Source organism: Alkalihalobacillus bogoriensis ATCC BAA-922 (genome assembly GCF_000621445.1).
Lineage (GTDB): Bacteria > Bacillota > Bacilli > Bacillales > Bacillaceae_F > Bacillus_AO > Bacillus_AO bogoriense.
Genome location: NZ_JHYI01000013.1, coordinates 1 through 57,671 on the forward strand (window position 1 = coordinate 1; position 57,671 = coordinate 57,671).

Annotated in this window: 55 protein-coding genes, 1 other RNA gene, 1 pseudogene, 3 riboswitches and 1 other annotated feature (1 of these 61 running past the window's edge); of the genes and pseudogenes, 14 read left to right on the forward strand and 43 right to left on the reverse strand. The window is 38.3% G+C overall.

What is annotated here, in order from left to right; all coding sequences use genetic code 11:
• Positions 1 to 258 (forward strand): annotated as a pseudogene (locus T323_RS29125) (IS110 family transposase); the annotation flags it as partial.
• A 680-nt stretch (positions 259 to 938) separates the two neighbouring features.
• Here T323_RS29125 and mnmA read toward each other — a convergent pair.
• From mnmA to T323_RS0105810, 5 genes are all read right to left on the reverse strand, one after another.
• Entirely contained in the window at positions 939 to 2,039 is a 1,101-nt protein-coding gene (gene mnmA / locus T323_RS0105790) for a tRNA 2-thiouridine(34) synthase MnmA (RefSeq protein ID WP_026672426.1), read from the reverse strand.
• Positions 2,040 to 2,060: 21 nt separating this feature from the next.
• On the reverse strand, positions 2,061 to 3,200 hold the full coding sequence (locus T323_RS0105795; protein WP_026672427.1) for a cysteine desulfurase family protein: 1,140 nt from the start codon (positions 3,198 to 3,200) through the stop codon (positions 2,061 to 2,063).
• Between the two features lie 30 nt (positions 3,201 to 3,230).
• Complete coding sequence (cymR, locus tag T323_RS0105800) at positions 3,231 to 3,650, reverse strand: cysteine metabolism transcriptional regulator CymR (RefSeq protein WP_026672428.1); 420 nt, start codon at positions 3,648 to 3,650, stop codon at positions 3,231 to 3,233.
• Positions 3,595 to 4,299 carry a YczE/YyaS/YitT family protein gene (locus T323_RS0105805; protein ID WP_505579018.1) on the reverse strand — a complete coding sequence of 235 codons (705 nt, stop codon included), beginning with the start codon at positions 4,297 to 4,299 and terminating at the stop codon, positions 3,595 to 3,597. The genes cymR and T323_RS0105805 overlap by 56 nt, the downstream gene beginning before the upstream one ends.
• A gap of 73 nt (positions 4,300 to 4,372) precedes the next feature.
• The gene (locus tag T323_RS0105810; protein WP_035177883.1) at positions 4,373 to 5,650 is read right to left on the reverse strand and encodes a replication-associated recombination protein A; all 1,278 of its coding nucleotides are present in this window, start codon (positions 5,648 to 5,650) and stop codon (positions 4,373 to 4,375) included.
• A 166-nt stretch (positions 5,651 to 5,816) separates the two neighbouring features.
• Between T323_RS0105810 and T323_RS0105815 the strand changes: the two genes are divergently transcribed.
• A complete protein-coding gene (locus tag T323_RS0105815; protein ID WP_026672431.1) occupies positions 5,817 to 6,437 on the forward strand; it encodes an RsfA family transcriptional regulator in 621 nt (206 codons plus the stop codon).
• A gap of 226 nt (positions 6,438 to 6,663) precedes the next feature.
• Here T323_RS0105815 and T323_RS0105820 read toward each other — a convergent pair whose 3' ends face one another.
• Both T323_RS0105820 and ssrS read right to left on the reverse strand, forming a co-directional pair.
• Entirely contained in the window at positions 6,664 to 7,425 is a 762-nt protein-coding gene (locus T323_RS0105820) for a tRNA threonylcarbamoyladenosine dehydratase (RefSeq protein WP_026672432.1), read from the reverse strand.
• Between the two features lie 452 nt (positions 7,426 to 7,877).
• Positions 7,878 to 8,062, reverse strand: a non-coding RNA gene (gene ssrS, locus T323_RS28295) — 6S RNA.
• Positions 8,063 to 8,212: 150 nt separating this feature from the next.
• On the opposite strand from ssrS, the gene T323_RS0105825 reads away from it, so the two are divergent.
• Positions 8,213 to 8,509 (forward strand): hypothetical protein, encoded by a 297-nt coding sequence (locus tag T323_RS0105825; RefSeq protein WP_084309134.1) that lies wholly within the window; start codon positions 8,213 to 8,215, stop codon positions 8,507 to 8,509.
• 6 nt (positions 8,510 to 8,515) lie between these two features.
• Here T323_RS0105825 and T323_RS26085 read toward each other — a convergent pair whose 3' ends face one another.
• The 4 genes from T323_RS26085 to T323_RS26090 form a co-directional block, all read right to left on the reverse strand.
• Positions 8,516 to 9,748, reverse strand: coding sequence for a homoserine dehydrogenase (locus T323_RS26085; RefSeq protein ID WP_051556399.1), 1,233 nt, complete (start codon positions 9,746 to 9,748; stop codon positions 8,516 to 8,518).
• Between the two features lie 86 nt (positions 9,749 to 9,834).
• A riboswitch (SAM riboswitch) is annotated at positions 9,835 to 9,947 on the reverse strand.
• 64 nt (positions 9,948 to 10,011) lie between these two features.
• On the reverse strand, positions 10,012 to 11,802 hold the full coding sequence (gene aspS, locus T323_RS0105835) for an aspartate--tRNA ligase (RefSeq protein ID WP_026672434.1): 1,791 nt from the start codon (positions 11,800 to 11,802) through the stop codon (positions 10,012 to 10,014).
• A 12-nt stretch (positions 11,803 to 11,814) separates the two neighbouring features.
• Entirely contained in the window at positions 11,815 to 13,083 is a 1,269-nt protein-coding gene (gene hisS / locus T323_RS0105840; protein ID WP_026672435.1) for a histidine--tRNA ligase, read from the reverse strand.
• A gap of 75 nt (positions 13,084 to 13,158) precedes the next feature.
• Positions 13,159 to 13,383: a binding site (T-box leader), on the reverse strand.
• A 75-nt stretch (positions 13,384 to 13,458) separates the two neighbouring features.
• Positions 13,459 to 13,632, reverse strand: coding sequence for a hypothetical protein (locus T323_RS26090; RefSeq protein ID WP_035177887.1), 174 nt, complete (start codon positions 13,630 to 13,632; stop codon positions 13,459 to 13,461).
• Between the two features lie 124 nt (positions 13,633 to 13,756).
• Positions 13,757 to 13,922: riboswitch (M-box (ykoK) riboswitch) on the forward strand.
• A gap of 247 nt (positions 13,923 to 14,169) precedes the next feature.
• Between T323_RS26090 and mgtE (T323_RS0105855) the strand changes: the two genes are divergently transcribed.
• The 3 genes from mgtE (T323_RS0105855) to mgtE (T323_RS0105865) all read left to right on the forward strand — a co-directional run bounded on the left by mgtE (T323_RS0105855) (position 14,170) and on the right by mgtE (T323_RS0105865) (position 17,895).
• Positions 14,170 to 15,543, forward strand: coding sequence for a magnesium transporter (gene mgtE, locus T323_RS0105855; protein ID WP_026672436.1), 1,374 nt, complete (start codon positions 14,170 to 14,172; stop codon positions 15,541 to 15,543).
• Between the two features lie 7 nt (positions 15,544 to 15,550).
• Positions 15,551 to 15,714, forward strand: a riboswitch (M-box (ykoK) riboswitch).
• 87 nt (positions 15,715 to 15,801) lie between these two features.
• Positions 15,802 to 16,515, forward strand: coding sequence for an MgtC/SapB family protein (locus tag T323_RS0105860; RefSeq protein ID WP_026672437.1), 714 nt, complete (start codon positions 15,802 to 15,804; stop codon positions 16,513 to 16,515).
• A 15-nt stretch (positions 16,516 to 16,530) separates the two neighbouring features.
• A complete protein-coding gene (gene mgtE / locus T323_RS0105865; protein WP_026672438.1) occupies positions 16,531 to 17,895 on the forward strand; it encodes a magnesium transporter in 1,365 nt (454 codons plus the stop codon).
• Positions 17,896 to 18,196: 301 nt separating this feature from the next.
• Here mgtE (T323_RS0105865) and dtd read toward each other — a convergent pair whose 3' ends face one another.
• The 10 genes from dtd to T323_RS0105910 form a co-directional block, all read right to left on the reverse strand.
• Positions 18,197 to 18,640, reverse strand: a complete 444-nt coding sequence (gene dtd, locus T323_RS0105870; protein ID WP_026672439.1) for a D-aminoacyl-tRNA deacylase — start codon at positions 18,638 to 18,640, stop codon at positions 18,197 to 18,199.
• A 12-nt stretch (positions 18,641 to 18,652) separates the two neighbouring features.
• Positions 18,653 to 20,836 carry a RelA/SpoT family protein gene (locus T323_RS0105875; RefSeq protein ID WP_026672440.1) on the reverse strand — a complete coding sequence of 728 codons (2,184 nt, stop codon included), beginning with the start codon at positions 20,834 to 20,836 and terminating at the stop codon, positions 18,653 to 18,655.
• A gap of 299 nt (positions 20,837 to 21,135) precedes the next feature.
• Positions 21,136 to 21,648, reverse strand: a complete 513-nt coding sequence (locus T323_RS0105880; RefSeq protein ID WP_026672441.1) for an adenine phosphoribosyltransferase — start codon at positions 21,646 to 21,648, stop codon at positions 21,136 to 21,138.
• Positions 21,648 to 24,002, reverse strand: coding sequence for a single-stranded-DNA-specific exonuclease RecJ (gene recJ / locus T323_RS0105885; RefSeq protein ID WP_026672442.1), 2,355 nt, complete (start codon positions 24,000 to 24,002; stop codon positions 21,648 to 21,650). The genes T323_RS0105880 and recJ overlap by 1 nt, the downstream gene beginning before the upstream one ends.
• Positions 24,003 to 24,062: 60 nt before the next feature.
• Positions 24,063 to 24,380 carry a LapA family protein gene (locus T323_RS0105890; protein WP_026672443.1) on the reverse strand — a complete coding sequence of 106 codons (318 nt, stop codon included), beginning with the start codon at positions 24,378 to 24,380 and terminating at the stop codon, positions 24,063 to 24,065.
• Between the two features lie 14 nt (positions 24,381 to 24,394).
• Entirely contained in the window at positions 24,395 to 25,288 is an 894-nt protein-coding gene (locus T323_RS0105895) for a cation diffusion facilitator family transporter (protein WP_026672444.1), read from the reverse strand.
• A 91-nt stretch (positions 25,289 to 25,379) separates the two neighbouring features.
• Positions 25,380 to 26,318 (reverse strand): protein translocase subunit SecF, encoded by a 939-nt coding sequence (gene secF, locus T323_RS28300; protein ID WP_084309136.1) that lies wholly within the window; start codon positions 26,316 to 26,318, stop codon positions 25,380 to 25,382.
• Entirely contained in the window at positions 26,308 to 27,612 is a 1,305-nt protein-coding gene (gene secD, locus T323_RS28305; RefSeq protein WP_084309137.1) for a protein translocase subunit SecD, read from the reverse strand. Before secD ends, secF begins: the two co-directional genes overlap by 11 nt.
• Before the next feature lie 128 nt (positions 27,613 to 27,740).
• Positions 27,741 to 28,040 carry a post-transcriptional regulator gene (locus T323_RS0105905; protein ID WP_026672445.1) on the reverse strand — a complete coding sequence of 100 codons (300 nt, stop codon included), beginning with the start codon at positions 28,038 to 28,040 and terminating at the stop codon, positions 27,741 to 27,743.
• 16 nt (positions 28,041 to 28,056) lie between these two features.
• On the reverse strand, positions 28,057 to 28,869 hold the full coding sequence (locus T323_RS0105910; RefSeq protein WP_026672446.1) for a DUF368 domain-containing protein: 813 nt from the start codon (positions 28,867 to 28,869) through the stop codon (positions 28,057 to 28,059).
• A 197-nt stretch (positions 28,870 to 29,066) separates the two neighbouring features.
• Between T323_RS0105910 and spoVB the strand changes: the two genes are divergently transcribed.
• Positions 29,067 to 30,635: a stage V sporulation protein B gene (gene spoVB / locus T323_RS0105920; protein ID WP_026672447.1), complete on the forward strand. Its 1,569-nt coding sequence runs from the start codon at positions 29,067 to 29,069 to the stop codon at positions 30,633 to 30,635.
• Between the two features lie 315 nt (positions 30,636 to 30,950).
• Here the strand turns inward: spoVB and T323_RS0105925 are convergent, their stop codons facing one another.
• The 3 genes from T323_RS0105925 to T323_RS0105935 form a co-directional block, all read right to left on the reverse strand.
• Positions 30,951 to 31,229: a hypothetical protein gene (locus T323_RS0105925; protein ID WP_026672448.1), complete on the reverse strand. Its 279-nt coding sequence runs from the start codon at positions 31,227 to 31,229 to the stop codon at positions 30,951 to 30,953.
• 75 nt (positions 31,230 to 31,304) lie between these two features.
• The gene (locus T323_RS0105930) at positions 31,305 to 31,961 is read right to left on the reverse strand and encodes a DUF421 domain-containing protein (protein ID WP_026672449.1); all 657 of its coding nucleotides are present in this window, start codon (positions 31,959 to 31,961) and stop codon (positions 31,305 to 31,307) included.
• A gap of 97 nt (positions 31,962 to 32,058) precedes the next feature.
• Positions 32,059 to 33,348 carry an ArsB/NhaD family transporter gene (locus T323_RS0105935; protein WP_026672450.1) on the reverse strand — a complete coding sequence of 430 codons (1,290 nt, stop codon included), beginning with the start codon at positions 33,346 to 33,348 and terminating at the stop codon, positions 32,059 to 32,061.
• Between the two features lie 196 nt (positions 33,349 to 33,544).
• Here T323_RS0105935 and T323_RS0105940 point away from each other — a divergent pair, with 196 nt between their 5' ends.
• Positions 33,545 to 33,904, forward strand: coding sequence for a TIGR04086 family membrane protein (locus T323_RS0105940; protein WP_035177942.1), 360 nt, complete (start codon positions 33,545 to 33,547; stop codon positions 33,902 to 33,904).
• Positions 33,905 to 33,966: 62 nt separating this feature from the next.
• Here T323_RS0105940 and yajC read toward each other — a convergent pair whose 3' ends face one another.
• From yajC to nadB, 12 genes are all read right to left on the reverse strand, one after another.
• The gene (yajC, locus tag T323_RS0105945; protein ID WP_026672452.1) at positions 33,967 to 34,221 is read right to left on the reverse strand and encodes a preprotein translocase subunit YajC; all 255 of its coding nucleotides are present in this window, start codon (positions 34,219 to 34,221) and stop codon (positions 33,967 to 33,969) included.
• Positions 34,222 to 34,252: 31 nt separating this feature from the next.
• Positions 34,253 to 35,392, reverse strand: a complete 1,140-nt coding sequence (tgt, locus tag T323_RS0105950; RefSeq protein ID WP_026672453.1) for a tRNA guanosine(34) transglycosylase Tgt — start codon at positions 35,390 to 35,392, stop codon at positions 34,253 to 34,255.
• Positions 35,392 to 36,432 (reverse strand): tRNA preQ1(34) S-adenosylmethionine ribosyltransferase-isomerase QueA, encoded by a 1,041-nt coding sequence (gene queA, locus T323_RS0105955; protein WP_026672454.1) that lies wholly within the window; start codon positions 36,430 to 36,432, stop codon positions 35,392 to 35,394. Before queA ends, tgt begins: the two co-directional genes overlap by 1 nt.
• Before the next feature lie 77 nt (positions 36,433 to 36,509).
• Positions 36,510 to 36,722, reverse strand: coding sequence for a DUF2905 domain-containing protein (locus tag T323_RS0105960; protein ID WP_373279325.1), 213 nt, complete (start codon positions 36,720 to 36,722; stop codon positions 36,510 to 36,512).
• Between the two features lie 2 nt (positions 36,723 to 36,724).
• Positions 36,725 to 37,729, reverse strand: a complete 1,005-nt coding sequence (ruvB, locus tag T323_RS0105965; RefSeq protein WP_026672456.1) for a Holliday junction branch migration DNA helicase RuvB — start codon at positions 37,727 to 37,729, stop codon at positions 36,725 to 36,727.
• Between the two features lie 16 nt (positions 37,730 to 37,745).
• Positions 37,746 to 38,336: a Holliday junction branch migration protein RuvA gene (gene ruvA / locus T323_RS0105970; RefSeq protein ID WP_026672457.1), complete on the reverse strand. Its 591-nt coding sequence runs from the start codon at positions 38,334 to 38,336 to the stop codon at positions 37,746 to 37,748.
• Positions 38,337 to 38,634: 298 nt separating this feature from the next.
• Positions 38,635 to 39,207 (reverse strand): intercompartmental signaling factor BofC, encoded by a 573-nt coding sequence (locus T323_RS26100; protein ID WP_051556400.1) that lies wholly within the window; start codon positions 39,205 to 39,207, stop codon positions 38,635 to 38,637.
• Positions 39,208 to 39,424: 217 nt separating this feature from the next.
• A complete protein-coding gene (locus T323_RS0105980; RefSeq protein WP_026672458.1) occupies positions 39,425 to 40,612 on the reverse strand; it encodes a YhcN/YlaJ family sporulation lipoprotein in 1,188 nt (395 codons plus the stop codon).
• Positions 40,613 to 40,770: 158 nt separating this feature from the next.
• Complete coding sequence (gene safA / locus T323_RS27850) at positions 40,771 to 41,904, reverse strand: SafA/ExsA family spore coat assembly protein (RefSeq protein WP_051556401.1); 1,134 nt, start codon at positions 41,902 to 41,904, stop codon at positions 40,771 to 40,773.
• 174 nt (positions 41,905 to 42,078) lie between these two features.
• The gene (nadA, locus tag T323_RS0105990) at positions 42,079 to 43,182 is read right to left on the reverse strand and encodes a quinolinate synthase NadA (protein ID WP_026672459.1); all 1,104 of its coding nucleotides are present in this window, start codon (positions 43,180 to 43,182) and stop codon (positions 42,079 to 42,081) included.
• Positions 43,182 to 44,018 carry a carboxylating nicotinate-nucleotide diphosphorylase gene (gene nadC / locus T323_RS0105995; protein ID WP_026672460.1) on the reverse strand — a complete coding sequence of 279 codons (837 nt, stop codon included), beginning with the start codon at positions 44,016 to 44,018 and terminating at the stop codon, positions 43,182 to 43,184. The genes nadA and nadC overlap by 1 nt, the downstream gene beginning before the upstream one ends.
• A gap of 10 nt (positions 44,019 to 44,028) precedes the next feature.
• Positions 44,029 to 45,600 carry an L-aspartate oxidase gene (nadB, locus tag T323_RS0106000; protein ID WP_026672461.1) on the reverse strand — a complete coding sequence of 524 codons (1,572 nt, stop codon included), beginning with the start codon at positions 45,598 to 45,600 and terminating at the stop codon, positions 44,029 to 44,031.
• A gap of 160 nt (positions 45,601 to 45,760) precedes the next feature.
• Here nadB and T323_RS0106005 point away from each other — a divergent pair, with 160 nt between their 5' ends.
• Both T323_RS0106005 and T323_RS0106010 read left to right on the forward strand, forming a co-directional pair.
• On the forward strand, positions 45,761 to 46,888 hold the full coding sequence (locus tag T323_RS0106005; protein ID WP_026672462.1) for an IscS subfamily cysteine desulfurase: 1,128 nt from the start codon (positions 45,761 to 45,763) through the stop codon (positions 46,886 to 46,888).
• A 13-nt stretch (positions 46,889 to 46,901) separates the two neighbouring features.
• Positions 46,902 to 47,450 carry a transcription repressor NadR gene (locus tag T323_RS0106010; RefSeq protein ID WP_026672463.1) on the forward strand — a complete coding sequence of 183 codons (549 nt, stop codon included), beginning with the start codon at positions 46,902 to 46,904 and terminating at the stop codon, positions 47,448 to 47,450.
• 119 nt (positions 47,451 to 47,569) lie between these two features.
• Here the strand turns inward: T323_RS0106010 and pheA are convergent, their stop codons facing one another.
• From pheA to T323_RS0106030, 4 genes are all read right to left on the reverse strand, one after another.
• Positions 47,570 to 48,442: a prephenate dehydratase gene (gene pheA, locus T323_RS0106015; protein ID WP_026672464.1), complete on the reverse strand. Its 873-nt coding sequence runs from the start codon at positions 48,440 to 48,442 to the stop codon at positions 47,570 to 47,572.
• A gap of 21 nt (positions 48,443 to 48,463) precedes the next feature.
• Positions 48,464 to 48,913, reverse strand: a complete 450-nt coding sequence (thrR, locus tag T323_RS0106020) for a transcriptional regulator ThrR (RefSeq protein ID WP_026672465.1) — start codon at positions 48,911 to 48,913, stop codon at positions 48,464 to 48,466.
• A 146-nt stretch (positions 48,914 to 49,059) separates the two neighbouring features.
• On the reverse strand, positions 49,060 to 50,343 hold the full coding sequence (gene obgE, locus T323_RS0106025) for a GTPase ObgE (protein ID WP_026672466.1): 1,284 nt from the start codon (positions 50,341 to 50,343) through the stop codon (positions 49,060 to 49,062).
• A gap of 15 nt (positions 50,344 to 50,358) precedes the next feature.
• Entirely contained in the window at positions 50,359 to 50,901 is a 543-nt protein-coding gene (locus T323_RS0106030) for a sporulation initiation phosphotransferase B (protein WP_026672467.1), read from the reverse strand.
• A gap of 243 nt (positions 50,902 to 51,144) precedes the next feature.
• Here T323_RS0106030 and T323_RS0106035 point away from each other — a divergent pair, with 243 nt between their 5' ends.
• The 4 genes from T323_RS0106035 (at position 51,145) to T323_RS0106050 (ending at position 54,139) form a co-directional block, all read left to right on the forward strand.
• Positions 51,145 to 51,396, forward strand: a complete 252-nt coding sequence (locus tag T323_RS0106035; RefSeq protein ID WP_026672468.1) for a hypothetical protein — start codon at positions 51,145 to 51,147, stop codon at positions 51,394 to 51,396.
• Between the two features lie 156 nt (positions 51,397 to 51,552).
• Entirely contained in the window at positions 51,553 to 52,398 is an 846-nt protein-coding gene (locus tag T323_RS0106040) for an ABC transporter ATP-binding protein (RefSeq protein ID WP_026672469.1), read from the forward strand.
• Positions 52,331 to 53,104, forward strand: coding sequence for an ABC transporter permease (locus T323_RS0106045; RefSeq protein WP_026672470.1), 774 nt, complete (start codon positions 52,331 to 52,333; stop codon positions 53,102 to 53,104). The genes T323_RS0106040 and T323_RS0106045 overlap by 68 nt, the downstream gene beginning before the upstream one ends.
• A 15-nt stretch (positions 53,105 to 53,119) precedes the next feature.
• On the forward strand, positions 53,120 to 54,139 hold the full coding sequence (locus T323_RS0106050) for an aliphatic sulfonate ABC transporter substrate-binding protein (protein WP_026672471.1): 1,020 nt from the start codon (positions 53,120 to 53,122) through the stop codon (positions 54,137 to 54,139).
• Between the two features lie 311 nt (positions 54,140 to 54,450).
• Here T323_RS0106050 and hemY read toward each other — a convergent pair whose 3' ends face one another.
• The 3 genes in view from hemY to hemE are tightly spaced (at most 15 nt apart) and all read right to left on the reverse strand, a layout consistent with a single transcriptional unit that may run on beyond the window.
• Positions 54,451 to 55,881, reverse strand: a complete 1,431-nt coding sequence (hemY, locus tag T323_RS0106055) for a protoporphyrinogen oxidase (RefSeq protein ID WP_245613693.1) — start codon at positions 55,879 to 55,881, stop codon at positions 54,451 to 54,453.
• Complete coding sequence (hemH, locus tag T323_RS0106060) at positions 55,859 to 56,794, reverse strand: ferrochelatase (protein WP_026672473.1); 936 nt, start codon at positions 56,792 to 56,794, stop codon at positions 55,859 to 55,861. Before hemH ends, hemY begins: the two co-directional genes overlap by 23 nt.
• Positions 56,795 to 56,809: 15 nt before the next feature.
• On the reverse strand, positions 56,810 to 57,671 hold the 3' portion of the coding sequence (gene hemE, locus T323_RS0106065) for a uroporphyrinogen decarboxylase (RefSeq protein ID WP_026672474.1). Its footprint extends 173 nt past the window's final position; the window shows 862 of its 1,035 coding nt (coding positions 174-1,035); the start codon falls outside the window, past its right edge; it ends in the stop codon at positions 56,810 to 56,812.

Sequence of the window (57,671 nt, forward strand, 5' to 3'; positions counted from 1 at the left end):
TGGGCTAATTCCAAAAGTAATAATCGCATAGGCGGTCATTTCCGAAGGATTCGAAAACGAAGAGGAGAAAAGAAAGCTGTAGTAGCCACGGCTCATCTTCTTATCCGAATTGTGTATGCCATTTTACGTGACCGCACACCATACAGTGAACAAGGAAACTACTACGAGCAAGAGAACAAAGAAAAGGCCGTTAACCATCTAGTTAAACAGTTAAAGAATTTGGGATATGAAATCGATCTAATAGAAACTGCAGTATAATAATATTCCATTTTTATCCAACTGTTTTTTATAAGAGTGGTGGGCCTTTTTTTGCTTTTTTCCGGGGAGAATTTTCGTATAAACGGAACCTATGTCCGTAAGAGTTAGCAACCAGTCTGCCCATCGGCCAATCTTTAAAAGCGAAGTGCGCAGCCTTCGCTCTTCTTGAAATAGCTTTCAAAGCTTCACTGCTACACCAAAATTTTTATGCTTTCTTATCTTTTAAATAACAACCAACACATCCCATATCTCATTTTTGCGGTCAGAGCAGCCGTTATTTGTGAACATGATACGGGTTTCCGTTTTTTAGCGGCCACTGGAGCGCTTATTTACGCAAAAGCAACTCTATTCCTAGCGATATATGATGATTAACGGCTCCTGTGTCCACCAACGTACCAAAACACTAGCAATGTTCACAGATAACGGTTTTCATGGCCGCTTACTTACCATAAACAATAAAGAAAAAACGCGGAGCGTCTTTTCTTTCAAGTGAAGTGCGGAGGCCTGCCCGCTTTTAACAGTGAACCCCAAGTGCTTTTCTTGGGGTGAAACGCGCAGGTGCGCAGCCTTCGCTCTCCTTGAATAAGCTTTCAAAGCTTCACTGCTATACCAAATTTTTCTTATATGGTCAAAAAAACGCCTTTGAGCTTCATACTCAAAAACGTTTTGTCTATTGCCTATTATTTTTTTACTTTATCAATCGTTCCTCCGCCAAGACAAACATCGCCATCATAAAAAACAACCGCTTGTCCAGGTGTTACGGCTCGTTGTCGTTCATCGAAGACAACCTGTACCGTACCATCTGCATTTCGAGTCACCGTTACACCTTGATCAGGCTGACGATAACGAAATTTTGCCGTACAATGGAAAGTTTCAGGCTTTGGTGTGTCACTAATCCAGTTTATATTTACCGCTGTTAATGATGCCGAATATAAGCCTTCATGATGGTAACCTTGTCCAACAAAAAGAATATTTTTATTGATATCTTTGTCAATGACAAACCATGGCTCACCAGCACCACCAATTCCAAGTCCGTGCCGTTGGCCAAGTGTATAATACATAAGCCCATCATGCTTTCCTTTTTCTTCCCCATCTAATGTAAGCATCGGTCCAGGTTGAGCAGGTAAATAAGAACTTAAGAAATCCTTAAAGTTTCGCTCTCCAATAAAACAAATTCCCGTACTATCTTTCTTTTTCGCTGTCGCTAAATCTGCCTGTTCTGCAATTTTCCGTACTTCTTGTTTAGGTAGATGACCAATCGGGAACATCACTTTTGTCAATTGTTCTTGGCTTAGCGCATTTAAGAAATACGTTTGGTCTTTATTTTGGTCAGCACCGCGTATCAGTTGAACTTCTCCCTCATGATAGGCAAGCTGAGCATAATGACCCGTCGCCACATAATCGGCACCTAGTGTAAGGGCGTGCTGTAAAAAAGCTTTAAACTTAATTTCTTTATTACACATGACATCTGGATTCGGTGTTCGTCCTGCACGATATTCATCTAAAAAATACGTAAATACTTTATCCCAATATTGCTTTTCAAAATTAACAGCATAATAAGGAATCCCAATTTGATTACATACTTTAATAACATCTTCGTAATCTTCTGTTGCTGTGCAAAACCCATTTTCATCCGTGTCATCCCAGTTTTTCATAAAAATGCCGATAACATCATAACCTTGTTGTTTCAGGAGATAGGCAGTGACAGAAGAGTCCACTCCACCACTCATACCAACAACCACTCTTATTTCCTCCGGTTTTTTCTCTCGTTGTTCATTCATTATTGTCACCACCGATCGTTTCTATCTTTGTATCCGTTTAATTGCTTTTACTGTTTCGATTCCAACAGTTTCCATTTGCACAAGCGTATTCCCATATCCAAAACTAAACCGTATCGCAGAACTATTTTTTTCATGATTTGGACTAATCGCCTCTAATACATGAGAAATTTGTAATGTACCTGCCGTACATGCCGAGCCACTTGAGGCTGCGATTCCAGCTAAATCTAAATTAACAAGCAATGATTCAACAGGAACCCCTTCAAAACTAACATTTAAAATATGAGGTAAAGAGTTAGACGATGAACCGTTTCTCACATACTTTACGCCTTCAGACGACCAAATATCAAGCAATCTGTCTTGAAATTGTTTATACAAGGCTCGCTTTTCTTCTCTTTGTTCATCGAAAAGTTCTGCTGCTTTCGCAAATCCAACGATACTAGCGACATTTTCTGTACCTGCTCGACGCTTACGCTCTTGTTCCCCACCGAACAACGATGGTAACAAATGCTTCCCTTTTCTTGCATATAACATCCCGACCCCTTTTGGGCCATTGATCTTATGAGAAGAAACCGATAAAAAATCTACATTTAACTCGTTCACATCAAGCTGTTCGATCCCATATGCTTGAACAGCGTCTGTATGAAAAGCAATGTTTTTTTCCTTTAAGATCGCCCCAATTTCTGCAATCGGTTGAATCGTACCAATTTCATTGTTTCCATACATGATTGTAACTAAAATCGTGTCTTCTCTCATTTCGTTCACAACGTCTTGAACACTGATTTCCCCTTCGTCATTTACCGGAACATAGGTCACTTCAAAACCAAGCTCTTCTAACGCTTTGCATGAATGTAATACTGCATGATGTTCAAGCGTTGATGTAATAATATGTTTCCCTTTATCTTTATTTCTTTTTGCATAGCCGATAATTGCGAGATTATCGGCTTCTGTTCCTCCACTCGTAAATATCAATTCCTCAGGAGTCGCCCCTATCGTATTGGCTAGCATCATACGGGCTTTATCGAGTGCTTGCCTACTTTGGCGACCAAAACGATGAATGCTTGATGGATTGCCAAACTGCTCTGTAAAAAAAGGCAGCATTTCCTCCACCACAATCGGATGGACAGGCGATGTTGCCGCATGATCCACATAAATTTCATTCACTTTTTCTTCCTTCTTTCCTACCGTTGTCATTTAAATATAAAACATATAATATTCTTGCTTTCCGTTATCCTCATAATTTGCAAGATCTTCTAATGTTGTACTGTCTAATACATCTTTAACCGCATCACGAATTTTAATCCACAAATCCCGTTTCGCGGGTTCTTCATCATCCATTACTTCTACTGGACTAATCGGTCCTTCAAGTACACGAATAATATCACCAGCTGTAATTTGATTTGCTTCTTTCGCTAACATATATCCACCATACGCCCCGCGAACACTTTTCACTAAGCTTGCATTGCGAAGTGGTGCAATTAATTGTTCTAAGTAATGTTCAGAAAGGTCATGGTCTTTTGCAATTGATTTTAAAGAGATAGGACCTTCCCCAGACTTTTTAGCCAAGGCCATCATGATGGTGAGCCCGTACCGCCCCTTTGTTGATATCTTCATGTATTTCCCCTCTTTCTAATAAATAATCTACAAGTGTTTGACATTGTGGTAATGTAATCCCAACAATTGTCCCAATTCCAAAACAAAAGATAAGTGTTCCAATAAAAACAGGTCCACCTAATAAATATCCTATTGTTAACACGACGACTTCCATCGCCCCACGAACCCACTGTACTTTCCACTTTGTTTTCTCAGTTATTGCCAACATTAGGCTATCTCTTGGACCAGCTCCACATTTTGGAGCTAAGTATAATCCCATCCCATAGCCCATCACGATAATCCCAACTACTAACATTATGATTTGAAAGGCCAGTGTCGATGGAGTCACAAGAAAAAATAAAAAGATATCAATAAAAACACCCACTAACACCATATTGACAAAAGCACCCAGTTTTGGCCATTCTTTTGTTAACAGTGTAGCTATAGCTATAATACAAAATCCAGATATAATTGTCCAAGAGCCAACCGTTAGTCCAAACTGCTTCGTAAGTCCAATATGGAACACATCCCAAGGTGCACTTCCTAATTCAGCTTTTATCATAAGGGATATACCGAAGGACATGATCACTAATCCGACCATAAAAAATGCCCATCGTAATACGAGTCGCTTTAATTTATTTTTATTTATGTTTGACTGATTCAGATTCAATAATAACCCTGCTCTCCCACACGTAAATATAAAGTCTAAGCCATTATAGCATGAAAAAAATGGCATTAGGTATTTATTTTTGTTTTCGTAATTTCTCAATTCTCGCATACAGATCAGCTAGTCGTTTCTCTTTCCCTGTTTCTTTAGGAATGTAGTATTTACGATGCTTCAGTGGTTCTGGTAAATATTGTTGACTGACCCATCCACCATGATCATGGGGATATTTATACTCTATTCCGCGACCAAGCTTGTTCGCACCTGAATAATGAGCATCTTTTAAATGGTCAGGAACATCCCCAATTTCAATTGTTCTTATATCTGCTAACGCTTTGTCTAATGCCTTATATGCTGTATTTGACTTCGGTGACAAGCATACTTCAACAACAGCAACAGACAATGGAATTCTAGCTTCTGGTAAACCGAGCTGTTCAGCTGAATGAATTGCAGAAAGGACCGTTTGAGCTACTTCACTATTCGCTAAACCGACATCTTCCCATGCCGTCACTAGTAATCTCCGACAAATGACAGCTAAATCACCAGCTTCTATTAATCTTGCTAAATAATGAAGCGCCGCATCGACATCCGAGCCACGTAAACTCTTTTGAAACGCACTAATAATATTATAATATTGCTCTCCTTGTTTATCATAATGAAGTGACTTCTTTTGCAGGCATTCTTGTAAAACGGATGTATCAATAAAGAGGCTTCCATCTTCTTTTTCTTCTGTCGAGCGAACGGCGATTTCTAGCGCATTTAATGCCGCTCTAATATCTCCCCCACAGCTTTGAGCTAAAAAGCGCAAGCCTTCTTCTTCCACTTCAATTGGAACCGTTCCTAATCCTTTTTTTTCATCCACTAATGCCCGTTGTAACACGGAATAGATATCATCAGGTGTCGGGTAATGCAATTCCAAAATCGTACATCTTGATTTAATCGCATTATTAATTTCAAAGTATGGATTTTCTGTTGTTGCTCCAATTAAGATAATCAAGCCATTTTCCAAATAAGGAAGAAGAAAATCTTGTTGTGCCTTATTAAACCGATGAACTTCATCGACAAATAAAATACTCGTGCCTTCGAATTTCGCTTGCCCGACAATCGCTTCCATGTCCTTTTTTCCGGAAGACACCGCATTAATTTGATGGAAGGGCATGTTTGTCATATGGGCTACAACATTCGCAATCGTCGTTTTCCCCGTTCCTGGTGGTCCAAATAAAATTATCGAGCTTAGTCGATTTGATTTCAACATTCTTGTTAATAATTTTCCTTCTCCAACTATATGATTTTGCCCAACAATATCTGCTAATGTTGTTGGTCTCATCCGATAGGCGAGTGGTTCTTCTTTCCACATAATGACACCTCTTTAGTTTTGAACGTTCCTTTTCATTTGCACTGCCTTTTATTTTACATGGAAATGCCAGTAAAAAAAAGAAAGCTATCAAATTAATATTCTGTAGTATACATCGTAGATTTCTTGGAAATAGTATAGATAAAAAATAATTTTAGGAGTGAAAACTATGAAAGTTAGACAAGATGCATGGTCACACGAAGATGACGTTCTCCTTGCAGAAACAGTATTAAAACATATTAAAGAAGGAAGCACGCAATTACGTGCGTTTGATGAAGTCGGTGATGAGCTTCACCGAACATCAGCAGCTTGTGGATTCCGCTGGAACGCAGTTGTCCGTCAAAAATATATAAATGATATTCGTGAAGCAAAAAAAGAACGGAAAGAGCGCAAACGGGCAGCTTCATATCTGTCTTCCGTAACAAAAAGAGCGGTTCAACCGGAACTGTATATGCCTCAGCAACAGTCTGTCAATCAACCGATCTCGTTATCTGTTGTCATTGATTATTTAAAAACATTAAATACAGAATCAAATGGAACACAAGCACTAAAAAAAGAAAATGAAAAGCTATTAAAAGAAAATCTTGAACTTCTAACAAAAAACAAAGAATTAGAAGCAGAGCTTTCTAAATTACAAAATGACCATCACGTCATTGAGGAAGACTATCAATCATTAATTCAAATTATGAATCGTGCAAGACGAATGGCTATTTTACAAGATGATGATTCCATTGCTCCGGCTACATTTAAAATGGACAAAAACGGGAATCTTGAAAAAGTTGCAAAATAAAAAACGTCTCATCAGGTTGTCCTGATGAGATGTTTTTTTTAAAGATAAGAAAGTATAAAAGTTTTGGTCTAGCAGTGAAGTTTTGAAAGCTTATTCTTGAAGAGCGAAGGCTACGCACCTGCGCGTTTCACCCCAAGAAGAGCACTTGGGGTTCACTGTCAAAAGCAGGCAGAGCTCCGCACTTCGCTTGAAAGAAAAGACGCTCCGCGTTTTTCTTATTTTGTAACTAGCGATTAATCGTAATATCTTTTAACAGTGTTGTTACGACATGTCCAGCCATAATTAACCCAGATACAGACGGAACAAACGCATTTGAAGATGGTGGCATTTTCGCTTTACGGATTGGTCCAGTTTCTGCAGCTTCAGGAACGATTTCTTTCCGGATTTCTTCTCTAATTTTTATCGGCTGCTCATCGGAAAACACAACATTAATGCCTTTATGAATTCCTTCTTTGCGTAATTTCGTTCGAATGACTTTTGCAATAGGGTCATAGCTTGTTTTGGAAATATCGGCAATACGCAAACGAGTTGGATCTAATTTGTTGGCAACCCCCATACTCGAAATAATCGGGATGTTCCGTTGTAAACATTGTTTCATCAAGTGGATTTTATATGAAATGGTATCACTTGCGTCAATAACAAAATCTAAATTATGCTCAAAAAAAGTTTCATACGTTTCTTCGGTATAAAACATTTTAAGTGCCACTACTTCACACTCGGGATTAATGTCTGCAATTCGTTCTTTCATTAATTCTACTTTTTGCTGTCCGACCGTTGACAACAGTGCATGGATTTGGCGGTTTACATTCGTAATATCCACATCGTCTTTATCAACTAACACAATTTTACCAACACTAGAACGAGCTAGTGCTTCCGCTGAAAAAGATCCGACACCACCAACACCTAATACTGCAACAGTGCTGTTCTTTAATATATGTAAACCATCTTTTCCAATCGCTAATTCATTTCGTGAAAATTGGTGTAACATTTTAACTCTCCTCCAGAACCTTGAATTTACATGTATATACTCGGAATAGACTATATCATAGCTTCTATAAAAAGAAAAGCTGTCAAGAATCAATGTTTATGCCGTGCCTCAGCTTTTACAGACATTGAGAGAACGGTCTATCAATTGAGCTATTTTCAAAACGTCATTTCGGCAACTCTAAAAATGCTTCAATTAAATATCTTTTATTGATTTTGTAGCCTCCACCTAGTGAAAGGAAGCGAAAGCCACTCGACTCCTGCGTTTTTTGTAAATGATTTTTCCCTGTGGATATAGTTCTAACCAGTAAACTAATGTCCGTAACGAAAATAAGCTATTTCCAAATACGTTTCCCTTTTCTTTATTATTAGCGGTTATGCAAAAAACAATCCGAAATGGGGAAAATATAAAAAACCCGACCGGAAGTCGAGTTTTTAATAACAGTATGTAGATGGGAGAGCCCCAACAGTGCCGTAACGAACTTGGTTTTGAACCTGCTCTCGCAGGTGGGTGCCTTGCTTTATTATTCAAGCTTCCTACTTCCTTAGATGTAGGCTTGCAATCAGAATAAAGACGGAAGCTCCCGCATATTTAGTGTTGGCTCAAAACGTAAAGTATCCTACGTACACCATAGGACTCAATGTTTCTATGGGCTTATTATAACACAGAAAATAGCGCTTCAACAAGCAATTTTCACTGTTCTTTAAATTGTCACCTTTGTCGCAACTTGGAAACAATATGACTGATATGATACAGTAAATGAAATAAAAACAATAAAGGAATGTTGATATTGAAACCTCTCGCGACTCAACCATGTGTCGAAATGAAACAAGAAATTCACTGGACAGGAAAATGCACGATTGAAACATCCTATACTATTGAATTATATGAAGACGAAGTGATTGCAAAACAAAAACGCTATCCTTTAAAAAATGTGTTTGACGTTTCCTTTTACGGTCAAAGTGGAGCGATAGGATTTTTATACTTGCATACAAACACAGGGGTTATTTCCTTTTTTGTCAAAACAAAACCGACTCAATTTATGAACACTTTTTTTGAACTGAAACAAGAGAACCCTGATGGTTGACTTCGATTAAATAACAAGTTGTTGAATTGTTTCTTGACTCGTAAATCCGAGAACAGGAAACCACGGTAATTGAAGTTGGCGCAACTGCTTTTCTTGCGCCTTAAATACTTTGACAAGATAAGCAACCCCTGTTTCATTTTCAAACGTTGTTTCGATATGAAAATGAAGCGATTTTAATTCTTCTTGCCATGGATAGTGACTTCCTTTCGCTTGAAACACAAGAATCGTTGTATCACCTAGAGCTGTTTGTTCATTTTGGACTCCTTGTTCATACACTCGATGAACAGACTCTTTTTGAAGTAGTACAAAGTCCTCAACCATACTGTTTGACGTTGCTTCTTTTCCCGCTCCAGGTCCACTGAAAACTAGCTCACCGATATCTTCCCCTTCTAGACAAACTGCATTTGTCACTCCGCGGATAAAGGATAGTGGATGTGTCGGTGCTAAAAACGATGGCGAAACATACCCTTCCACTTTTCCATTGTTGACCGTCGCTTCGGCAATTAACTTTAATTTTAAACCGAGTGATTCGGCAAGCCCAATTTGCCACTCTTCCACTGCCGTTAACCCACAGCAAGAAATCGCTTCTTTTTCCGGCCAAATCCCAAAGCATAATTTACTTAAAATTCGAAGCTTATACCAAGCATCAATGCCCTCTACATCATTTGTTGGGTCTGCTTCTGCATACCCTAACGTTTGCGCATTCGCTAACGCTTCAACGAAACTTTTTTTCTTTTCATTCATTTCAGTAAGAATATAATTTGTCGTCCCATTTAAAATGCCAGACACCTTGCTAATCTTTGTTGTCGCTAAGTTCGCTCGCAAACTATTAATAATTGGAATTCCTCCGCCTACCGCTGCTTCATAGCCAAAATAAACACCATGAGAAGTAGCTACATCCTCTAGTTCTTTTCCGTGCATAGCAACAAGGTCTTTATTTGCGGTAATCACTGGAACTCCTCTTTCTAAAAAGTGGAGAATATACGATTTCGTTGGTTCCATTCCACCTGCCGCTTCAAAAACAACATCAAAATTCAACTGTAAAAACTCAGCTGGGTTATTTGTTAAAAGAGCTCCCTTTATGTTTGTCACTCGTTCTTTTTGATGATGTTTCACTAAAATGCCTGTAATCGTTACTTCTTCCCCTAGTCGTTTTTTTAGCAATTCCTTTGTTTTTTCGATCCGTTCATACACACCTGAACCGACTGTTCCAAATCCGATTAAACCAATTGATACCATATGTACTCTCCCCTTAGTTAAGTAGAATTCAAATAAAAAAACCTTTCCCGATAAGGAAAGGTTTCATTTTTTTATAAATTCGCCTTTACTTATCTCTCAGAGTTTTCACTCTGCTGAATTTAGCACCTTTGTTTGTATGGCTCTACAAACAGGTTGCCGGGTGTCATAGGGTCAGTCCCTCTACCACTCTCGATAAGTTATTTTATTATTTCGTTATTGTTACTGATTATACGCGTCAAGACAAGATACTGTCAACGACTAATTTACGCTTGTACTTTCTCTTCTTTTTTCTCTTCAACGATTTGCAAATTCAAATCTTTTAATTGAGAGTCACTTACTTCACTTGGTGCATTCGTTAATAAACAGCTTGCGCTTGCCGTTTTCGGGAATGCAATCGTATCTCGCAAATTAGTACGACCAGCTAACAACATAACAAGTCGGTCTAGACCAAGCGCAATTCCCCCATGTGGTGGTGTTCCATATTCAAACGCATCTAATAAAAATCCAAATTGCGCTTTTGCTTCTTCTTCACTAAAACCTAAAGCTTTAAACATTTTCTCTTGGATGTCACGTTGGTAAATCCGTTTTGATCCTCCACCAAGCTCATAGCCATTTAACACTAAGTCATAAGCTTCGGCACGAATTTTTCCAGGGTCAGTATCTAAATAGTGAAGGTCTTCTTCTTTTGGACTTGTAAACGGATGATGGAGGGCAACATAACGATTTGCATCCTCATCAAACTCCACTAACGGGAAGTCAACAACCCATAAGAAATTATATTTTGTTTCGTCAATCATATTAAATTGCTTTCCAAATTTTAAGCGTAATGCCCCAAGTGCATCATACACAACTTGCTTTTTATCTGCACCGAAGAATAATAAGTCTCCTGGTTCTGCATTCATAGCCGCTTTTACGTTTTCTGTCTCTTCTTCATTTAAAAATTTCGCAATTGGACCTTTTAACTCATTTTCTTCCACTTTCAACCAAGCTAATCCTTTTGCTCCATAAATAGCAACAAACTTTGCTAGGTCATCTATTTCTTTTCGTGTTAATTTTGAAGAACCGTCTTTTAAATTTAAGCCTTTTACAATTCCACCGTTAGCAACCGCGTTTGTAAACACTTTAAACTGTGAGTCTTTTACGATATCGGTTAACTCGACTAATTCTAATGCAAATCGTGTATCTGGCTTATCAGAGCCATATCGATTCATTGCTTCTTCATACGTGATTCGCTCAAATGGTGCTTGAATCTCTATTCCTTTCGTTTCTTTCATCACCTTTGTCATCATGTCTTCTGTCATCGATAACAAATCATCTGTCGCCATAAATGAAGTTTCAATATCGACTTGTGTAAATTCCGGTTGGCGGTCTGCACGTAAATCTTCATCACGGAAACAACGGACAATTTGATAATAACGTTCAAATCCAGATACCATTAATAACTGTTTAAATAATTGTGGTGATTGTGGTAAGGCGTAAAAATCACCATGATGAACACGACTAGGAACTAAATAGTCACGCGCCCCTTCTGGTGTGCTTTTTGTTAACATCGGTGTTTCAATTTCATAGAAATGAAAATCATCTAGAAAATTACGAATTAGTTTCGTTGTTTGATGACGCATTTTAAACGTTTCTTGCATATCCGGACGGCGCAAATCAAGGTAACGATATTTTAAACGAACATCTTCAGAAGCATCCGTATCAGCTTCAATTTGAAACGGAAGTGCTTTAGATGCGTTTAAAATCGTGACTTTAGAAACATGTACTTCAACTGTTCCTGTTGGAATCTTTTCGTTTATTGTTTCCGTATCACGTTTCACAACAACACCTTCAACATCCAGTACATATTCACTACGTACTTTATCTGCAATTGCATGTGCTTCTTCTGAGATTTCTGGATTAAATACAACTTGCACAATTCCAGAACGGTCACGTAAATCAATAAAAATAACTTGTCCTAAATCACGACGAGTTTGAACCCATCCTTTGAGTTGGACATGTTCCCCTATTGTTTTTTCAAGTATCTCTCCACAGTAATGACTTCTTCCTATCATTTTTGCTCCTCCTTATACTCTTGCTTTCATATATTCGATAAATGTATCTAACGAGATTTCTTCTTGTTCTTTAGAATCCATTGATTTGACATTGATTTTGTTTGCTTTTAGTTCATCTTCACCAAGAACGGCCGTATATTTTGCTTGGTGACGGTCTGCTGCTTTAAATTGTGCTTTTAGTTTTCGATCAAGATAGTCTTTTTCTGCCCGAATCCCTGCTTTTCGAAGCTCAAATAATAATGAAGTTGCCTTATCCTTCGCTTCTTCACCAAGAGCAACAACATAACAATCAAGCGTTTCATCAATAGGGACTGTTACTTTTTGCGCTTCTAAAGCCATAATAAGTCGCTCAATACTTAACGCAAAACCGATACCTCCTGTTTCAGGTCCACCAATCTCCTCAACTAAGCCATTATATCGTCCACCACCACATAATGTTGTGATTGCACCAAACCCATCACCATCTACCATTATCTCAAATGCTGTATTAGTGTAATAATCAAGTCCTCGAACAAGGTTTGGATCTAACACAAAGGAAATATTCATGTCTTGTAAGTACATTTTCACTTTTTCAAAATAAGCGACAGATTGCTCATTTAAATAATCAATAATGGAAGGAGCAGTCGCCATTAATTCATGGTCACGGTCTTTTTTACAATCTAAAATCCGAAGTGGATTTTTTTCTAAACGTGATTGACAATCACTACAAAACTCACCAATTCTCGGTTGGAAATGTTGAATTAGAGCTTCACGGTGAGCATTTCGACTTTCTTTATCACCTAGACTATTAATCACTAATTTTAAGTTTTTCAACCCTAATTCGCGGTAAAATTCCATAGCTAACGCGATAACTTCGGCATCAATGGCCGGGTCATTACTTCCAATCGCTTCTACTCCAAATTGAACAAATTGCCGCATCCGTCCAGATTGTGGGCGCTCATATCGAAACATTTGACCAATATAATATAGCTTTGTTGGTTGAGACGGGTTTCCGAACAGCTTGTTTCCGACAAACGCACGAACTGCCGAAGCCGTTCCTTCTGGACGTAACGTTAAGCTACGATCACCGCGGTCTGTAAAAGTATACATTTCTTTTTGAACAATATCCGTTGTATCACCAACTCCACGTAGAAAAAGTTCTGTATGCTCAAAAATAGGAGTTCGAATTTCTTTGTAATTATACCTTCTGCAAATGTCATGCGCTTTTTGTTCAACAAACTGCCAAATTTCAGATTGTCCGGGTAAAATGTCCTGTGTTCCCCTTGGAATTTGGATATTCATGTTAACTTCCCTCCACTAACTTGATTCTTTATTATGTAAACGAAATAAAAAAACTCCCATCCCTGATCTTATGAGATCAGGGACGAGAGTTATATTCCCGTGGTGCCACCCTAATTGAAGCTTAAAACACTTCCACTTTAAGCAGTTAACGCCTGCTTACGTTTTCTCCTACTCATCTCGTTCAGAAAAAAGCCTCAAAGGTGTTCGTTCATTAAGGTTCATGGAGGAATAGTTTCAGCCCACGCTATTCCCTCTCTTGCCATTTCGCACTTAACTACTTTTCCTTGTCTTCAGCATATATAATATAGTACGTTCACATTTGATTTCTATCATACGAATGAACGCCGGTGATGTCAACATTTTTTATAGAATAAATTAGTTTCGTTCAATCTTTTTCTTCAAATATTTAATATCTCGAACAGATATTCCAAATTCACTCGCTAATTCGATATGACTTTGTTGCTGTTCGCGCTCGATAAAATCGTGAAAATCAACTGTGAAAAGTTGATTCCCATTGCTCTTAAGTTGTTGGTTCATGCTAGCTCGCATCAATATTCGCTCCTTTTTCTGTCAATATTCACTAGCATAACCAAATGTATAGTAATTCTTACATCTTTTAAAAAAATAATAATTGACAAACACTTAATTATCCTGTAGCATCAGCTATGAATTAAATATACCTCGTTAGGTGAGGCTCCTGTGCAGGAGATACGCTGCTGCCCAAAAACGTCCAAAGACGCCAATGGGTCAACAGAAACCATCGACATAAGGTGGTTTTTAATGTAGCTGGCTTAGACCTATGCCGCACAGTGCTAAAGCTCTACGAATGGAGGAGAAATAATTGTTGTACTGTAATTTGATTTGTCTTGATCTGATTACATGACATCTTGTTTTTGTTGTAGTTAAAACACCTTCATTCGTGGAAGGTGTTTTTTACGTTTATTTTGGAGGTGGTGTGAAATGGATAACGGTCCTGAACCAGATTCATATGATTTATTTTTTCAAGATTGGGGAAAACAAAACTATACCGATAGGAATCCTTCACACTCCTTGTGTAAAGTCGATTCCTAATGAGGAGGATGAACAATGGTTCGACTTACAAAACATACACGTGAACAATATACGCAACAAATCATACACGCTTTAAATGTTAATAAAATTGAAGAATTTCGAGACACCTTTTTAGAATTGCATCCCACTGACCAAGCAGATGTGTTTAGCGATTTTAGCAAAGAACAGCGAAAACGAGTATACACATTTTTATCGCCACCTGAATTTGCAGAAGTGTTTCAAAGTCTTGATGTTGATTTTCAAAAAGTGACTTTATTAGAATTAGATGATAACTATGCATCAAAAATGTTTAATGATATGTACGCTGATGATGTCGCTGATTTCCTTCATGAAATTCAAAGTGGCAAAGCGGATAAAATTTTAAAAGCAATGGACAAAGAAGAAGCAGATGAAGTTAAAGAACTATTAGCTTATCCACCTGAAACAGCAGGTGCGATCATGACAAAAGAATTTATTTCGATTCGAGCAACAAGCACTTCTTCTGAAGTAATGGAACAGTTACGACAAGAAGGTCCTGAAGCGGAAACGATTTATTACCTATATGTAGTTGATGAAAAAGATCATCTTGTAGGTGTTGTCTCACTTCGTGATTTAATAACAGCACCACTCAATGAGAAGATTGAACAAATAATGAGCTCAAGAATTATTTCTGTCACAGAGACTGATGACCAAGAAGATGTAGCAAAACTCATTAAAAAATATGATTTTTTAGCTGCCCCCGTTATTACAAAAGAAGGTCAATTAGTCGGTATTGTTACAGTTGATGACGTCATTGATGTATTAGAAGAAGAAGCAGAAGAAGATTTTGGTGAAATTACAGCTGCTAGAGGTTCGATGGATGCGTCCATTTCTTCATTTACAGCAGCAAAAAAACGCGCCCCTTGGATTATTATGTTAATGTTCCTTGGACTGATAACAGCAGAAGTGATTGGACAGTTTGAAGAAACACTTGAAGCCGTTATTTTACTTGCCGTCTTTATCCCACTTATTATGGATTCAGCTGGAAATACAGGAACGCAAGCATTAGCTGTTGTTGTCCGTGGATTAGCACTTGGCAATGTGGAACGAGGTTCGGTTGGGAAAATGTTAAAGCGTGAATTTGGAACAGGAATTATGTTAGGACTTATTTGTATGTTAACATTGCTTATCATTGTTCCGTTTTTATACTCTGAAGGTGGATTATTACTAGCCGGAATTGTTGGTGTTTCGTTATTTTTAACATTAAGTATTGCCACAATGGTCGGGGCAACCATTCCTTTACTTATTAATAAATTGAAAATCGACCCTGCTGTTGCCTCTGGCCCTTTTATTACAACGATTAATGATATTCTTGGTTTACTCATTTATTTTTCAATTGCAACTGCCCTTTTAGAATATTTACCTCAATAAAATTACGCAATAGCTTCGTTAGGTGAGGCTCCTGTGTTGGAGATATGCTGCTGCCCAGAAATGTCGAGAGACGCCAATGGGTCAACAGGAACTATCGAGTAAGGTAGTTTTTAATGTAGCTGGAATATCCTATGCCACACAGTGCTAAAACTAAAACGTCAGAAGTGATCTTTGCTTTTTTAGCACCTTCTTTCGTAGAAGGTGCTTTTTATTAACATATCGAAATAAAGTGTGGAAATGGAAAGGAGGACATTCATTATGTTTGTCAATTATGAACTGCTGCTAAAGTTATGTATTGCTCTTGTGTTTGGTATGTTAATTGGTATTGACCGACAATTAAAGCATAAACCACTCGGATTAAAAACCGCAATGGTCATATGTGTTGCTAGTTGCTTAGTCACCATTGTTTCGATTGAATCCTTTTATAAGTTTGCCACTCCTACGTATCATGCGATGGACCCGATGCGATTAGCAGCACAAATTGTTAGTGGCGTTGGTTTTTTAGGAGCAGGTGTCATATTACGGAGACAAAATGATGTAATTTCAGGCTTAACAAGTGCAGCCATGATATGGGCAGCTTCTGGTCTTGGAATAGCCGTTGGCGCTGGTTTTTATATAGAAGCACTCATTGCTGTCCTCCTTCTTATGCTTGCCGTCAATATTTTACCATCCTTCATTAAGTGGGTCGGCCCCGCTACACTACGACAACGTGATGTTGCTGTCACCATTATCATGGAACCGAATTATCGTATGACTGAATTATTACAGGCTATCGAACGGAATGGTGAAGGGTTTCAGGATGATAGCCATAAAGAAATTACGATTCGCAATATTAAATTAACAGACTTGGAAAATGGCAACCAACAAATCAAACTAACATTGTCTGCTCCTGAAAAAAAATATACAACGGAAATTTATTATCTTATTAAAAGAATTGATTATGTCCTTTCCGTTGATGTGGAACATCTGTAGAGAGGAGGAACGAAAATGACAAAACTAAATGTAAAGCATAAAGAAGAGTACACGTATTATCTTTTTATGCATTTGAAAAACAATGATAAAGTAAAGTTTCGCTCTGAATTTTTACAATTGCACCCTACTGATCAGACTGACATTTTTAAACAAATGAACCAAGAAAGACGAGCAAAAGTTTACCACTATTTATCAGGTAGTGAATTTGCAGAAATTTTTAAAAACCTCCATGTTCAAGAACAGAAAACCGTGTACAGTGAACTTGAAGAAGAGTTTGCCCTTTTTATGCTAACCGCTTTACCCGCTGACGATATGACGGATTTTTTAGGAGAAATCCCTGACCATATTGCGACTTATTTGTTAGCACAATTAGATAAAGAGGCATCAAATTCAATTAAATTGCTTCTTTCCTATAAAGAGGAAACAGCTGGGTCATTGATGACAACGGAATATGTCACGATTTCTCCTACTGATACTGTATCATCTGTGTTAAAAAAATTGCGGACCGCAACAAAAAAAGCGGAAACGATTTATTATCTTTATGTCGTCAATGAAAACAGAAAATTAGTAGGAGTGCTTTCACTTCGGGAATTAATCTCTTCTGACGTGGATACAACTGTTCATTCCATTATGAAAGACCAAATGATTTCTGTATATCCCGATACTGACCAACAAGAAGTATCGAAACTAATCAAAGATTATGACTTGCTTGCTGTTCCTGTAATAACAAATGATGGAACAATTATTGGGATTGTTACAGTTGATGATATTATTGATGTAATAGAAGAGGAAACGACTGATGACATTGGTGAGATGATGGCGTCTAAAGGAGCATTAGATTTAGATACGGACTCATTGACAACAACAAAAAAGCGGCTTCCATGGCTTATTATCCTTTTATTTCTTGGATTAGCAACTGCTGGTTTAATTACTACATTTGAAGCTACATTAACAGAAATAGCCGTACTCGCTATGTTTATCCCACTTATTGCCGATATGGGCGGGAACACGGGAACACAATCATTAGCGGTTGTCGTCCGCGGCCTTGCACTACATCCATTCAATCGGAAGCTCGTTGTTCGCTTACTGAAGCGAGAAGCACAAACAGGGTTATTGATGGGTTTTGTTTGCGGAATTATCGTATCATTCCTCGCTATGGTCCTTCCTTTTGGTAGTGCAGTGTTTGGTATCATTATAGGTTTGTCTCTTTTTGCCACTGTCTTTTTTTCAACATTAACAGGTACAATTATTCCACTCATTGTTCATCGATTTAAAATAGACCCAGCTATTGCATCAGGACCGTTTATTACAACAATTAACGACATTGTAGGTTTGTTTGTGTATTTCACTATCGCCACAACTTTGCTTCATTATTTATAAACAAAATCCCCCTCTCATCAGCGAGAGGGGGATTTTTATGTCGTGAGCTCCAATACGTTTGCACATCTGTTCCGCTATTTCATGAAAATTAGCCGTTCTTTTTTTCTAACGGACACCTGTTCCGTTAATAGACCAAAAAAGGGGTAAAAACCGTTTACTTTCATTAGATAACGGAACAAATGTCCGATAGCATTGGATAGATGTATCTTTTTAATAAAATAGCGGAACAGATGTCCGTTAAAGTTTTTCAACAATGATGAGCCCCGGTACAATAGCAAAGGGACTCACTTGTAAATTTTAATTACACATTACTCTCTAGAATTAAAGTAACCGGTCCCTCATTAACTAACGCAACATCCATCATCGCACCAAATCTTCCAGTTTGAACAGAAATGCCCTTTTCCTTTAATTGTTCGTTAAACAAATCGTATAACTCTTCTGCTTTAGCTGGTTTTGCCGCTGACATAAAATTAGGTCGCCGTCCTTTACGACAATCTCCATACAGTGTAAATTGCGAAACTGATAAAATCTCTCCGTTTACATCAAGTAAAGAAAGATTCATTTTCTCATTCTCATCTTCAAAAATACGCAAATTTATGACTTTATCAACCATATAATTGACATCTTCCATTGTATCTTCGTGATTAATTCCCACGAGTAATAACAACCCTGATTTAATTTGACCAACAACTTCGTGCTCCACGGTAACCGATGCTTCTGATACTCTTTGTAATACTACTTTCATACTAAAAAACTCCTAATGCATAATTCTTCTCACAGAATAAATGTGAGGGATTTTTTTTATTTTATCGACAACTTTATGCAAGTGATCTACGTTATGAATTGAAATCGTCATATGAATCGTTGCTACTTTATTCCGATGGTCTGACCGACCAGATACGGCACTTATTGTCGTTCTTGATTCTGTCACTGCTTGTAAGACAAGATTAAGCAAGCCATTACGATCGTATCCAGTTATTTCAATATCAACATTATAATTTTTTGTTTGTTGCTGGTTAGCTTCCCATTCAACAGGTAAAAGTCTGTCTTCCCCATCAGGAACATGAATATTAGGACAGTCTGTACGATGAATTGATACACCTCGACCTTTCGTAATAAACCCAATGATGTCATCCCCTGGGACTGGATTACAGCATCTTGATAGTCGTACCAATAAATTGTCGACCCCTTTTACACGCACGCCAGGACCAGTTTTTTTCTTAGGTGTAAATGAAGGTAAATCTTTGACTGCCTCAGCAAGCGACTGCTTTTCTTGGTCAATTCCTGCATCTTTTTTATACTTTTCCGTTAATCTGGTTACGATTTGTTTTGCACTTATTCCGCTATAACCAACCGCGGCAAACATATCTTCTTCCCCAGCAAAACTAAATTTATGCGCGACTTCATTTAAATTTTCCGTAGTCATAACGACTTTCGGATCGAGATCAACTGCTTTTACTTCCCGTTCAACAGCTTCGCGACCTTTAATCACATTTTCTTCCCGACGCTCTTTTTTAAACCATTGTCTAATTTTATTTTTCGCATGTGAGCTTTGTGTAATCTTAATCCAATCTTGGCTTGGTCCGTAAGAATGTTTTGACGTCATAATTTCCACAATATCGCCTGTTTTTAATTCATGGTCTAATGTCACCATTTTCCCGTTCACTTTTGCTCCAATACAGCGGTTCCCAATTTCAGTATGAATTCGATAAGCAAAGTCTAATGGAACCGATCCGCGTGGGAGTTCAATGACATCCCCTTTTGGTGTAAAGACAAATACCATATCAGAAAACAAATCAATTTTTAATGATTCCATAAATTCTTGGGCATCATTGGCATCATCTTGCCATTCAATAATTTCTCTAAACCATGTTAACTTCGTTGCCAAATTTTCTTCCGCTGACACTTGTTTACCTTCTTTGTATGCCCAATGTGCCGCTACCCCATATTCTGCAATACGGTGCATTTCCTCAGAACGGATTTGCACTTCTAAAGGGTCTCCTGTTGGACCAATGACAGTTGTATGCAAAGACTGATACATATTTGCTTTTGGCATTGCTATATAATCTTTAAACCGACCAGGCATCGGCTTCCAACAGGTGTGGATGACACCTAGTACTGCGTAACAGTCTTTTATATTTTTAACGATGATTCGAACGGCAAGCAAATCATAAATTTCATTAAACTGCTTGTTTTGCAATGCCATTTTTCGATAAATACTGTAAATATGCTTTGGTCGTCCTGAAATATCAGCCACAATATGAACATCTTGTAAGCTTTCTTTAATTTTCCCTATGACTTCAGTAATATATTGCTCCCGTTCTGCTCGTTTCTTTTTCATGAGATGAACGATTCGATAATACTGTTGCGGGTCTAAATACCGTAAAGCCGTATCCTCTAATTCCCATTTAATCGTCGATATCCCGAGACGATGAGCCAATGGTGCGAAAATTTCTAATGTTTCATTGGAAATTCTTCGCTGCTTTTCAGGAGGTAAATGTTTTAATGTCCTCATATTATGAAGACGGTCTGCTAATTTAATGAGAACGACACGAATATCTCTTGCCATGGCGACAACCATTTTCCGATGGTTTTCTGCTTGTTGCTCTTCTTTTGACTTGTATTTGATTTTTTTTAATTTTGTGACACCATCAACAAGCATAGCCACTTCATCATTAAACTCACGTTGAATATCTTCAACCGTTACTGCTGTATCTTCTACAACATCATGCAGAAAAGCCGCAGCAATGGTATCGACATCCATACCTAAATCAACAAGAATACCAGCCACTTCAATTGGATGTAAAATATAGGGTTCACCTGATTTGCGATATTGGCTACTATGGGCTTGTTCTGCATATTGAAATGCCTGCTTTATAAATGTCATATCTTTTTCATTCAGATATTGACTCGCTTTTTCTAATACTTGATCGACCGTCATCGAATCACCTTTTTTATAATCAATATTAAAAAATAATAACAGTTATGTTTTTATGTTTCTCTATATTATCGTTAAGTTTAGCAGCGATGTAAAGAGAAAAGAACGAAAAATGTCGATACAATCGTGGATTGGAAAACATTTCATTCACAATAGGTAAAGAAAAACACGGGAGTGTCTTTTCGTTTTCAAGCGAAGTGCGGAGCCTTTCGCTCCTCTAGAATAAACTTTCAAAGCTTCGCTGCTCTAGCAAAATTTTAATATATTGAAAAAAGAGCGCCCTTTACAGAGCACCCCAAATGTTAATATTGTGTCAATGAGAATATATCATACCCTTTTAGACGGTCTCGTCCATTTAAGTAAGATAATTCAATCATAAATACGAGTCCTACAACTTCGCCACCAAGCTGTTCTACCATTTGAACTGTCGCATCAATTGTTCCACCAGTCGCTAATAAATCATCTGTAATGACGACACGCTGGCCTTTAGTAATCGAATCTTTATGAATCGTTAAACAGTCTTTCCCATATTCTAGTCCATAATCAACTGAAATGACTTCCCTTGGTAATTTTCCGGCTTTCCTTACTGGCACAAAGCCTTTTCCTAAAACATATGAAACAGGACAGCCTACGACAAACCCACGTGCTTCAGGCCCGACAATGACATCTGCATTTTTTTCTTTCGCGTATTCAGCTATTTTATCAATCGCTGCTCTATATGCTTCTCCATCTTGCATTAATGTTGTTATGTCTTTAAAGCGAATGCCCTCTTTCGGAAAATCTTCAACAATTGTAATATACTTTTTAAAATCCATTAATTCACCGTCTCCTTGCGTGTACTTTGTTTACTTAACATATCATCAAACCAAAGTTTTAATTCATAATAAGACGAATATACAAATTGATTTTCAATACTCGCTTGTTCGATTTTACTTCGGTATGTTTTTGAATCAAGTAAGTCTTTTTTCGATGGGTTTGGGTGTAGAGAAATAATTCCATTGTTTATTGTAACAAATTCTAGTTCAAAAAACACCTTTGTCATCCATTCTACCGTGTTTTTTGACCACCCTTTATGTTTAGCTAGCTGGACACCAAATTTACGAATATCAAATTCCCCTTTTTTCTTTAAAAAGGAATAGTACCATTTAAATTGTTCCCTGCTTGGGCTCGATGTAAAATAATGACTTTCCTCATGAAAAAATAACGTATAGATTCGCTCTGGATTTTTTACATATTGAAAAATAGACTTCATCTCTTCTTCAACGAGTGGCAAATCAAGAAAAAACACATATGGGTGTTCACATTCAACTGGAACCGCTGTAGTTGGACTAATCCATGTTCCCTGCACTTGTTCTAACTTTAACTTTGTACGAGCATGCTCAGAAAAGGTGACAAGAACTCGGTTTTCTTCTGGAATCTGTTCTAGTTTTTCACGTACATTTTTCACGTTTCGCCAATCAAACAACTGCCATTCTTTAATCGCGATATCTTCAAGCATAAACTGTGGTTTACTATGTCCATTCCATTCATTCACAGACAAAGTACCTACTGCTGACAATGTCACATTTGCTGTCATCTCATCATATAAATGACCGAGTTGAAATCCAATGCCATCTAACTTCGCATTGTTTTGTTCAAAAACAAGTTTCAAATGGTTTTCATCACTTCCGATCCGACGACTTTGTCCAACAACAACATCTTTAATCATAATTTTTGGCGTCGGATTTGCCACACCATATGGAGCAAGCTGTTCCATTTGCTTTATGACGTCTAATGAGATTTGGTCCAAACTTGTCACAACATCAATGTGAGAAGACGGAATAAAGTCTTCACTCGTTAAAATCGCTTCGGCTTGAGCATGTAATCGTTGCCGTAGTGTATCTACATCCTTTATTTGCATCGTTAATCCTGCCGCCATCGGATGCCCACCAAAATGAGGTAAAATATCACGGCTTTCCGATAAGTTTTCAAACATATCGAAACCTTCAATACTTCTAGCAGACCCTTTCGCCTTCCCCGTTTCATTATCATAACTAAGGATTATCGTAGGTCGGTAATATTTTTCAACGAGTCTTGATGCTACAATTCCAATCACGCCTGGATTCCAGCCTTCTTTCCCAATTAAAAGAACATGATTATCTGAAATCGGAAACTCGTTTTCTACAATTTCAATGGCTTCTTTTGTCATTTCATTTACAATCGCTTGCCGTTCTTTATTTAATTGGTCAATTTCTTCAGCAATAGCGAATGCCTCTTCTCCATCTGATGTTGTTAATAACTCTACTGCTGGAGCAGCATGAGCTAATCTTCCTGCTGCATTAATTCTCGGTCCAATCGCAAATCCAACATGTTCAGCATTTAACACCTGGTCTTCAATATTACATACTTTTTTTAACGCACGGATACCAGGGCGATTCGAATGCTGGAGAGCTTGTATGCCTTGTTTGGCAAGCAAACGATTTTCATCAACTAATGGGACTAAGTCAGCTATCGTACCTATGACAACAATATCTAATAACTCAACAGGAACCCGTTTTAATAGAGCATGAGCCACTTTAAACGCTACCCCGACACCTGCTAGTCCTTTAAACGGATAAGTACACCCTGGCTTTTTCGGATTCACTATCGCATAAGCGTCAGGTAAAATAGGTGGTGCTTCATGATGGTCCGTTACAATAAAATCAATTTCCAGCTCTTTTGCAACTTCTGCTTCATGAACAGCCGAAATTCCTGTATCAACCGTTACGATTAACTGATAACCTTGTTCCTTAGCAGTGCGAAACGCTTTTTCATTTGGTCCATATCCTTCTGTAAAACGATTCGGTATATAATAATCAAAATTGGCCTTTAATTGTTGTAATGCGTACACCATTACAGTAGTACTACTAACTCCATCAGCATCATAGTCACCAAACACAAGGATTTTTTCATCATTTTTAATTGCGCGATGAATTCTTTCTACCGTTTCTTCCATCCCACTTAATAAAAATGGATCATAATACTCCTTTTTGTCGATATGTAAAAACTGTTCTGCTGCTTCTACCGTATCTAGCCCACGTTTGACTAGAAGAGAGGCGACAAGTGGAGGTACGTGTAAATCTTTAGTTAATTCATCTACTTTCCTATCATCTATTGAATCTAGCTTCCATCTAGCTTTTGGTTTCAACATAAAAAACACCCCTTGACCATCCTATTATACTAGAGTGGTCAAGAGGGAGCAATGAATCGTTTATTTTGTTTCTTTTCCATTTTCCGGTTGTTCTTCTCGTAATTTTTTCTCGTTTTCCAAACTAGGAGGACTAACCTGTTCTTTCGTAACCGCTTTTAATCGTTTTATATGCTGTTGGAGTTGATACACTTTGACCATTCCAACAGCGCCAACGATAATCCCACCCATTAAAACTGAACCTAATATAACTAAAATCAAGGGCCAATTAGCGGTACCAAACAAATAGTTAACGCGGACTGGTTCAACATTAATGACCGCAAATACTGCAATGATTAACGCTGCAATTAACCCAAAAATTAAACTCCATTGCCCTCGCACGATGAATCCCTCCTTTACTCCTTATAAGGATTAATGTGTACAAGAACGTCATGAACATGATCCTGTTCTAATAAACTCCTTTTTACCTCTTTGCTTATAGCATGTCCTTCCTCAACCGTGATGTTTGGATCAACACCTACTTTTATATCAATAATGACATAATACCCATGTTCTCTGGCATGAAGTTCATCCACACTTAATACTCCTGGCACCGCACTCGCCACTTCTCGTAATGGAGCCGTGTCTTCTTCATGTAGGACATGATCCATCGTAGTATGAATCGATTCCATCCCTAGCTTCCATGCCATTCTTATAATAAGCAAAGCTACAAAAATACCTGCAATCGGATCTCCATACTCTAAAATGGCGAAATTATATCTAGCACCGAGCAATGCCGCTCCAATCCCAATTAATGCGGCAAATGAAGAGAACACATCTGAGCGATGATGCCAAGCGTCTGTCATAAGTGCTGTACTATTATACTTTTTACCCAAATTGTACTTATACCGAAACATTAATTCTTTTACAATAATCGAAAATATAACAGCGTAAATGGCAATCACTTTCGGAACAACAACAGGTTCAAAAAAAGATTTCCCCGCACTAATCGCAATTTCAATCCCAACGATAAATAAAAGTACAGCGACAATAATAGCAGCAATGGATTCTGCTTTTCCATGACCATAAGGGTGATCCCTATCAGGAGGGCGTTTCGCAGCTCTAACTCCAATTAAAACCGCCACTGACCCGACAACATCTGAAGCCGAATGAACTGCATCAGCAACAAGCGCACGACTATTCGCGATTACGCCAATAACCCCTTTTATAATCGCTAATATAATATTTCCAATGATCCCAACCCAAGCCCCAAATTGGACTTGCTTATAGCGAATATCTTCTTCACTCAATACATACACCACCGACTACATCAAAATCATTACCTCTAAATTATACCAAGAAAAAGGCCATGGTATGCACCAAGGCCTCATTTTTCCGATTCTATACTTCTGGCTCAGGTTGAGACTTACTCTTAAATTTCTGTCTCCCAAGCTGTTTTGTTTTCCAAATTAACCATAATTGTGACGCTAAAAACATCGACGAATAGGTTCCTGCAATGAGTCCGATTAATAAAGCAAAAGCAAACGAGCGAATCGCTTCTCCCCCAAAAATAAAGATAGCAGCAGCGGCAAAGACAACTGTAAGGACAGTATTAATCGATCGAGCTAAAGTTTGCACTAAGCTTTTATTCACAATCGCAGCTAAGTCTTCAAACCCTTTTACCCGTTTTGCCAATTTTACATTTTCCCTAATTCGGTCAAACGTTACAATCGTATCATTTATCGAATAACCGACAATCGTCAAGACTGCCGCAATAAACGGAACATTTACTTCAAACTGTAAAATACTAAAGACGACGATGATAAAAAAGGCGTCATGTAGCAAAGCCACAATCGCTGCGACTCCATATAATAACTCAAATCGAATCGTCACATAAATGATAATCCCAACAGAAGCAATTAACACCGAAATAAACGCATTTTGAGCTAATTCTTTCCCTACTTGAGGTGACACTGTACTCACTGAAGGCTCTACCCCATACTCATCAAGAAAATGCAACTGTATTTCAGCAATTTCCTCTGCTGTTAACACCCCAATAAATCGAGCATGTGCTAATTCTCGTTGATCACCTGCAATTGTTATATCATCAGGGACATACCCGGCCCCTATATTTGCAAATTGTTCATACACTTGCTCTTCAGTTATTGCTTGAGGAGCGGCCACTTCCACACGAGATCCGCTTTCAAAGTCAATTCCTAAGTTTAGTCCAATCGTCGAAAGTAAAATGATCCCAATTAGCGTAAAGGCCGCTGAAAAGATAAAGAACTTTTTGCGATGTTTGACAAAGTCAATATCTCGGTCATAAAACTTAAAGCTCACTTATCTCACTCTCCTTTACACCAAAGAAATGCGGTTTTTTATTAAAAATTCGACTATTAATCCATAACCCTAACAATAGCCTTGAACCATAGACCGCTGTAATGAAACTCGTTAATATACTGACAATTAACATGACTGCAAACCCTTGTACAGAGCTTGTCCCAAAGTAAAACAACACACTAGCTGCTAAAATCGTTGTAATATTCGCATCTAATATCGTTGATAACGAACGACGACTTCCTGCTTTAAACGCAGACATAATCGATTTTCCCGACCGAATTTCTTCTTTAATCCGTTCATATGTAATAATGTTCGCATCAACAGCCATCCCGACCCCTAATATTAAGGCTGCAATACCTGGCAGTGTTAATACTGCATTCATCGCATTAAAAATGACTAAGACTAGATAAATATATGCACTTAACGTAACCATTGCGATTATCCCCATAAAGCGATAATAGAATATAACGTATAAGAAAATTAATCCCACTCCAATAAAGCCTGCGTAAATCGTTTTTTGCATCGCTTGCTCACCTAATGATGCACCAACAGAATGAGAATACATTTCCGTCAGCTGTGTAGGAAGAGCCCCTGCATTTAAAATATCTGCTAAAAATCGAGTTTGTTGTTGAGTAAAAGTACTGCTTTCAATCATGACATTTCTTGAATTAATGGGAGCACGGACCGATGCATCGGATATAAATTTCGGTTCGGCTTTCATTGCTTCTTCATAATAAGAATCGCCTTCCTCATAATCAAGCCAAATAACGAGACGGTTTTCTCCAAATGGGCGTTGCGAAATTTCCCGTGTCACTTCATAAAACATCTCAGAATCTTTTAACGTTAATGTGACAATCGGTAAATTAGTATCTGGATGAAAAGAGTTGCTTGCCCCGTTTCCTTGTAATTCCGTACCATCAAACAAAATATTGTCATCGACATCACGAAATGTAAGATGGGCTTCTGTTGCTAACAAATCTCGTGCTGTTTGCTGATCTTCCACACCAGCTAATTGCACACGAACACGGTCATCCCCTTCAATTGAAATGTTTGGTTCTGATACCCCAATGACGTTTACCCGTTGGTTTAACGCCGCAACTGTAGCTTGTAATAAATCATTGTTAAGGACATCCCCTTCATCGGTAGGTTTTACTTCATATAACACTTCAAATCCACCTTGAAGATCCAATCCTAGCTTTATTTCTTTCGTCACATCTGTAAGCGTCATTCCGATCACTCCACCTAACAACGCAACGATGAGAAAGAAAGCGATGATACGACCTTTTTTCACCATGTCCAAACTGCCTCCTTAAACCTCACAACGAAAAAGTATTTTATACCTTGTAGAATCATAAAAAGTGCAATATTTTTATTATATCGGTCTTAGGATCGCACTGTCAATTTTCTTTCCAATAAAGGAAGCTATGTAATATCTTTGACAATCTCTTCTAAAACTCCTTCATTTGCAAACCAATCATTCGATTGATAACTTTCCATTGTTAGCCAATTCATATACTCCCCGACTTTCAAAGTTAAAATGACATTGACAAATGTATGCAAATGAATAAATTCCTTTTTCTTTCTAAGCTTATGAAGTATACAAGACCATACTTCTTCTGCCGTTGCTCTTTCATAACCAAGTAAATGAAATTCTTCTACTTTACTTGTAATGGCTGGCGTCACAGTTTCTTTCCATACATCAAACTGCTGTTTTTCTCCCATTTTATAACCCCCTCTTTTATGTATGTTCAACTTTCCCAAGTGTCACTGCGACATAAAAACCTACGATGAACGTGACAACGCTCGTAAATAACATGATGAAATTCGGTTCAATTCCTGGAAAAATAACGACCATGGAACCTGCCACTATTCCAATGATAAATGCATATGTAAATACAGGCATTCTTTTTAACAAATACGTAATTGCCTTACTACACAAAACAAGTCCTAAGAGTATACCGATTGCGACTGTTGCTATCATTGGAATATTAAGGGACGTAACAGCACCTAACACAGGTTCATATGTCCCTAGTAACAACAAGACAAACGAGCCACTAATCCCCGGCAAAATCATCGCCATACTCGCTACAAACCCAGAGCCAAACAATACTAAGGCAGACGATAGTGTATAAGACTCAATAACAATATCTTCTCTTGCCCCAATAAAAGCGGTGGATGCAATGACCAACCCTGCGATAACTAACGTTACATAATGAGGTGCTCGAAACGTTTCTTTATAATTAATGTCTCGCAATAAATAAGGTAAAATCCCACCGATTAATCCTAAGAAAAAAAACATTGTTGCTTGAAAATGAAATTCAATCAGCCATTCTATTAAATGACTTAACAAAAACACAGCAAGAACAGCTCCTACCCCTAAAGGAAACAAAAAGCCGAAATGCTTTTTCCACTCCCGACTAAAAAAACCGCTAATCGCCGCAATTAACCGATCATAAATTCCTAATAATACAGCGATCGTTCCACCACTTACGCCAGGAACGATATCGCTTGTTCCGATCATCATTCCTCGATAAATATTTTTCCACTCCATGTAAACGAACTCCTTTAGTTTTTGTGTCTCAAAAATCATAGATTACCAAAATCTTCTCATTGGATGTCTTTTCTGTCAATTTCATTTTTATACATAATTGATCAAATTCACAACAACTTGTCATGCTTGGCCCCCTTCTAAGCATATAAATATTGAAAGAAAATATCCATCATTTCTTAAAAGGTGGCCGTAAATTCATGTCAAAACAAACTTTTCTCCAAGGAACACTTATTTTAATTATTGCTGGTCTTATTACTCGGTTTTTAGGGTTCGTCAATAAAATCGTTGTCGCAAGAATCATGGGAGCCGAAGGGGTCGGCCTTTATATGATGGCTGTTCCAACTTTGCTTCTTGTTATTACGATTACACAACTTGGACTTCCCGTGGCGATTTCTAAGCTTGTGGCCGAAGCAGAAGCACAGCAGGACAGACGAAAGATTAAGCGAATTTTAGTTGTCTCCTTAAGTACAACCGGAATCTTAAGTATTATTTTTACAATTGGGATGGTGTTATTTGCTCCCTTTATATCACAGACCTTATTAACAGATTCAAGAGCGTTTTATCCTCTCATTGCCATTGCACCGATAGTTCCGATTGTCGCTTTATCAAGTGTAATGCGTGGCTATTTTCAAGGAAGACAAAATATGCGTCCTACCGCATATTCCCAAGTGATTGAACAAGTTGTGCGGATTACATTAGTTGCCGTTATGACAAGCGCTTTTCTCCCTTATGGGGTGGAATATGCCGCCGCTGGAGCAATGGCTTCTGTCGTGATTGGCGAGCTTGCTTCGCTTGTGTACATGATTTTTATGTTTAAATCAAACAAGCGGATTCGTATTCGCAAAGGATTTTTTGGGTATTTACGAAAAGGGAAAACGACATTCCAAGAATTAATGAACATCGCCCTTCCTACAACAGGAAGTCGGTTAATCGGTTCATTGTCGTTATTTTTCGAACCGATTGTTGTAGCACAAAGTTTAGCGATTGCCGGTGTAGCGACAGCTGTAGCGACAACGCAATACGGAGAGCTAACTGGATTTGTCATTCCTTTACTATTATTACCGACCTTTATTACATACTCACTGTCGGTCTCTCTCGTTCCGGCCATTAGTGAGGCTTCCGCGAAAAAGCAATATCAGCTCATCCATCATCGCCTTGGGCAAGCATTGCGCCTCGCGATGATTTCTGGTGGTATTGCTGTTGTCATTATGTATGTCTATGCGATTCCAATTATGGAGCTCATGTATGATGCACCAACTGTCGCCACTTATTTAAAAATCATGGCTCCTTTTAGTTTCTTCTTATATTTCCAAAGCCCACTTCAAGCGACATTACAAGCGCTTAATTTAGCTAGGGCAGCGATGATGAATAGCTTAATCGGAGCCGTCGTGAAAATTGGAGCGATTTTTGTGTTAGCTAGTCGACCTGAATTAGGGATTATGGGTGCTGCATTGGCAGTTGCTGTCGGCATGGTTCTTGTTACTTTATTACACTTAGCTTCGGTTGCAAAAACGATTAGCTTTACACTTCATGTGAAAGAAACAGTAAAGGCTGTAGTTATTATGGCGTTATCTGGTGTATTCGGATTTACTTTGTATGAGTACGGATTTATGTCCTTCTCATTATTACCAAGAACCTTACTATGTATTTTCCTAACAACTGGATTTTATGGTATTTTACTATTTTTGTTCGGTCTTATTAAAAAGGAAGATGTCGATCGATTACCTTTTATCGGACCTACATTATCGAAGTTTGCTCACCACTAATTATTCGTGAGAGGCCACTCCAAAAATTTGTAGTGGCTTCTTCATCTGCTCACCACTCTTATCGGACATCTATTCCGCTATTCAAGGAAAAATGAGCCTTTTCTATTTTCTATCGGACATCCGTTCCGCTAATAGAGAAAAAAGGGCGGCAAAGTGCCCCTGTTTTACTATAATAACGGAACAGATGTCCGTTAACATTTGAAAAAAGTGATTTTTTCGTAATATAGCGGAACATGTGTCCGTATAAACTTAGGCTGGGACATACGTGCGTCCCAGCCTCTCTACATTATTAGCTTTTAACCAAATTCATCTATTTTACCACCAAGGACCAAAGAAAGCAGTCCCTAATGCAAAACCACCGATAGCTCCTAAAGCGATTGGAAAAATATTGCGTCCTCCAAAGCCATAACCAGGATAGCCTGCACCATAAAAGCCATAGCTAAATCCACCAAAATTAGGCGTTTGCGGTTGCTTCTCTAACCAGACATACTGCCGATCTACTTTTACGATTCTGCCAAAGTGCTGTCGACCACATTTCTCATGTAAAATAACTTCTTTCCCTTGATGTTGGCAACAAAGATCATACACATTCATGACAAAACCTCCCTTCTGTCTATTTTATTGTATTAAAACAAAAGGAAGGTTGACTCCACACTTGTACCAAGTATTTTATTTTTCATCTTTTAAATCAACAAAAAAGGATCGATCCCCTTGGAGCGCACAATACGAGATTTTTTTAATATCACGGTAGCCAAGTTTTCGCATTTCCTGGCGAAGCCATAATTCGGTTTGGTTAAGTTTTTGCAAATGTTCTTTCTGCACATTTCCATCTAAAATTAATGGGAGAGGCAATGACACATGATTTTTATCATTATTGTTATCTTTTTCAATAACTGACAATTGACCAGACGGCTCTAAAATCGCAAATTCTACATCAGCTATATTATGAACATTGTTTTGGCGCAATTGAATAAGTAAATCATCAAAATTATATCGTTGCTTCCTCATTTCTCCTTCATCAATTTTTCCTTTGTTAATTAATACCGATGGACGTCCGTCCACTAATTTTCGTAATTTTTCACTTTTTAAAGAAAGAAAAGCAAAGAAAATTTGAATGAGGGATAACATCACGATAGGTACAATGGTATGCAGCATCGGAACTTGAATATTTTCTATGGATACAACAGCTAATTCTGCGATCATAATCGAAACGACAAAATCAAGCACAGATAATTGCCCAATTTCTCGTTTTCCCATAAAGCGAAGGACAAAGAGGATAATAAAGTAAATGAAGATCGTGCGGAGTATGATTGTACCATAATCCATCTTATGTTCCTCCCTTAATGTAAGATGCCGTCCATTCCTTCACATCTTATTGTAAACAAATTTAGGAAGAACATAAGATGAAGCTTTTGGTAGTTGTTTAATAAAAGAAAATTAAGTATCGAAAATAAATGTATATCGTTGAGATGATAAACGAAACTAAGGCGACAGGTGCCCCTACTTTTAAAAATTCCATGTAACTAAACGAGTGTTTCGCTTTCACCGCAAGACCTGCAACAATAACATTTGAGCTTGCTCCAATTAATGTAGCATTTCCACCAAGACAAGCACCTAACGCTAATGCCCACCATAGCGGATCTAAATTTGTCATTCCGTAGGACTGAAATTCTAAAATAACTGGGATCATCGCAGCGACAAAAGGAATGTTATCAACAAATCCAGAAATAATGCCTGAAGCCCATAAAATTAAAAGTGCGGTTTTTGGTAAATCACCGTCTGTGTAGAAAATAATGGATTTTGCTATTTCATCAATTAATCCGACTTCTTTTAGCCCACCAACAAGCATAAACAAGCCAACAAAGAAAAATAAAGTAACCCACTCAACAGATTTAAATACTTCTTCAACATCTTGTTTCTCATACGTTAACAACATTAATAATAAAGCGCCCCCCATCGCAATACTCGTTAAGTCGACATTTAACAGGGGTTGCAATATAAAACCAACCGTTGTTATCGCTAATACGGATAGGGATTTTACTATTAACACTTTGTCCTTTAAATAACTCTTTGGATCGACTTCGATTAATTTTCTTCTGTTTTCAGCTGATACGGTTAATGCTTTTCGATAGTAGTACACTAACCCAGCCATGACAACGATAAAAATAATCGCAACCACAGGACCTAAATGAATTAAGAAATCATTAAAGGTCAAATGTTCAACGGCTTGCCCGATCATTAAGTTTGGGGGATCACCAATTAACGTGGCCGTTCCACCAATGTTGGATGCTAAAATAATCGATAATAAAAATGGGACGGCATTTACTTTTAAAATCTTCGTTAACGTTAAAACAATCGGAACGACTAATAAAACAGTAGTGACATTGTTTAATAAAGCAGATCCAATCGCTGTCAGCAAAGATATAAACACAAGTAATGGGATTGGTTTCCCGTCGACTTGTCTTGCCACATGAACAGCTACATACTCAAACACACCGCTTTGGCTTGTGATCGATACTAAAATCATCATGGATAATAATAATGCTATCGTATGCCAATCAATGTATTGCATGAATGCTGTATCCATCGAAAAAATTCCAGCAAACAACATCGCGGCTCCACCTAAACAAGCAACGAGCGCACGATTAATTTTCTCACTAATGATAAACACATAGCTAATGATAAAAATGATAAAGGCCAAGGTTACTTCCATCATTGAACTCCTCTCACCCACCCATTTCTACCATCCTATGTCAGGGATGTCCCATTCATGAACTTTCTTTTTTATTTTTTGTACGAGTTTTTCTTTTTTTCTCAATAAACAAAAGGCTAGTCTATTTTCGAAAAATTTGAATATGCTTTACTAAACTTGTCTAACAAAAGGAGTGAGTGCTTTGGCATACCGGGGAATGTTCAGTTCAATGCTATATGGCTTAGTCGTTATCTTTATATTGGCATTAAGCTTCAGCTTAATTGTTTCGTTACTATTAACTTTTAGCTCATTAACAGAATCATCCTTCACTTGGGTTATTTTAGGCGTATCATTTTTAACTTTATTTATTGGTGGGCTTGTTTCTGGAGCCAAATCAAAGCAAAAAGGTTGGATTACGGGGGCAGGAACCGCTATTTTATTTACACTTGTCACCTTTCTTGTTCAATACTTAGGGTATAATGTTGGATTTTCGACTGAACAATATTTTTATCACGGTGGTTACCTTTTATGTGCAGCAATTGGTGGTATTATCGGGGTGAACATTGCAGGAGACTAGCAAACATTCATTTTCACATCAAAAAAAGCGCGACCCAATGTGGGTGCGCTTTTTTTATGTAATCAATCTGGGTTTACTACTTCCCTAACAGACGTTCGGTCAAACGTCAATTTGCGGTTATCATTGACAATAATGACGATTGTATCCTCGTCTAATGAGTCAATCGTCCCATGAAGACCGCCGATCGTAATAATCTTATCGCCTTTTTCTAAGGCTGCATGCATATTACGAATTTGTTTTTGTCTTTTTTGTTGCGGTCTTATGAGAAGAAACCAAAAAATAGCAAACATTAAAATTAAAGGTATTATCGCTTCCATTACTTCTCACCCCCCTCTTTTAGTAAACAGATTAGAAATTTTTAGCATTCGGTTTATTAAACCCATACGCTTCAAAAAACTCTTCCCGAAAATCAAGCAATCGGTCATCCATAATAGCCTGTCTTACCTTTTTCATTAAATTTAACAAGAAATGAAGATTATGATAAGTCGTTAATCTGAAACCAAATGTTTCATCACATTTTATAAGATGACGAATATAAGCTCTAGTGTAATTTTGACATACATGACATTCACAGTTTTCATCAAGTGGTCGGAAATCACGGGCATATTTCGCATTTCGCACAACTAATCGACCTGAACTTGTCATGCACGTCCCATTTCTTGCAATCCGAGTAGGAAGAACACAATCAAACATATCAACCCCACGGATCGCTCCATCTATTAATGAATCAGGCGACCCCACTCCCATTAAATAACGAGGTTTATTAGTAGGCATCAATGGAGTTGTAAATTCAAGAACTTCATTCATCACATGTTTTGGCTCACCTACAGACAGTCCTCCTATAGCATAGCCCGGGAAGTCTAATGATATCAAGTCTTTTGCACTTTGAGCTCGAAGTTCTTCAAATTCTCCACCTTGAATGATTCCAAATAGCGCTTGGTCGCTCGGTCTTTTATGTGCTTTAAGACAACGTTCTGCCCATCGGCTTGTACGTTCAACAGAGCTCTTCATGTAATCATATTCTGCTGGATATGGCGGACATTCATCAAAGGCCATCATTATATCTGAACCGAGGGCATTTTGAATATCCATCGCACCTTCTGGACTTAAAAATAGCTTTTCACCACTTAAATGATTACGAAAATGGACACCTTCTTCTTCTATCTTACGCAAGTCACTCAAACTAAAGACCTGAAATCCACCTGAATCGGTTAAAATCGGTTTATCCCAATTCATAAATCGATGAAGACCACCAGCTTCTTTTACAATATCATGACCTGGACGTAACCAAAGATGGTACGTATTACTTAAAATAATTTGAGCCTCCATTTGTTTTAATTCCTCTGGACTCATCGTCTTTACTGTTGCTAACGTACCTACAGGCATAAAGATAGGTGTTTCAATCACTCCATGCGGGGTATGAAGTCGGCCAAGTCGTGCTCCGGATTGTTTGCATGTTTTAATTAGTTCATATGTAACAGCAGCCACTATTTATCCCCCTTTTTAAATAACAACATCGCATCACCAAAGCTGAAGAAGCGGTATTTTTGCTTCACCGCATATTCATAAGCTTGAAGCATCGTGTCTTTCCCTGCTAACGCACTAACTAACATTAACAGAGTAGATTTTGGCAAATGGAAATTTGTAATTAACGCATCAATCCCTTTGTACTCATATCCTGGGTAAATAAATATCGATGTCCAACCAGAATCACTAGCAAAATGGCCATTGCCTTTTGTAGCAATCGTTTCTAATGTTCTTGCCGATGTTGTCCCAACAGCGACAATTCGTTTCCCGTTTTGTTTTACTTCATTTAGAAGTGCAGCCGTTCCTTCTGTCATTTGATAATATTCAGCATGCATTTCATGCTCCTCGATATTTTCTACACTGACAGGGCGAAATGTTCCTAACCCTACATGCAACGTAATAAAAGCGATATGTACCCCTTTTTGTCGTATGTCTTCAAGCAACTTTTCTGTGAAATGAAGTCCTGCTGTCGGTGCAGCAGCCGAGCCTCGTTCTTTCGCATACACGGTTTGATAGCGGTCTTTATCTTCTAGTTGTTCTTTAATATAAGGAGGTAGTGGCATTTCTCCGAGTTGGTCAAGAACTTCATGAAAGATTCCTTCATAGGAAAATTCAATTGTTCTTCCCCCATCCTTTCGTTCTTCCGTACACACACCTGTTAATTGTCCATCGCCAAATGTTAATTCAGTTCCTACCTTCACTCGTTTGGCAGGTTTAACAAGAGCCTCCCACGTATCGCCTTCTTCTTGTTTCAACAACAAAATTTCAATTTTTGCACCTGTATCTACTTTTTGTCCAATTAGTCTTGCCGGTAATACTTTCGTGTCATTTAACACAAGGCAATCCCCAGGTTCTAAGTATTGAATGATATTCGAAAACACTTCATCTTTAAACTCATTTTGCCCATGAACAACTAATAGCCGAGAAGCTGTTCGATTTTGTAATGGTGTTTGTGCGATTAATTCTTCTGGTAAATAAAAATCATATTCATTGACGTTCATTAATATAAGTCACCTTTTCATTGATGTTTATAGTTATTTTTAAAATAGCATATCGATTCATTTTCATAAAGTCAACGTTAACGGAATCGACCGATTAAGAAAAAAATAAGGGAAAGAACAACACTAATAATAATCGATGTCATGATTGGAAAATAAAACGTTGCATTTTCTCTTTTGACCAAAATATCGCCAGGTAATTTCCCTAATGATAAGTACTTTCCTCCAACTTGCCACAATAACCCGACAATGATTAAGATCACTCCAAGTGTTATTAACATTTTCGGTATCATGCTCAAATCTTCGGCACCTCCAAATTAAAATGCTCATAAACAGCTGGTGTCACCAGTCTGCCTCTCGGTGTTCGTTGCAAGAACCCAATTTGAAGTAAGTATGGCTCATATACTTCCTCAATCGTATCAGATTCTTCTCCAATCGTCGCTGAAATCGTATCGACCCCAACAGGACCACCTTTAAACTTTTCAATAATCGCCATTAATAATTTATGGTCAATTTGGTCTAATCCTAAGCGGTCCACTTGTAATCGTTCAAGTGATTGATGTGCGACTTGTAGCGATATCGTTCCATCACCTTCAACTTGAGCAAAATCACGAACTCGTTTCAACAAACGATTGGCAATTCGAGGTGTTCCCCTTGAACGCCTTGCAATTTCAACAGCACCGTCTTCATCAATTGGAATTGTTAAAATTTCAGCTGAGCGTTTTACGATCTGTGTTAATTCTTCTTTTGAATAATATTCAAGCCTCGCTAGGACACCAAATCGATCACGAAGGGGAGCAGAAAGCATACCCGCTCTTGTCGTTGCCCCAACGAGTGTAAAGGGAGGTAAATCAAGCCGAACTGAACGTGCCGTTGGACCTTTACCAATGACAATATCTAAACAAAAATCTTCCATCGCAGGATATAACACTTCTTCCACCATTCGATTTAATCGATGGATTTCATCAATAAACAGAACATCCCCAGGCTCTAATGCCGTTAATATAGCAGCTAAATCTCCAGGGCGTTCGATAGCGGGGCCTGAAGTTGTCCTTAATTGTACATTCATTTCATTGGCAATAATCGCAGATAACGTTGTTTTCCCAAGTCCAGGAGGTCCATATAATAAAACATGGTCTAATGCTTCTTCTCGAAGCAGAGCAGCTTGAATAAAAACACGCAAATTTTCTTTCACTTTTTGTTGACCAATATAGTGTTGTAAATCTCCTGGTCGAATTCCACTTTCCTCAACGACATCATCTTGAAATTGAGACGTGGCAGAAACAATTCGTTCTTCCACTTGCTCCCCTCCTTTATCACATTAGCATAAGTTGTAATGCCCGTTTTATATATTGATCTGTTGACATAGTTTCTTTTTCTAACTGAGGTAGTACTTTTTTAATTTCTTTATCCACGTACCCTAACGCCTTTAATGCTTCAATTGCTTCTTCTAAATCGGTTGATTTTTGTTCTACTTGCTCAGCGAAAAGCGGTGCATCACTTGAAAATTCAGCAAGCTTTCCTTTTAAGTCTAAAATCATTTGCCTTGCTGTTTTCTTTCCAACTCCAGGAAACTTCACTAAAAAATTTTCATTTTCCTGTTCAATGGCTGTAACTAAATGGTCTGGTTGGCCTGAGGCTAAAATCGCAAGCGCACCTTTTGGTCCAATCCCTGATACGTTTAATAATTTTTCGAACATTTTTCGTTCTTCGCGTTGTAAAAATCCATATAAGCGAATAACATCTTCTCTCACGTATTGGTATGTATATATTTTAACTTGCTTGTTTCGGTATGATTCAAAAACAAACGGATTTGGACAAAAAATTTGGTATCCAATCCCTCCCGTTTCAACGACAACATATTGTGGGTCAATAACCTCTAACTTCCCATTTACAAATTCGATCATGCTAGTTCTCTCCTTCTACATACGAACATCATTTCTATGTTATCATATCTTAGGCTAAGAAGTGAAAAATTAAGAAAAACGCGGAGCGTCTTTTCTTTCAAGCGAAGTGCGGAGCCCTGCCCGCTTTTAACAGTGAACCCCAAGTGCTCTTCCTGGGGTGAAACGCGCAGGTGCGCAGCCTTCGCTCTTCTTGAAATAGCTTTCAAAGCTTCACTGCTACACCAAATTTTTTATACTCTCTTATCTTCAAAGAAAAAACAAAAGGTATGTCTTTTTGTACAGACACACCTTTTGTTCTTTACATTTCTTGAACTGCATACTTTTCAAATGTTTGTAATAGCTCTTCAAAATTTTCTCGCGATATCACCGGTATTCCTTCTTTAAGTCGGGAATGCTGGTGACTTTTTAATTTATTCGTATTGATTTGAAAAAAAGACTGGATGATATTTTCATGGTCAGGTTTACCTTCATAAATATTTAAATACCCTTCATCTGAAATTCCAAAATAACCATTAATTTTTAGTAATGGAGAAATATCATTTACTTCTTGTTTAAAATAAATTTTTTCTTCGTTTTGATCAACTAAATCCCAGCCTTCGTAAAAAGCCCAAAAATCCTCCATCGACCAAATTGTTTCTTGAACCGTTTCTTCGCTTACTTCGCCATCTAAATAAACCCGCTGCAAAATGACATCGACTGTTTTAGGAGCCATAACGGGTTGCGCTTCTTCTATCGCCTGAATGTCTTCGCTTGTATTCGAAATCGATTCCGTATTAACGGCCACAAGAACAGCAATGACGATCGCTGTCGCAAACAAAACAATTGTGACCTGTCCACTTACTACTCCTTTTATGATTTGACGAATCTTCATCAAAATCACCACCGATACAAAATAAGATTTTTCTATTTGTAGCTTCTCCATGTAAAAACAGTTTTATCCACTTCTTTAGGATTAATTTTGAAGAAAAAGATTTTTTTAAATGATAGCTTTTGTATGAGAATATTTTTTTTACGATGGTTAATAATAGAAAAGCAAAATAAAGGAAAAAAAGAGTAGAGATGAAACATCTCTACTCTAACCTTACTTATTATCGAGAACGTTCAAACGGTCGTTGAACGGCATTTCCTAAATCATTTAACATTTCGGTAAAAGTGGCACCGACTTCGTCCCAAGCAGCTCCACCACGTAAACGGTCATCAATGTCTCGAACACGAGTGACGGCATCTCTGTCTGTTACGACATGGACTGTACGGTCTTCATCCATATCTTGGACCGTTTTTCTAACTTTGTCACGAACATCATCATCATTAGAGTTGACAGCAACAACAACAACATCGTCATGAACAACTACACGACTGTCATCAATGTTGTCAATACCATCGACACGTTCTTGAATACGTTGAACTGTACGACCATCATAGTCTTCGTGGTAATTAGCAGCTGTTGTACCAGCTTGTCCACGTTGACCTTGTGTCCCCTGTTGACCTGTCATACCACGTTGGCCTTGTGTTCCTTGTTGGCCTGTCATACCACGTTGACCCTCACGATTTTGGTCACGAAGGATTCCACGGTCATCTACCATTCCAGGACGGTCACCTGTAATTCCTGTATGGTTACCTGTAGCACCTGTTGTACCACGTCCTTGACCAGTCATACCTTGGCCTGTTTGACCTTGCTCACGAGCACCAAACATGTTTTGACGGCCACCAAATCCGTCATGACCAGCACCAACACCATGTCGTTCACCTAAACGATGAGCTCCTTGACGTGTATCATGACCAATATTACCAGTTGTTCCAAATCCACCACGACGATCATTTGCTCCTAATTGACCTCCAGCAATTGTATCGCCACCGCGTTGATTTAAGCCAGCAGCACCTTGACCAGTTCTGCGACCCGTTCTATCATTACGAGTAAACATATCTGTTATAGGACCTTCCCCAGTCCATCGAGCTCCAGTTGTCCCCTGTGTTCCGGCAGTTCCATGACCTACGCCATGTGCTCTATCATGCGTTAATCCTTGCGTTCCAGCACCTCGGCCTAACCCATGAGCGCCACCTTGACCATAACCTTGAGTACCTTGGTTTAAGCCAGTACCATGTGCACCTGCTCCCGCTCCATGCATACCTTGAGTTCCTTGAGCACCAAATCGTTCTGTATGCCCTTGACCTACTTGATTTGCACCCATATCACCTGCTTGGTTATCTACACCACAACCTGCTAAGCCACCTACAATCATTGTTGCTGCTGTTACTGTAATCGCAAATTTTCGCATTTTTTTAAAGCCTCCTTTCAACAATTATGATGTGTTCTAAATCGAGTAATTACTCTGTTAGATGTAGGAAACGTTGTTTAAAAACTGGAGATCTAACTTTATAAACAAAAAAGACGCAAGGTATGAGCCCTACGCCTTTTTACTTCTTACCTATTTACTTAATCATCAAGGTCATCATCAAACTCTTCAAATTGGTTCGGTCTCATAGGGCCACTTGCTGGTGGAACTGGTGCTCCGTATCCTGTTGGTGGAACAGGTGGAAACCCTGCTGGTGTTGTTGTTTGCGGAAACGCGCCAGTTTGCGGTGGCATTGGCATTTGCCCAAATTGTGCTTGTTGATGCATAGTTTGCCCAAAATTTGGTTGCCCTTGTTGAGCCATGCTTTGACCAAACTCTTGTTGAGGTTGTTGCGTCATAGCCTGTTGCCCAAACCCAGGTTGTGCTTGTGGCATTCCATAAGGCTGGTTAAATTGTTGTTGCCCATATCCATACATCGGTTGCTGTTGTTGCATATATGGCTGTTGTGTATATTGTGGTGTGTAAGTATGTGGTTGTTGTGGTTGAGAACCATACATTGGTGCTGTTGGTTGAGGTCCACAACCGCAGTCAGGTTGACTTTGATAAGGACTTACTTGCGGAAAATAAGGTTGTTGTATTGGACTACCACAACCTGGCATTACTGGTGATACATACATTGGTGGGCATGGTTGCGCTTGTGGATAAGGAACCATTGGTGGTGCTGGTTGGGCAACTGGTTCTGTGACAGGTGGCTTTGATGGCATTTTTGGTTTCTCCATGACAGGTGCCTCCTTGGTGATTGGTTTCTTTGGAGCTTTTGGCACTTCTGGCTTATGCTCAACTTTCTCCTTTACCACAGGCTTTTTTGGTGGTACAGGCGGTTTTTTCATTTCCTTCTTTTGTGGTTTATAAATATGAAAGTTCATGTTCATTTCTTGCTGCTGTGTGACTTCCTTTTTTTGAATTGGTTGTACTGGTGGCATTTTTGGCATTTCAAATTTTGGAGCTGCTGGTGGTTTCGGTTGCTCTTTTGGTTTTGGCTGTTCTTTTACAATCGGCTGTTCTTTCTTTACCGGAGAGATGGGAGCTTCTTTTTTAGGTGCTTCTTTTTTTACCGGAACGCTCCCTGTTGGTACTTTAATCTTCATTCCAGGCATAATCATGTCTGGGTTCGATAAATGACTGTTGACTTGTTTAAGCTGTTCAAAATCGACATTATACTTTTCAGCTAACTTCCATAGTGTTTCACCTTTCTGAACGATATGAATCTTCACCTTAGTCCCTCCTTGAAGCAATTCTTTACATACTATGCATGTGTAGGCAAAATGGAACACAATATTATAAAGTGCTTATTTTGATGTACTCAGCACAATCTATGCTCAAAAAAAGGAGTTTATACCAAAAAAGGAGTGATGCTGTATATTTCACAAACATCACTCCTAACTCGTTTACGCACGATCCAACATTCTCTGAAGTGCCAGGCTCGCATCTTTTGCAATTTGTTTATCCACTTTAATCTCATTCATCACAGTTCCATTCTCGATTGATTCCAAAGACCATAGTAAATGAGGTAAGTCAATTCGATTCATCGTTAAACATGGACACATATTTGGATTTAAGGACACGACGGTTTTATCATCATGCTGTTGTGCTAACCGCTTTACTAAGTTCATTTCTGTTCCTACTGCCCATTTCGAGTTTGATTCTGCTTTTTTTAACGTTTCAATAATATAATGTGTTGATCCAGCAAAGTCTGCTTTTTGGACAACCTCATGTGAACATTCTGGATGAACGATAATATTCATATCTGGATCACTTTTTCGTAATGCTGCTATATTTTCAACCGTAAATTTCTCATGGACAGAACAGTGCCCTTTCCATAAAATCACTTTAACATCTTCTATATTCCCTTCATATTCTAACACAGAAGCTAATGGGTCCCATACAGCCATATGCGCTAATTCAATCCCTATATCGAAAGCGGTATTTCTCCCTAAGTGCTGGTCCGGTAAAAATAAGATTCTTTCTTTTTGTGTAAATGCCCACTCAACCATTTTTTTTGCGTTTGACGAAGTAACTGTTGCCCCACCGTATTTTCCACAAAAGGCTTTTATAGCTGCTGTACTATTTACATATGTCAAAGGTAAAATCGTATCTGAAAAAAGCTGTTGTAGTTGCTCCCACGCCCGGTTTGTTTGATCAATATCGGCCATGTCAGCCATAGAACAGCCTGCACGCATATCAGGTAAGATAACCTTTTGATGATCACTTGTTAAAATATCAGCCGTTTCCGCCATGAAATGTACTCCACAAAAGACAATATAATCAGCATCATCATTTTTCGCTGATTCTTGAGCTAATTGCAATGAATCTCCTGTTGCATCGGCAAACTGAATCACTTCGTCTTTTTGGTAATGATGTCCGGGAATATATAATCGATTTCCAAAGCTCGCTTTAATTTCCTTTATTCTCTTTTCCATTTCTTCCACTGACATATTTTTATAACGCTCTGGTAACATTGATGGTGTTTCAAGTATTTGTAAAATACTCATTATTTCATTCCCCCTTTTAAATTAAAGCTTATATCTAATGCTTTGACTGAATGCGTAAGAAAACCAAGTGAAATATAATCGACCCCACAATGAGAGTAATCCCTTAAATTTTCGAGCGTGATTCCTCCCGAAGCCTCGGTCACAATATGAGGCGGAACAAGTTTTATGAAATGCTCCACTTCATTTGGTTGACGATTATCAAACATAATGACATCAGCTTTCGCTTCAATGGCTTCTACTACCTGTGTTTCTGTTTCCGTTTCAACTTCAATTTTCACCATATGGCCAAGCTGTTGTTTTACTCTTTCTACTGCTTTTTTTATACTTCCACAAGCCGTGATATGGTTGTCTTTTATCATCACTCCATCATATAAACCGATTCGATGATTATATCCACCACCACATAATACAGCATATTTTTCAAACATTCGTAATCCTGGTGTTGTTTTTCTTGTATCACATATGCGTGTATGGTCACTCGACAATGTTCGAACTGCTTCATTTGTTAATGTGGCAATGCCACTCATTCGTTGGACTAAGTTTAAGATGACACGCTCGCCACTTAATAACGATGAAATAGGACCAGAAACAGATGCCACAACCGTACCTTTATCTACCCATTGGCCATCCTCTACATAAGTTGTCACTTGAATACTTGAATCAATGAGTTCGTATCCTTCTGAAATAATAAATAAACCAGCGACAATACCTGATTGCTTCACAATAAAATCACCTGTTCCGACTTTTTTCTCAAAAAGCACGGATGTTAAGTCCCCATGTCCTATATCTTCAATAAAAAATTGTTGCAGCTGTTCCTTCACTAACAATCGGTTCATCCAATCACTCCTATACTGAAAGCTTTTCTTGACAATTTGTTGTAACTAACGGCTTTTCAGAACCCCCGCTAAAATAAATTGTTTTATGTTTCCATTTACGTTCATGAGAATTTGGGTAATCGGTTCGATAATGTCCTCCCCTGCTTTCTGTTCTTTCCCAAGCAGCAAGCGCAATGAGGTACCCAACCGTAAGCATATTGCAAATTTTTTGCTGTTCTAACGTTGTAGTAAAGTTTTTCAGATGTAACATCGCAAAGCGGTACGTCGTAAACCACGAAAGTGCTTCTTTCAAACTTTGCCGTGTCCGAACAATACCTACACCTTTTGTCATCACTTCTTTAATTTCCAACTCCGATGGCAAATGACCAATTTCCCGTGTTGCTTTTTCTGTCGCAGGAACGAAAAAAGAAGAGATCTGTTGTTTTCGCAAAATTTCTTTCGCTATTTCAGCAGCAAAAACTACACATTCCAATAAAGAATTACTTGCTAACCGATTGGCACCATGAACACCTGTCCTTGCCACTTCTCCAACAGCATAAAGGCCAGGTATACTTGTTTCTCCTTTTTCATTCGTGACAACTCCACCCATCATAAAATGAGCACCAGGAGCAATCGGAATCCGATGATGCTTCAAATCAATGCTTGCTTTTTCACACATAGTCGCAATGGAAGGGAATCGAGTTGTGAAATGCTCAATATTCGAAATATCTAAATACAATAATTCGTTCTTACATAAATGTTCATTTATCGCTCTTGCAACAACGTCTCTAGGAGCAAGGTCTTCTAATGGATGTTTGCCAGCCATAAGAAAATCTCCTTTTTCTGTTACGATTCTAGCTCCCTCACCCCTGACAGCTTCAGAAACTAACCCAATCCCTTTTGATGACTTCACTAACATTGTTGGATGGAATTGAACAAATTCCATATCTGCTATTGTTGCACCTGCTCGATAGGCCATCGCGATGCCATCTCCTGTTGCTTGTTCGCTATTTGATGTAACCTCATATAATTGTCCAATACCACCTGTTGCAAGAATGACAGAGGGAGCTATATACGTTGTTTTTCTCTCTTCGCTATTTTTTGTGTACACACCGATACAAGTTCGATTTTGAATTAGTATGTCTATCGCAAATTCATGTTCTATAATTGTTGTTTTTTCTTTTACCCGTGCTAGTAATTTCATTACTAACTCTTTTCCCGTTGCGTCACCACCTGAATGAAGGATTCTTCTTCTGCTATGAGCCCCTTCTTTTCCAAGTGCATAAGACCCATCTTTACAACGGTCAAAATCAATTCCTTTGTTAATCAAGGAGTCAATCACAGACGGACCTTGTCTCACAAGAAACTCTGTCATTGTTTCATCATTGTGATAGCAACCGGCGCGAATCGTATCAAAAAAATGGTCTCTCCAGTCATCATCACCTGATATCGCTGCAGCAATCCCACCTTGGGCCAACACTGAATTACTGTCTGTCACACTTGACTTTGTGATTATTATCACATTCTTTGTCACAGAAAGAATGTCGGCAGCCATTAAACTAGCAAGTCCACTTCCGATAATAACGACATCTGCTTTTATCACGGTCATCTTCATGACCTCCTTTATATTACACCTGTCTTGACACCTATATTTACATAAATTTAAACTAGTGACAAGAGTTTTTTTCTGCCATGATTGATTATGAACAATAATCATGGTCCCATACTAGTAGAAAAAATGGCTATGAGAAAAGAGGCGCGTAATGATTTATTTAGATTATTCTGCAACAACACCGATGTCCGAACACGCGTTACAAGTCTATACCAAAGTAGCAAAAGACTATTTCGGAAATGCAAACAGCTTGCATGATTATGGTGAGACATCAAATCAACTTGTAACTTCTAGTCGGAGTGAAATTGCCAGTCTTATTAATGGTGAACCAAGAGGAATTTATTTTACGAGTGGCGGCTCTGAAAGTAATTATTTATCTTTGTTATCACTCATATCACATGCTAAAGAAGGCAAAAACCATCTTATTACAACTCAAATTGAACATCCCTCAGTTTTAAATACGTTTCAACTATTAGAAAAGCAAGGTTTCTCTATTTCTTATGTTCCTGTTAACGAATATGGACAGGTTCACTTGTCAGACTTAAAAAAGCTCGTCAATGAAAAGACCATACTTGTGTCAATTGGACATGCAAATGCAGAGCTTGGAACAATTCAAAATATCGTGGAAATCGGAAACTTTCTTTTTGAAAAAAACATTTTATTTCATAGCGATTGTGTTCAATCCTTTGGTAAAATAAACATTGACGTGAAACAAGCTAAATTAACATGTATAACGATGTCTGCTCATAAAATCTATGGGCCAAAAGGAGTAGGATCAGTTTATATTGATCCTTCCCTTCATTGGAAACCCGTCGTTCCAAACGGAACACATGAATCTGGCTTTCGTCAAGGTACATTAAATGTTCCCGGAATTGCTGCTTTTGCGGTAGCCACACGTGATCGAAAAAGGATAATGGGTGAGGAAGCGAGACGCTTAAAAGAGCTTCAGCAAAAATTTCTTGCTGAAATGAACAGCAAAAACATAATTCTTGAAGGTCACCCTACGCTGCGTCTTCCACACCATTTAGCTCTTCGTATAAAAGGAATAGAAGGTCAATATGTAATGTTAGAATGTAACCGAAGAGGCATTGCGATTTCGACTGGAAGCGCTTGTAAAGTAGGAGAAACAGCACCAGCAAATTCAATGGTTGCGACAGGGAAATCACAAGAGGAAGCTTATGAATTTATTCGACTAACAATGGGGCAGTCAACAACAGAAGCAGAAATAGTAAAGACCGTTGCTGCTTTACATGATATTATTCAACAGTTTTATTCATAAAGGAGCGGAATGAATGGTAGAGAAAAGGAAAAAAGTGTTAGGCGAAGAACGCCGAGAATTGATTTTACATTGGCTTTTGCAAAGTATAACCCCTATAACGGGGAACGAATTAGCCGAAAGAACAAATGTAAGCAGGCAAGTGATCGTACAGGACATTTCGATACTCAAAGCGAGAAATCACTCAATTTTAGCGACTGCTCAAGGGTATATGTATATAAAGCAACAAGGAGAAGAACAAATGCTCAAAAGAAGAATCGCTTGCCAGCATCTTCCTGAAGAAACAGAACAAGAATTAATGATTCTTGTTGACCATGGTGTCACAGTGAAAGATGTGATGGTAGAGCATCCAATCTACGGAGATTTAACCGCTTCTTTAATGCTTTCCAACCGAAGAGATGTTCATCTTTTTTTAACAAAGATGAAATCCACAAACGCTTCTCTCTTATCTGAACTCACCGATGGTGTTCACTTGCATACTATCGAAGCTGAAACAAATGAGCAATTAGACGATGCAACAGACGCATTAAAGCAAGCTGGTTTTTTACTATCCATTACTGAATAACCAAAATGTTTAGAGAGTGGGGCATCCTCCATTGAGCTAACAGAAAATAGCAGAAATAACGAAAAAACACCTTTAAGAGTCATTTCTTAAAGGTGTTTTTTCGTTATTTCTAATTTCTTTTATTTAGGAACTGGGTCTTTTTCTTTGTTTAAAGAATAACATGGATAACTCCCTAAGATTCGAACACCACAGCCAAGTGCTTCTAGCTCCGCAGTTACACCTGGAATTAGTACATCATCTAAAGCATGTTCCACATCAATGACGAAATAATAATTCCCTAAGCCTGTTTTCATTGGACGAGATTCTATTTTAGATAGGTTTAATTTTCTCCAAGCAAAAGCAGATAAAACTTGATGAAGGGCCCCAGAGAAATCTGAAGGAAGTGTAAACATCATGGTTGTTTTATCTCCTACATATAATGGAGATGAAAATTTTTCCGCTTCTTTAGCTAATAAAACAAACCTTGTTCGATTATTACCGTAGTCATGAATATTTCGTTCCACAATTGAAAGGTCGTATACAGTAGCCGCTAACTCGTTTGCAATTGCTGCTGCTTTTTCTTCAGGATGTTCATTCACATATTGTGCTGCAGCGCCAGTAGAATTCATGTACTGAATTCTCGCATTTGGCAGAACATTTCGTAAAAAATCATGACATTGAGCAATGGCATGAGGGTGGGAGTAAATGACTTCTACAGTACTCCACTCTTCTTTATTTTGATTGTTTACAAGTAACTGTTGCTCAATAGGGACAATGATTTCTCCAACAATCGGCAATGTATGCTTATGAATAATATAATCTAGTGTAACATTTACTGACCCTTCAATCGCATTTTCTAGAGGAACTACCGCAATATCAACGGACTCGTTTGAAACCGCGTCCATACAATTTGGAATTGTTGTATAGGGGACAGTCTTTTCTTTCGGAAACAGTGCGTTCACAGCCATTTCTGTAAATGTTCCTTTTGGTCCTAAATACCCAATCGTTCTCATCCTCACTCCATCCCTTTCTCTTTAAACTCCTGAACCAATAATCTCCACTTTTTCAACCGCGTCAAGCTCATTTATTTTTTGTACAAACAGGCTCACTGCTTCAGTTAATGGGGAAATGTCGATAGACAACGTAATATTGGCACTTCCTTTTAGTGGAATCGTTTGATTAATCGTTAACACATTCGCGTTACTTTGGGCTACAACCGATAATAACTGTGATAACGCCCCTGCTCTATCCTCTAAATGGATGGAAAGCGTAATAATTTGTTCTTTTACAATACTATGAAAAGGAAAAATGCCGTCTTTATATTTGTAAAAAGCACTTCGACTGATACCTACAGCATGAACAGCTTCACTAATTTTTTTCGCCTTTCCAGACTGAAGCATCGCCTTTGCCTCTAACGTTTTCACCATTGCTTCTGATAACATATCTTCTCTAACTAGATAATACTTATCCAATTCCTCTGACATACGCTCACCACCGCATTGTTTCTAAAAAAGCTATTATATCATTATAAATTTGTTAGAACTTTTTGACAATATTTTTTATTCTTGCTAAAAGTCCATTTTGTAGAAAAAAAGAATAAACTACCTTCAATAGGCAGTTTATTCATCATTTATTCAATAAATTCGAACTCAAAATCTAATAATCGCACAATATCTCCGTCTTTTGCTCCACGCTCGCGAAGTTTATCGTCAACACCCATCCCACGTAACTGTCTTGAAAACCTTTTTATCGATTCGTCCCGCGTAATATCGGTCATCTTAAATAATTTTTCAATTTGTTCTCCTGAAATGACAAATGCACCGTCATCATCTCTCGTTATGATAAAAGGCTCCTCTTGTTTTTCATGGCGGTAAACCACTCTTGTTTGCAATTCCTCTTTTTCATATAAAGGAAATTCAGGAGTCACTTCAATTTTATCCGCTACGGCTAAAAGCAATTGACGAAGTCCTTGTCTTGTTACTGCTGAGATTGGAAAAATCGGTAAGTCTTCTGTTAGCTTTTCTTTAAATTGCTTTAAGTGTTCTTCTGCCTCTGGCATGTCCATTTTATTTGCGACAATAATTTGCGGACGCTCTAATAATCTTAAATTATACTGCTTTAATTCATCATTAATTTTAACAAAATCATCGTATGGGTCTCTTCCTTCTAAAGCCGACATATCAATGACATGAACGATGACTCGTGTTCTTTCAATATGTCGTAGAAATTGATGGCCTAGCCCTACTCCTTGATGGGCCCCTTCAATTAAACCTGGGAGGTCTGCCATTACAAAGCTACGTCCATCATCTGTTTCAACAACACCTAGATTCGGTGTAATCGTCGTAAAATGATAATCCGCAATTTTCGGCTTTGCTGAAGTTACAACTGAAAGCAATGTTGATTTTCCAACACTGGGAAATCCGACTAACCCAACATCGGCTAACACTTTTAACTCAAGCACAACTTCTCTTTCTATACCAGGCTCTCCATTTTCAGCAATTTCTGGTGCTGGGTTTGTCGCTGTAGCAAAGCGGGAATTCCCACGCCCCCCACGGCCACCTTTCGCAATAACAGCTTGCTGGCCATGGACAGTTAAATCTGCAATCGTTTCTTTTGTTTCTTCATCAATGACCGTTGTCCCTGGAGGAACGCGAACAATCATCGGCTCTGCATTTTTACCATGCTGATTTTTCGGACGTCCATGTTCACCTCGGGAAGCTTTAAAATGACGTTGGTACCGAAAATCCATTAAAGTTCGTAAACCTTCGTCAACTTCAAAGACAACATCGGCTCCTTTACCACCGTCTCCACCAGCTGGTCCACCTTTAGGAACATATTTCTCTCTGCGATAAGCAACCATTCCGTTGCCTCCATCGCCACCTTTAACAAATACCTTTACCTTATCAATAAACATTCCTTCACCTCTATTTTACTTCACAAGAGCTAACGTAAGTAATACTTCTTCCGAATTCATTACAAATTCCTTTATGGTCATGTTCGTTCCGGTCTTTTCGTTTGCTCTTATCCAATCTTTTATGACGGCTTGATTTTGAATCTCCCCTTGAAAATCAAAAGAAACACTCAAGTCATCTTCTACTAAATAAAACGTCAGTAATAATTGATTCTCGCAACTATTGCTACATACGTCGTCTAATAAGGAAAAAATTTTTTTACACCAAACTTGCAGTGACTGTTCATATGCAGATAAATCTTGGACATCTCCGATTACTTCAAGCTCTATTTCATATAAATGGTTTTCCCAATTTATCGTTAATAATTCGCTAGCTAACGCAGGAATTTTAAGATCGCTTAATTTGCTCTCGTTCTGCGCCTTTTGAATAATTTCATCGATAATTTCATCAACACGCTCAAGTCGATGTAATGCGATATTCCCCTTAATTAATTGAATAACATTCAACCAATCGTGACGAGAATGGCGCAATAAATCTACAACATCCCATTTCTTCGTCATACTAGCACTCCTACATGATTATTTAGCAAAATTTACATGTCTTATCTTAACACAATCAAAACAAAAGGTGTATTTTAATTATGGCTTATTAAAAAAAATTCAAACATAGCTTGAAATTTTACTATAATGTCATCTTATACAACTATCCTCGTTTATTCGAATTTTGAACAGGATGATACATGAATAAAGAAATGATAGGAAACACTAACGAAATCATTTGTAATGATAAGGAGGGGTATGTCTATGGCAATGAAAAATCAATCGCTTCAACACGCCCAACAGGCGGTTCAAGTGTCACACCAAGCCATATTAGAAGCACAACAAAATCCACAACGATTAACGGAAGCCAAACAAAAGCTCATTCAAGCCGATATCGAGCTATTGAATGCTTACGTAACCGCATCAACAATGGAACAACAGCAAATTCAATCTGCACGACAACAAGTGTCACAACTCCAACAAGAAATAGAACAAACTCTAAATCAAGAAATATAATATTCCATCCCAAACGCTAAAACTTGGGCGTTTGGGAACTTCTTTTCTAGAGTTTTTTATTGACAGACTTTTGATGCGATCATATACTAACAAATGACAAAACCGACTAAAAAGATAAGATTTATACTATATATTGGAAAGCTAGGGGGGAAATCGATGGCTGGAGTGCATATTAAAAATGTAAGTAAAACATTTTTTAATAAAGAAGAAAAAACCGAATATACCGTTTTCGAAAACATTTCCCTCGATGTAAAACCAGGTGAGTTTGTCTCACTATTAGGACCATCAGGTTGTGGAAAATCGACTTTGCTCAATATCGTCGCTGGACTAGAAGATGCATCTGAAGGTGTTGTTTTAGTAGGAGAGAACGAAGTGAAAGAACCCGGTTCAGATCGTGGTGTCGTATTCCAAGAAGCAGCCTTAATGCCTTGGTTAAGTGTGTTAGAAAACGTCATGTTTTCCTTAAAAAAGAAAATGAATAAAAAAGAAGCGAAAGAAGTAGCCATTGAGTACTTAAAACTTGTACACCTTAGTAAATTTATAAACTCTTATCCTCACGAACTATCAGGAGGAATGAAACAGCGTGTTTCGATTGCTCGAGCACTCGCCATGGACCCAGAAATTTTATTAATGGATGAACCATTTGGTGCCCTTGATGAACAAACACGAACGATGCTTCATAAAGAGGTTCAATACATTTGGGAAACAACAGGAAAAACAATTCTTTTCGTTACACATAATATTCGTGAATCTATTCTTCTATCAGACAGAATTGTATTAATGGGAACAAGACCTGGAGGCATTATTAATGTTTTCCCAGTTGACTTGCCTCGACCAAGAAAACAATCGAGCCCGGAGTTTCTTGCTTTAGAAGAAAAAATCATGGAACAGTTAGCCGGAGAGATTGAGAAAGTAATGAGGGAGGAAATGGGCGATGACTACAATACTAAGAAGGCTGCTCTTCTTTATAGCTCTAATCGCGATTTGGGAGATCACATATAGACTAAACTTATCGTACCAGTTTTTCTCTGTCATGATGTTCCCTTCTCCAACTGGTACAATTGTTCAATTATACCGTGGATTCTTTGAAACTGGTATTCTATTACACGCTCTAACAACAAGTATTCAACGAATTGCGATTGGCTTTACTGTCGCCATTTTAATTGGATCTGCACTAGGGATTTTGCTCGCCCGCTCGAAACTGGCTGATGAAACTCTTGGCTCACTCGTCATCGCCTTGCAATCTGTTCCGAGTATTGTATGGTTGCCAATTGCTTTAATGTTTTTTGCTGGAAGTGATATGGCGATTATTTTTATCGTGTTGCTTGGCGGAACATGGGCCATGACATTAAATATGCGAATGGGCATAAAAAATGTTCAGCCGATATTAATTAAAGCGGCGAGAACGATGGGATACAAACGATCAGAGCTCGTTTGGAAAGTCATGATTCCTGCCTCTATTCCTTCAGCACTTACTGGAGCAAGACTTGCTTGGGCTTTTGGCTGGCGAGCGTTAATGGCTGGGGAGCTGTTAGGTACAGGTGGCTTAGGGCGAACGCTTCTTAATGCGAAAGATATGTTTAATATGGATTTAGTTATCGCCATTATGGTTATTATTGCCATTATTGGCTTAACTGTAGAATATTTACTGTTTAATAAAATTGAAAAACGAATTCTTACCCGTTGGGGATTATCAAAATCATCATAATTGGAGGAAACAAACATGAAAAAAGGATTACTTATTTTAGCGATTGCACTTGTCGGATTATTAACCGCTTGTGGCACTGGTTCAACTGGTGGCTCAACTGGTGGTTCAGAAGCTGGGAAAGACGCCATCAATATTGGATATTTTCCAAACCTTGACCATGCTGCGGCTATTGTAGGGAAAGAAAAAGGCTTTTTTGATGATGAATTAGGCGAAGTCGAAGCAACATATATTGATTTTCCAAATGGAAATGACTTTATCGAAGCATTAGATGCAGGAACATTAGATATTGGTTATGTTGGTCCTGGCCCTGCGATTAACTATTATTTACGTGGTGGCGATGTTGTTATCTTAAGTGCAGCTGCCAATGGTGCCACTCTTATCGTTGCGCGTGATGGTTCTGGGATTGAAGAATTAGCAGACTTTGATGGCAAATCTTTTTGTACTCCTGGAAATGGATGTACTCATAATGTTCAATTAGAAGCAATGTTAAAAGAATTAGGTCTCGAATCTAACCGTGTTGGCGGTACGGTAGAGCACCAATCACGTGTAGCCCCTGCCAATATGGTTGCCATGTTTGAACAAGGGCAAATTGACGCTGCTGCGGCTCCAGAACCATGGGGAACTTATCTAGTAGAAGAATTAGGTGCCAAAGTCGTAACAGAGTGGAACGATGTGTATTTAGGCGAAAGATTAGCAAGTGTTGTGTTAGTATCGACAAAGGAATTTGTTGAAAATAACCCTGACATTGTAGATGCTGTCTTAAAAGGACATATCAAATCTGTTGAGTACGCACAAAACAATGAAGAAGATACGTTACAAACGATTAATGATGCATTATACAACTTAACACAACAACGTCTACCAGAGTCTGTGCTAACAAATGCATGGCAACGTATGGCTGTGACAACAGAAACACATGCTGACGCTCTTCAAGCATGGGCAGATGCTTCATATGACTTACAATTCATTGAAGATGATCCGAATTTAGATGGCTTTGTTGATACGTCTAGATTAGATGCGTTAGTAAGCGAATAAAATACTCGTATTGAAGCTGTCGATAAAGCATCGACAGCTTTTTTATATGTCATCGTTTGTTACGGACATCTGTTCCGCTATTTCAACTAAATGGCGTGTTTCGAGGTTGCATTCGGACATCTGTTCCGTTACTTTAGGAAAATGGGCTAGTTTCCTAGCTACATTTCGTGTAATAGCGGAACAGATGTCCGATAACAAATAGAAAAGGCATAGTTTTCATGAAATAGCGGAAAAAATGTCCGAAACGGAAATACATAACAAAAAAACTGACCCCACTGTTCATCGTTCCAACAGTTTGGAGTCAGTTTTTCTTATGTGAAACGAGCAACAAGATCACGGACTACGGCTTCTCCTTGATCAATACAATCAGGTATTCCTAGTCCTTCATATGAAGCCCCTGTGATCATAACACCTGGTAATGTTTGTTGTACTGCCTTTTTGGCTTTTTCCACTCTCTCTTTATGACCCACAATATATTGTGGCATTGCATTTTCCCATCTTGTAATTTGATAAAACAATGGGTCACCTTCGACTTTAATAATTGAGGATAAATCTTCAAGGACTTTCTTTAAAATCTCATCGTCTTGTTCAAATACGATTGCTTCGTCTCCAAATCGCCCCACATAACAGCGGAGTAAAGCGTATCCTTCTGGTGCTGTATGTTTCCACTTTTTGTGGGTCCAAGTACAGGCTGTAATGTCGTAGTCTCCTTTTTTTGAAACAACAAAGCCTGTTCCATCCAAATCTTCCTTTATCGCTGATTCTCGGAAAGCCATCGCGACAGTGGCAACGGATGTGGATGGCATATCAGCGAAACTATTCATGACATTGTATTGTGACAGTAGTGAATGAGTGACTTGATGTGGTGTCGTGAGCACAACATAATCAAATGTTTCCATGCGACCGTCTGATAATTGTAGTTCATACGTGTCATTATCTTTTTTCTTAATGTGTTGCACTGATGCATTTTTTTCAATCGCATCTTTTTTTAAGTGATATTCAATCGCATCGACTAATGATTGAAGCCCACCTTTAAGTGACAAAAACATGCCCGCTTTTTTCCCTGTATTTCGTTGTTTTGTTTTGCCCTTTTTCATCCCTAAAATTAAACTGCGATGCTTTTGTTCGACTTGATGAAACTGTGGAAATGTCGCCATTAAGCTTAACTTATCAATGTCTCCTGCGTAAATCCCTGAAAGCAGTGGTTCAATGAGATAATCGACAACCTCATCTCCTAACCGATGACGGAAAAACGTGCCTAATGATTGGTCCTCACCAGCATTCCCTCTTCTCGGTAAAATTAAATCTGCCGCTGCTCTTACCTTTCCTACCGGACTAAAAAGATTCGTGGTTGCAAACGGTGTAATTTCAGTTGGAATGCCCATGACAGAGCCACCAGGAATAGGGAATAGCTTTTTCTCTTTAAGAATATAAGCCTGCCCCGTATCATTGTTAAGTAATTCTTTTTCAAGCCCGACTGCTTTCGCAAGTCGAGCTGCACTTTGTTTCCGTTCTAAAAAAGAATCAGGTCCTTTTTCAATCACAAATCCATCTGTATAATCGGTTTGAATTTTTCCACCTAATCGATCAGACGATTCATATAACTTATATTCAATCGGTAAGCCTTTGGCTTCCATTTCTTTTTGTAAATAAAACGCGACTGTTAATCCTGTAATCCCTCCACCGATAATGGCAACCCTTCGCTTTTCCCCATTCACTTTAATTTCCTCGGACTTTCTCAACTTGCTGATCCACAACAGTGGCTAAGCAGTTAATAAACTCGGGTTTGGCATTGGGCATCTCAGGTCTGAAATAACTGATTCCTAGTTCATCAGTTACGACTTTACACTCATAATCATTGTCATATAATACTTCTAAATGGTCTGCGACAAAACCGACTGGGCAATAAACAAAAGCTGTATAGCCTTTTTCATTGTATAAATCTCTAGTTAAATCTTGAACATCTGGTCCAATCCAAGGGTCTGGTGTATTTCCTGCACTTTGCCACCCAATTGTGTAATGTTTAATATTCGCTTTCTCAGCAATTAAATCTGCTGTTTCTTGTAATTGGTCTGGGTACGGGTCTCCCATTGAAATAATGCGCTCTGGCAAACTATGTGCGGAGAATACAACACATGTTTTTTCTACGTCAGCAACTTGTTCCATCGTTTTATTAATTTGTGTTGTCCAATAATCTATAAACTCTGATTCATTATACCAGCTATCAATCGTATAAATTTTCGGTCCGCTAATTTTCTCTGATTCTTCAACTGCTCTCCCGTTATATGACTTTACACTAAACGTAGAATAGTGAGGGGCAAGAACGATACTAATTGCTTCTTCGATTCCATCTTCTTTCATTTGATGTACTGCATCTTCAATAAACGGCTCAATATGCTTTAAGCCTAAATATACTTTAAAATCCAAGTCACTATGGCGTTTGTTTAGTTCTTCTGCGAGCTTGTTAGCTTGTTCTTCCGTAATTTTAGCAAGTGGACTTATTCCACCAATCGCTTCATAGCGCTCTGTTAAATCTTGAAGTGCTTCTGGAGATGGCTTTCTGCCATGCCGTATATGAGTGTAATACGGTTCAATTTCTTCTAAACTTCTCGGTGTCCCATAAGCCATAACTAATAATCCGACTGTTTTCTTCATTGCTATCACCTCTACCTAAGATTTTGCTGTATATTCATGAACAAATGCTGTCAATTTCTTTAACGTATCTGGATTAACTTCAGGGAATACACCATGACCTAAATTAAATATAAATCCAGGTGTTTCCATACCAGCATCTAATATTTCTTTTGTTCTTTCTTCGATAACTTCCCATGGCGCTAATAAAATCGCAGGGTCTAAATTTCCCTGAACAGTTTTATGAACTCCTTTAGCTCGTGCCTCTCGGATCGGAAGTCTCCAATCAAGTCCAACAACATTTAGGTCTAATTCATGCCACTCTTGAACTAAGTGACTTGCACCGACACCAAACATAATTAATGGGACACCTTCTTTTTGAAGTTCAGAAAAAATTCGTGTCATAATCGGTTTTACAAATAAACGATAGTCTGCCACATTTAACGTGCCTACCCATGAGTCAAAGATTTGAATGGCTTGTGCGCCAGCTTTAATTTGTTCTTTTACATATGTAATCGTCATATCGCCAAGTTTGTCCATTAAAAGATGCCATGCTTTAGGCTCTGCATACATAAAGGCTTTTGTTTTGTTATAGTTTTTTGAAGGGCCTCCTTCAATCATATAGCTTGCTAAAGTAAACGGTGCTCCACTAAAACTAATAAGTGGCACTGTTAACTGTTCTCGCAATAATTTTATTGTGTCTAAGACATAAGGAACATCTTCTTTCGGATTAATCGTGCCTAGTTTTTCAACATCCGCTAAGGAGCGAATCGGTTCGTCAATCACAGGACCAATGCCTGTTTTTATTTCAACATCAACTCCGATTGCCGGTAATGGCGTCATAATGTCTTTGTATAAAATTGCTGCATCGTTGTTATATTGGTCAACAGGTAATTTTGTC

Coding starts and splice junctions, on each gene's coding strand:
- mnmA (WP_026672426.1), bottom strand. CDS start 2,039: ATGAATGAACAACGAGAGAAAAAACCGGAGGAAATAAGAGTGGTTGTT.
- cymR (WP_026672428.1), bottom strand. CDS start 3,650: ATGAAGATATCAACAAAGGGGCGGTACGGGCTCACCATCATGATGGCC.
- T323_RS0105810 (WP_035177883.1), bottom strand. CDS start 5,650: ATGTGGAAAGAAGAACCACTCGCCTATCGGATGAGACCAACAACATTA.
- T323_RS0105815 (WP_026672431.1), top strand. CDS start 5,817: ATGAAAGTTAGACAAGATGCATGGTCACACGAAGATGACGTTCTCCTT.
- T323_RS0105820 (WP_026672432.1), bottom strand. CDS start 7,425: ATGTTACACCAATTTTCACGAAATGAATTAGCGATTGGAAAAGATGGT.
- T323_RS26085 (WP_051556399.1), bottom strand. CDS start 9,748: ATGGTATCAATTGGTTTAATCGGATTTGGAACAGTCGGTTCAGGTGTG.
- aspS (WP_026672434.1), bottom strand. CDS start 11,802: ATGATAGGAAGAAGTCATTACTGTGGAGAGATACTTGAAAAAACAATA.
- hisS (WP_026672435.1), bottom strand. CDS start 13,083: ATGAATATCCAAATTCCAAGGGGAACACAGGACATTTTACCCGGACAA.
- T323_RS26090 (WP_035177887.1), bottom strand. CDS start 13,632: ATGCGAGCTAGCATGAACCAACAACTTAAGAGCAATGGGAATCAACTT.
- mgtE (WP_026672436.1), top strand. CDS start 14,170: ATGGTTCGACTTACAAAACATACACGTGAACAATATACGCAACAAATC.
- T323_RS0105860 (WP_026672437.1), top strand. CDS start 15,802: ATGTTTGTCAATTATGAACTGCTGCTAAAGTTATGTATTGCTCTTGTG.
- mgtE (WP_026672438.1), top strand. CDS start 16,531: ATGACAAAACTAAATGTAAAGCATAAAGAAGAGTACACGTATTATCTT.
- dtd (WP_026672439.1), bottom strand. CDS start 18,640: ATGAAAGTAGTATTACAAAGAGTATCAGAAGCATCGGTTACCGTGGAG.
- T323_RS0105875 (WP_026672440.1), bottom strand. CDS start 20,836: ATGACGGTCGATCAAGTATTAGAAAAAGCGAGTCAATATCTGAATGAA.
- T323_RS0105880 (WP_026672441.1), bottom strand. CDS start 21,648: ATGGATTTTAAAAAGTATATTACAATTGTTGAAGATTTTCCGAAAGAG.
- recJ (WP_026672442.1), bottom strand. CDS start 24,002: ATGTTGAAACCAAAAGCTAGATGGAAGCTAGATTCAATAGATGATAGG.
- secD (WP_084309137.1), bottom strand. CDS start 27,612: ATGGTGAAAAAAGGTCGTATCATCGCTTTCTTTCTCATCGTTGCGTTG.
- T323_RS0105905 (WP_026672445.1), bottom strand. CDS start 28,040: ATGGGAGAAAAACAGCAGTTTGATGTATGGAAAGAAACTGTGACGCCA.
- T323_RS0105910 (WP_026672446.1), bottom strand. CDS start 28,869: ATGGAGTGGAAAAATATTTATCGAGGAATGATGATCGGAACAAGCGAT.
- spoVB (WP_026672447.1), top strand. CDS start 29,067: ATGTCAAAACAAACTTTTCTCCAAGGAACACTTATTTTAATTATTGCT.
- T323_RS0105925 (WP_026672448.1), bottom strand. CDS start 31,229: ATGAATGTGTATGATCTTTGTTGCCAACATCAAGGGAAAGAAGTTATT.
- T323_RS0105930 (WP_026672449.1), bottom strand. CDS start 31,961: ATGGATTATGGTACAATCATACTCCGCACGATCTTCATTTACTTTATT.
- T323_RS0105935 (WP_026672450.1), bottom strand. CDS start 33,348: ATGGAAGTAACCTTGGCCTTTATCATTTTTATCATTAGCTATGTGTTT.
- T323_RS0105940 (WP_035177942.1), top strand. CDS start 33,545: ATGTTCAGTTCAATGCTATATGGCTTAGTCGTTATCTTTATATTGGCA.
- yajC (WP_026672452.1), bottom strand. CDS start 34,221: ATGGAAGCGATAATACCTTTAATTTTAATGTTTGCTATTTTTTGGTTT.
- queA (WP_026672454.1), bottom strand. CDS start 36,432: ATGAACGTCAATGAATATGATTTTTATTTACCAGAAGAATTAATCGCA.
- T323_RS0105960 (WP_373279325.1), bottom strand. CDS start 36,722: ATGATACCGAAAATGTTAATAACACTTGGAGTGATCTTAATCATTGTC.
- ruvA (WP_026672457.1), bottom strand. CDS start 38,336: ATGATCGAATTTGTAAATGGGAAGTTAGAGGTTATTGACCCACAATAT.
- T323_RS26100 (WP_051556400.1), bottom strand. CDS start 39,207: ATGAAGATTCGTCAAATCATAAAAGGAGTAGTAAGTGGACAGGTCACA.
- T323_RS0105980 (WP_026672458.1), bottom strand. CDS start 40,612: ATGCGAAAATTTGCGATTACAGTAACAGCAGCAACAATGATTGTAGGT.
- nadA (WP_026672459.1), bottom strand. CDS start 43,182: ATGAGTATTTTACAAATACTTGAAACACCATCAATGTTACCAGAGCGT.
- nadC (WP_026672460.1), bottom strand. CDS start 44,018: ATGAACCGATTGTTAGTGAAGGAACAGCTGCAACAATTTTTTATTGAA.
- T323_RS0106005 (WP_026672462.1), top strand. CDS start 45,761: ATGATTTATTTAGATTATTCTGCAACAACACCGATGTCCGAACACGCG.
- T323_RS0106010 (WP_026672463.1), top strand. CDS start 46,902: ATGGTAGAGAAAAGGAAAAAAGTGTTAGGCGAAGAACGCCGAGAATTG.
- pheA (WP_026672464.1), bottom strand. CDS start 48,442: ATGAGAACGATTGGGTATTTAGGACCAAAAGGAACATTTACAGAAATG.
- thrR (WP_026672465.1), bottom strand. CDS start 48,913: ATGTCAGAGGAATTGGATAAGTATTATCTAGTTAGAGAAGATATGTTA.
- obgE (WP_026672466.1), bottom strand. CDS start 50,343: ATGTTTATTGATAAGGTAAAGGTATTTGTTAAAGGTGGCGATGGAGGC.
- T323_RS0106030 (WP_026672467.1), bottom strand. CDS start 50,901: ATGACGAAGAAATGGGATGTTGTAGATTTATTGCGCCATTCTCGTCAC.
- T323_RS0106035 (WP_026672468.1), top strand. CDS start 51,145: ATGGCAATGAAAAATCAATCGCTTCAACACGCCCAACAGGCGGTTCAA.
- T323_RS0106040 (WP_026672469.1), top strand. CDS start 51,553: ATGGCTGGAGTGCATATTAAAAATGTAAGTAAAACATTTTTTAATAAA.
- T323_RS0106045 (WP_026672470.1), top strand. CDS start 52,331: ATGACTACAATACTAAGAAGGCTGCTCTTCTTTATAGCTCTAATCGCG.
- T323_RS0106050 (WP_026672471.1), top strand. CDS start 53,120: ATGAAAAAAGGATTACTTATTTTAGCGATTGCACTTGTCGGATTATTA.
- hemH (WP_026672473.1), bottom strand. CDS start 56,794: ATGAAGAAAACAGTCGGATTATTAGTTATGGCTTATGGGACACCGAGA.